Raw genomic sequence first — 57,671 nt, 5'->3', positions numbered from 1 at the left:
CGCGGCGTACCGCGCACCATAACCTGATCCGAACGCCCCGAAACACCCAGCAGCGGATCACCGGCAAGGCTCTCCCACAAGCTGGCATTCAGGTCGAGCGCGGCACGGTTCTGATCAAACACAACGGGGTTTAGACCGGTGCCGATCTTTACCGTACCGGTGTCCGGATTTTCCTCTCCGATCAGCAGCTTAAGCAGCGATGTTTTGCCAGCGCCGTTCGGCCCAACCAGTGCCAGCCGTTCGCCACGCATCACGCGGATCGAAAAATCGTTGACGATAACGGTATCTTCATAGGTCTTGGATATATCTGTGGCCTCAACCACCAAGCGGCCGGATTTTGACCCCGCCATGAACCCCATCGCAGCCGTCCCCTGACGCCGGATTTGGCTTGACCGCTCGTCACGCAATTCACCTAGGCGGCGCACACGCCCCTGGTTCCGCTTACGCCGTCCGGAGATACCCTCAACAGCCCAACGCGCCTCATCCTTGATTAGGCGATTCAACTTGTGACGCTGCAAATCCTCCTCCTCGAAGGTTTTGTCACGCCAATCCTCGAACCCTTCAAAGCCACGCTCCTGCCGGCGCACAACGCCCCGATCAACCCATAGGGTCGCTTGAGTTAGTTCGCGCAGGAAGGTTCGGTCGTGCGAAATCATCACAAATGCAGAGCGTGTTTGCTTCAAATGCTCCTCAAGCCAGGCAATCGCCTGAATGTCCAAGTGGTTCGTCGGCTCGTCCAGCAGCATCAAATCGGGTTCAGCGGCCAGCAATTTTGCCAGAGCAGCGCGGCGGCGCTCTCCCCCTGATGCCTGTGCGGGGTCGCGTTCCAGTGCCAGCTTCAGCCCCTCAGCGGCGGCGTAAACCTTCCACTCCATGCCAAATTCCAGACCTTCCATCGCGAAGTCACCCAGCGTGGCATATCCAGTGAAGTCAGGGTCTTGGTCCATATAGGAGACGTTCATACCGGGGCGCATAAAGCGCTCGCCGCTATCCGCCTCGACCAAACCGGCCATGATTTTCATCAACGTGGATTTGCCCGAACCGTTACGCCCGACCAGACATACACGGTCTGCCGGTTGTACGATCAGGCTCGCACCGTTGAACAAAGGATCGCCACCAAAAGTCAGCGCGATATCGGAAAGGGTCAGTAGAGGAGGTTGTGCCATGCGCCTCAATTGGCTGGGACGGAGGGCCACGTCAAGAGAGCTTGAATGCAACACTGCGCAACGGCACATTCATTTCGGGGGGAATTACGATGAAATCCACAGTTTTTGCGTGCTGCCTAATGGTGCTTGCAACGCCGGTATTCGCGCTATCCTGCCGTGAAACTGGCCCTGCGCAGATGTTTAATAGCATGGCGGCGTCACCGCAAAACTACGTATTGGCGCTGGGTACATTTTGGCGTGACGCGGTTCTGACGCCTGATGAATATATGCAGGGTCAGGCCACGTTTACATTTGATGGTATTTTGCTGTCCGCTGACGCCGCGCTGGACCAGCCGTTTGAACAAGAGCTCACCGCCTATTGGGTTTCGCGCCGTCCGAACGAGCCGCAGATCGGTGGTGATGACCGCGCCCCGCCGCCATATGCCCACGGCGAGCAGGCTGGACCGCAGGCTCTCGTTTTTCTCAATCTTGACGAGGGACAGCTTAGCTATACTGATCAACTATGTTTGCCGAACCCAATTTATGTTTGCCGAACCCAATTATAGATCCAGCGCCAGCCGTCGTGCAGCTATTTCGTACATGCATTGCCCGTGGCAGTTGTGGAGAGACCAATGACCAACCCTGATTTTACCGCTACATTCTCTCCACCAGTCATGCAGGCACGCACGTGGATAACCGGAAAAATCTTCCCTGCTGAACGCCCATTGTTGAACCTATCCCAAGCGGCCCCGGTTGATCCGCCACCCGAACCGATGCGGCAGGCCATGGCGGAGATTGTGCTGAACGATCCCGGCGCACATCTATACGGACCGGTTCTGGGCTTGCCTGAACTGCGCGATACCGTGGCACAGCAATGGGGCAAAATCTATGGCGGGCAGATCGCGGGCAGTCAGGTTGCGATCACTTCCGGCTGCAACCAAGCGTTTTGCGCGGCACTGGCGACCTTAGCGCAAGCTGGCGATAATGTGATCCTGCCCTCGCCATGGTATTTCAACCACCGGATGTGGTTGGGGATGAGCGGCGTTGAAACCCGCGCCCTGCCCTGTGGTGACGGCATGTTGCCCGACGTGGATGAGGCCGAGGCCCTGATCGATGCGCGGACCAAGGCGATCGTTCTTGTGACACCGAACAACCCTACTGGTGCGGAATATCCGGCGGGGCTGCTGCGTGCGTTTTTTGATCTAGCGCGCAAGCACGGCCTCGCCCTGATCGTCGATGAAACATACCGCGATTTTCATTCGGTTGAGGGCGCACCTCATGACCTGTTTGCTGACCCTGACTGGAGCGACACGCTGATCCACCTATATTCATTCTCCAAGGCGTTTCGCCTGACGGGGCATCGCGTAGGAGCAATTATTGCTGGCCCTGCGCGGATGGTACAGGTTGAGAAGTTCCTCGACACCGTCACCATTTGCCCGAACCAGCTGGGACAGCGCGCGGCGCTATACGGCCTGCAAAACCTATCCGACTGGGTGGCGGGTGAGCGAGCGGAGATCCTCTCTCGGCGCGCAGAAATTGACCGCCTGACGGATGATTTGAACGGGTGGCAACGGCTGGGCTCGGGTGCGTATTTCGCATATCTGCAACATCCGTTTGATATGTCATCCGAGGTTCTGGCGCAGCGTCTGGTGGACGATCAATCCCTGCTACTCTTGCCCGGCACAATGTTTGCGCCAACGGGAACGGATGGTTTTGCGGAGCGAACGATGCGCGTTGCCTTTGCCAATGCTGATGTGTCTGGATTGCAGGAAATGGCCCGCAGGATTGCCGCTTTCACCGGCTAAGGGCGGGCGCTTGCTTGCGCATCCTGTGCCCATCAAATAACACTTCGATAACTTTATAAGACAAGGGTCGCGATACCATGCTCAGCACCATGCGTTCAAAGAAATCCGGCTTCTTTGGCTGGATCCTCATCATTCTGTTGATCGCGGGTCTGGGCGCATTCGGGTTCACCGATATCCTGACCGGCGGCAGTGCCTCCAGCGTTGCGAAGGTCGGTAAGACGGATGTTACCGTGACCGAATACCGCGTCGCCTTTGAAAACCGCGTGAATGCGATCCAGAACCAGTTTGGCATCAGCATTGATGCGCAAACCGCACAGGCACAGGGTATTGACCAACAGGTGCTGGGCGAATTGCTGCGCTCCGCCGCGCTGCGGGACGAGGCGACGCAACTGGGCGTTTCCACACCGGATGAGGTTGTTCAGCGCCAATTGCTGGAAACACCCGGTCTGGCGAACGCGGCGGGTCAGTTCGATACGGCCAGCTATAACTTCTTCCTCAGCCAGCGCGGTCTGAACCCTGCGCGGTTCGAGGCGCTGATGCGCGATTCCGAAACTGTCGCCACCGTCAGTACCCTCGTGGGTGAGGGGTCCGCCCTGCCACCCGTCGCTGCCGATACATTGCTGACCTTTCTGGGTGAGGAGCGCAGCATCGACTGGGTTCTCGTTCCAGCCGATCCGCTTATCCTCGACCTTGCCGGTGATGATGTTTTGCAAACATATCTGGAGGAAAACGCCGACCAGTTCCGTACTCCGGAACAGCGCGTGATCTCGTATGCACGCCTGACGCCAGCGATGATTGCAGCAACTCTTGACTATGATGACGACGCACTGCGCGCTGAATATGAGCGGGATTTGTTCCAGTATCAGACACCCGAGCAGCGCATCGTTGACCGCTTGGCGTTTTCCGACAGCGCCGCAGCCGAAGCAGCCCGCACCGCGATTGATGCTGGTGAAACGTCGCTGGCCGATTTGGCGGTTGAGCGTGGCTTGGACGCAAGCAGCATTTCGCTGGGCCTGATCGATGCAACCTCGCTGGAACGCGCCGCGCGTGAGGTCGTTTTCGCAACTGAGGAAACCGGCATTGTCGGCCCCGTAAATACCGATCTGGGTCCGGTATTGTTCGCAGTGAATGCAATCGTTCCTGCAAATGAAACCTCGTTCGAGGATGCCCGCGCGACCATTCAGAGCAACCTCGCCATCATCGAGGCAGAGGATATCGTTATCGATGAAAGCCTGAACGTCGAGGAGCTGATCGCAGGTGGCGCAACCATCGAAAACATCGCCGAGGAAACCGCCTATGAATTCGGCACCACCACCGTATCGCAAGGTCAGGTGGGAGGTCTGCCGCCCGAGGTAGTTGCAGAGGCATTTGCCAGTGATATCGGCGCGGATCGTGATCAGGTTGAGGCGGGAACCCTGTCCTATTACGCCGTGCGCGTGGACGAGATTATCGAACCCACCCTGCCCGATTTGGCCGATATCCGCGATGCTGTCTCCGAGGCATGGCGTGACGACGCTGCACGGGATGCCGCTGTTCAGCGGGCTGAGGCATTGCAGACCGCCCTTTCCGACGGCCTGACGCTTAGCCTGCTGGCCGAGCGTGAGGACCTGCAATTGCAGTCGGATGACGGAATCACCCGCGACGCCGATGTCGGCTTTCTACCCGCAGATACAATCGCACAGCTTTTCGAGGGCGAAGTCGGCGATACGCTGGTCATCTCGGACGAGGCTGGTGCGATCCTGATCTCGCTCAGCGCCATCACCCCCTACAATCTGGAGGATGAGGCAGCACAAACCCTGCGCACCTTGTTCATTGAGCAGACCCGCGCAGATGTTGAGGCCGACACTATCGGGTATTTCGCCAATGCCATCGCGGATGAGCGCGGCATCACTGTGAACCAATCGATCCTCGATCAAATCGTTCTGAGCTTGCGTTAAATCATGCAGTTACATCCCGAACTCTCCGACTTTACCGCTGAATTTGAGGCTGGACGGAACCAAGTCGTTTGGACCCGCCTGGTCGCTGATCTGGACACGCCGGTCAGTGTGATGCTGAAAATTGCGGGCTCTCGGCGTGACAGTTTCATGCTGGAATCCGTGACCGGTGGTGAAAACCGTGGGCGCTATTCTGTCATCGGGTTGAAGCCTGACCTGATCTGGCGCTGCCGTGGTCCTCAGGCGGAGATTAACCGCAACGCTCGTTTCGATGCAGATAGCTTCGTCGCGGAGGAAAGCGCTCCACTGGACAGCCTGCGCGAATTGCTGGCCGAATGCCGGATTGATACACCTGAAGAATTGCCGCCAATGGCTGCCGGCCTGTTCGGGTATCTGGGCTATGATATGGTGCGCCATGTTGAGCACTTGCCTAACGTGAACCCTGATCCGCTGGGCCTGCCAGATGCAGTAATGATGCGCCCGACAGTTGTGGCGATTGTTGATGCGGTGAAGGATGAGGTTATCATCGTCTCCCCTGTTTGGGCGGCCAGCGGGCAAAGCGCCCGCGCGGCCCATGCGCAGGCGGCGGAGCGTGTGATGGACGTCGTTGCCGATCTGGATCGCGCCCCAACCGGTGCCCGTCAGGAGGTAACCGGTGCGGGCGAAATGCCAGAACCCGTGTCGAACACCACACGCGCGGGGTACGACATCATCGTTGAAAAGGCCAAGGACTACATCCGCGCCGGTGACATCTTTCAGGTTGTTCCATCGCAGCGTTGGTCCCTGCCATTTCAGGAGCCGCCCTTCGCACTGTACCGGTCGCTGCGGCGGACCAACCCCTCGCCCTATATGTTCTATTTCGACTTTGGCGGGTTTCAGGTTATCGGTGCCAGCCCCGAAATTCTGGTGCAGGTGCGCGACGGTAAGGTCACGATCCGCCCGATTGCCGGCACACGCAAGCGTGGCGTGACCCCTCAGGCTGATTTGGCATTGGAGCACGAACTGCTCGCTGATCCAAAGGAACGGGCCGAACATCTGATGCTGCTGGATCTGGGTCGCAACGATGTTGGCCGCGTGGCTGAAATCGGCACCGTGAACCCGACCGAGACATTTATTATCGAGCGTTATTCCCACGTGATGCACATCGTCAGCAATGTTGAGGGGCAGTTACGCCCCGGCGTTGATGCGCTGGACGCCCTGCTGGCTGGTCTGCCCGCCGGCACGGTATCTGGCGCGCCCAAGGTGCGGGCGATGCAGATCATTGACGAGCTGGAAACCGAAAAACGCGGTGTCTATGGCGGCGGCGTCGGCTATTTCTCGGCTGATGGTGACATGGATATCTGCATCGCGCTGCGCACCTCCGTGCTCAAGGACGAGACGCTGTATGTGCAGGCCGGTGGTGGCGTTGTTTATGACAGCGATCCAGAGGCGGAATATCAGGAGACGGTCAACAAGGCCGGTGCGCTGATGGCTGCCGCTCGGGACGCGATTTCACAGGCACGCCGAGGAAATCGCTAAAATCTGTGAGGAGCGCAACCGCTCCTCACCATTCCACATTGATTAACGGCTATCCTCGAACCGCTCCAATAGCGGTGTAACCGGCGCCAGCGATACGGCGCGGCTGCTGGGGGAAAAAGCCCATGTCAGGATGCTGGTAATCGTCTCAGCATCGCTCTGCCCGATCAGGATGGCTCCACCACGGCTGCGTGCATCCAGTGCGACCCGTTGCAGGCCGTTCACCATCGCGCCACCGCCAAAGGTGCTGTTCAGGCGGCGCTCAACCATCGCGCTTGGCACGCCCTCCGCCGCGGCGAGGCGGTCGGATTGGTTAAAGCCCTGCCCGGCCTGCGTCACGATCACATGGCCGGTTAGGGCAAGATATTCCAACGCGGTGCGCGTGACGGTGCTGCTGGAACTCATCGCGCCGCCCTCAGCGTCGATCACGCCGACGGCCTCAGGCACAGCGGCAAAAACACCGGCCAGTGTTTCGGTGATCTGCTGTTCCGTCATGCTGCCCATCTGGACGGCGATATCGGCGGGGATCATCGCCAAAACCTCAAACCCTGCGCGGCGAAACGCGGCGGAGCGTTCAACAGCATCCCGTGCATCAGCGGGGATTGCGATGGTCAGTGGCAGGCTCAACGCATCTATCGTTGCTTGGGGAAATGCCTCGGCACCGCTATCAACCAGAATGACCGAAATCAGGGGCTGGTCGGTCGTTACTTCAAAATCAGCGGCATAAATTCGTCGCGGTGCCTGTTCTGGCACAACGGATTCGCTGACAGGGGTAACTGCGGGAATACTAGGCGGTGGCGGTGGTGGGGTTGATGCCTCGGGCGCGGTATCGACGCTTTGCGGCGCTGCCTCTGGCTGAATTGCAGTGACGCGGGGACGTGCCAGCGAGCCGTCTGTGTTCATGCTCGGCAAAGTTGCGGTGGGTGCAGCACTTGGCGCCAGAACAGCGGCCTCCAATCCGGCACCACCGGCCGGTGCGCCGATTCCCGCGCGGGGGCGCGCAGGTGCCGTTGCGCCAGCGCTCAGCGATGCCGTTTCAACGGATGGGGAGCCAAGCCCGCCCGAGCTTTGCGGAGCGGTAAATCCGCTGGAGGGCGCGCGAGCAATCGGCGCACCGCTCTGCTCCTCAAGGTTTATGGCGGGGGCTGGTGCCAATGCGACGCCGCCCTGATTGATCGCGGGATCAACAGCTGGTGCGCTAGTTGGCACCTGAGGTTCTGACGTATTGGGGCGCACGGCCTGTGTTTGCTGGGTTTCGGGTCCGGTATTGGTCGGTTCCGTAATGCTCGGCAGGCGTGGCGGAACCGGAATTTCCTCGGCAACGGGGACCGGTTCGACCGCCGCAGGCGGGATCAGGACCGCCGATGCGACAAAGGCACCTGCGCTGAGCACGAGACCGCCCGCAAATCCGGTGATAAATCCTGCGCCACCCTGTCGTTGTGCCATGTCCTATTCCCCCACAATCGGTACTCTACCCGTCGTGGTCCCTTGACCCCGGCGTAGACTTCCCCGCATTTATACCGCGCGCGCGTCGGTGTAACAGCCTGAATGTGCGAACCGATGACCCCGCGCGACCAATTTGGTGCCGCGCAGCTATAGAAACGGGCCCGCCATGCTGCTGCTGATCGATAATTATGACAGCTTCACCTATAATCTTGTTCATTATGTGGGCGAATTGGGTGTCGAAGTGCGCGTGGAGCGCAATGATGCGATGAATGTGCAGGAGGCAATGGCGCTAAAGCCATCGGCCATATTGCTCAGCCCGGGTCCATGCGACCCGGATCAGGCGGGAATATGCCTCGATCTGGTGGCCGCAGCGGCGGAAAAGCGCACGCCGTTGATGGGAGTTTGCCTTGGCCATCAATCTATTGGCCAACATTTCGGGGGCAAGGTTGTGCGCGCCGATGCGATTATGCACGGCAAGGTGGATACGATCCGCCACACCGGTCGCGGGCCATTTGCTGGCATTGCTGGATCGTTTCAGGCGACGCGATATCATTCCCTGACCGTTGCGCGCGACTCGATTCCCGATTGTCTGGAAATCACCGCTGATGTGGCCGACGGCACCGTGATGGGGCTTAGCCACCGCGAGCTGCCGATCCACGGTGTGCAATTCCACCCCGAATCTATTGCGTCGGAATATGGGCGGCACATGCTGCGCACATTCCTTGACCTCGCCCCTAATCAAAAGATGCCTGCCCATGTCTGATCGCCTGAAGCCCCTGATCGCCGCCGCAGTCGAACGCCCGCTGACCCGTGCGGAGGCCGAGCAAGCCTTTGACGTGTTGATGACCGGTGAGGCGACAGCCCACCAGATCGGCGGCTTTCTGATGACACTGCGCACCCGTGGTGAGGTGGTGGACGAATACACCGCTGCCGCCAGTGTGATGCGTGCCAAATGTGCCGCTGTGACTGCGCCTGAGGGGGCGATGGACATCGTCGGCACGGGCGGTGACGGTAAGGGAACGCTAAACATCTCTACCGCCACGGCCTTTGTCGTTGCCGGGGCTGGTGTGGTTGTTGCGAAGCACGGCAACCGCAATCTGTCCTCGAAATCCGGTGCGGCTGATGCGCTAGGACAAATGGGGATCGACGTTATGGTCGGGCCGAAGGTTGTCGAGGACGCGCTCCAAAACATCGGCATCGCATTTATGATGGCGCCGATGCACCACACCGCGATGCGGCACGTTATGCCCGCACGGCAGGAGCTGGGCACGCGGACCATTTTCAACATCCTCGGCCCACTGACCAATCCCGCAGGGGTAAAGCGGCAGCTCACCGGTGCATTCTCACGCGATCTGATCCGCCCGATGGCCGAGACGTTGCAGATCCTCGGCTCTGACCGCGCATGGTTGGTTCATGGATCGGATGGCACGGATGAGCTGAGCATCGCGGGCGTTAGCTGGATTGCTGCGCTTGAAAACGGCACCGTTACTGATCGTGAGCTGCACCCCGAGGAAGCGGGCCTGCCTGTACATCCGTTCGAGGATATTCTGGGCGGTGATCCTGCTGAAAATGCAGTCGCCTTTCGTGCGTTGCTGAACGGGGAACAGGGTGCCTATCGTGATGCCGTTCTGCTGAATTCCGCTGCCGCGCTTTATGTCGCTGAAAAGGTAACGAACCTAAAGGATGGTGTAGCCATGGCACGCGAAAGTATCGACAGCCGCGCCGCATTGGGCAAGGTTGAGGCGCTGGCAAAGGCGACACAGGCGTAAACCCGGACCGATGAGCGAGCCCATGACACATATCCCGCAGGCATGGGCGCATCTGCCGTTTTTCACGGATCGCTATCCGCAAATCGCGACGCATTTGGCGGGTGCAGATGATGTTCTGCCTCCCGCTCACCTGCGTTTTGCGGCATTGAGTGCGGTTACACCTGCGGATGTACGTGTGGTGATTTTGGGGCAAGACCCCTATCCCACGGCGGGTCACGGTAACGGGTTGGCCTTCTCTGTGAACGCTAATGTTACGCCCCTGCCCCGCTCATTGGGTAATATATTCAAGGAATTGCAGAACGACCTTGATGATACACCCACCAGCGGCGATCTATCCCATTGGGCCGCGCAGGGCGTTCTGCTGCTGAACACGGCATTGAGCGTGCGTGAGGGTCAGGCCGGTTCGCATGCCAAGCAGGGCTGGGAACATCTGGCCCGTGAAGTGCTGGACCTAACATCGCAGCGGCCCACCGCCTATATTCTTTGGGGCCGACACGCGCAGGGACTGCGTAAATATATCGGCGCAGGTGATCATCTGCTGATCGAAACCTCCCATCCCTCGCCCCTATCCGCGCGCCGTGGATTTTTCGGGTCTCGCCCCTTTAGCCAGGTGAATGACTGGCTGCGCGCGCGCGATCTTCGCCCAATTGACTGGATCGGCAAAAGCAATCAAAGCTGAACGCCCCCACGGAAAGGTAGTCCCATGACCAATGTTTTGGACCGCATCAAAGCCTATAAGCTAGAAGAAGTCGCCGCGCGTAAGGCTGTCCGATCACAGGGCGATATCGAGGCGCTGGCATGGGGGGCGCCAAAGGTGCGCGATTTCGCCGGTGCGCTGCAATCCACCGTGGCGCGTGGTGACTATGCTCTGATTGCCGAGGTTAAAAAGGCCAGCCCCTCAAAGGGCCTGATCCGCGAGGATTTCCACCCCGCAACGCTGGCCGCGGCATATGAGGCTGGCGGCGCCACCTGTCTGAGTGTTCTGACCGACGCGCCAAGTTTTCAGGGGCATGAGGATTACCTGATCGCCGCCCGCGGCGCCGTGAACCTGCCCGTGCTGCGCAAGGATTTCATGTATGATCCGTGGCAGGTGGCGGAGGCCCGAAGCCTTGGCGCGGATTGCATCCTTATCATCATGGCCAGCGTGTCTGATGAGCAGGCAGCGGAGCTGGAAAGCGCCGCCGAGGATTGGAAAATGTCCGTACTAATTGAGGTACATGACGCGCCTGAATTGGAGCGCGCGTTAAAATTGCGGTCACCCCTACTGGGAATTAATAACCGTAATCTCAAGACGTTCGAGACATCTCTTAACACCACCCGCGATCTGTCAGTCGGCGTGCCAGAGGATCGGCTGCTGGTCTCGGAAAGCGGTATGTCCACTGCTGATGATCTGGCCGTGGTGGCTGGATATGGTGCGCGGACCTTCCTGATTGGGGAAAGCCTGATGCGCCAAACCGATGTTGAGGCAGCGACACGCACCCTGCTCGCCAATCCCGTATCGATGAGCGCACGCCAATGAGCCTGACCCATTTCGACGCCAAGGGCGACGCCCATATGGTTGATGTTACGGATAAGGACATCACCACCCGCACCGCCACTGCGCGTGGATCGGTGCGCATGGCCGAGGCGACCCGTGCATTGGTGCGTGACGGCACCGCTAAAAAGGGTGACGTTCTAGCCGTTGCGCGGCTTGCCGGAATTATGGCGTCAAAGAAAACTGCCGACCTGATCCCGCTGTGCCATCCGCTGCCATTATCCAAGGTGTCATTGGAATTGGACCTGTCGGATATTGGCGTCGAAATCTCCGCCACTGTTCGCACGACGGGCCAAACCGGTGTTGAGATGGAAGCCCTGACCGCCGTGTCCATCGCCGCGCTGACCGTCTATGACATGCTTAAGGCCGTGCAGAAGGATATGGAAATCACCGACATCCGTCTGACCTATAAGGATGGCGGAAAATCCGGTCGTTTCGAGGCAGAATAACTCCACTGGAGCATCGCATGATCCCCGTAGCTGAAGCCCTAGATCGTATCTGCGCCCTGTTATCCACGATGCCGGTTGAGCATGTTCCATTGCGGGAATGCGCGGGACGTATCCTCGCACAGCCTGTATCGGCGCGCCGGACCCAGCCGCCCTTTGCTGCGTCGGCAATGGACGGATATGCGATTGGCGAGAGCGATGCTCAGGTTGGGCACAGCTTGCGCGTGGTTGGTGAATCACAGGCAGGGCTGGGGTTTAACGGAGAGGTCTCCGCCGGTTGTGCGGTGAGAATTTTCACGGGCGCACCTGTGCCATCCGGCGCACAACGGGTTGTGATTCAGGAGGATGTTACTCGGTCCTTGGACAGCATCACCCTGAATTCGATCGATCAGGGTTTGCACATCCGCCCCGCAGGTGCTGATTTTTCCAAGGGCGATATCGTCTCGGCGGGCCTGATCACACCTGCTCGGATTGCCCTGCTGGCAGCTATGAACATTGCGGAGGTTCCGGTATATCGGCGCCCAGTCGTTGCGCTGATCGCTACGGGGGATGAGCTGGTCGTGCCCGGTGAACAGCCGGGGCCGGATCAGATCGTCAGCTCGAATATTTACGCCGTTACGGCAATTGTTCAGGCCGCTGGGGCGACCCCTAGAATATTGCCAATTGCCCCGGATACTTTGGACGGTTTGCGCGACGTTCTGGATATGGCGCGCGGCGCGGATCTGATCGTAACACTTGGCGGTGCATCGGTTGGGGATCATGATTTGGTGGCACAGGTTGCTGGCGACGCTGGGTTGGCCCTCGATTTCTATAAGGTGGCCATGCGTCCCGGAAAACCGTTAATGGCCGGGCGTTTGGGCGACGCAATTATGATCGGCCTGCCCGGAAATCCGGTGTCAGCGTTCGTTTGCGCTCATGTCTTTCTGCGCCCCGCACTGGATCGAATGCTGGGCGGAACAGGTGCACCCCTGCCGCGCAGCGTGATGCCGTTAACCAAGGCGCTGGGGCCGAATGCAGGCCGCGAACACTATATGCGTGCCGTGCGTGAGGGGGACGGCGTACGGGTTTATGATCGGCAGGATAGTTCTCTGCTTAGCGTTTTGGATGCGTCTGACATACTCGTAGTGCGTGCGCCAAACGATCCTGCACGCATAGCGGGTGATATGGTTGAAACGATCCCGCTGCATTAACCATAGCGCGCGTTGACACAAAACGAGAACCTTTGTAGAACCTGAGCGAACCGATACCTGCGCCAACCCGTCAATTTCGGGTCGCCACGACTGGGAGTGACGCCATGCTGACGCGTAAGCAACTCGATTTGCTCAATTTTATTCATGCACGAGTACAAGCGGATGGGGTGTCCCCCTCATTTGACGAAATGAAGGAGGCGCTGGATCTACGCTCTAAATCCGGCATTCACCGCCTGATCACAGCACTGGAGGAACGCGGATTTATCCGCCGCTTGGCACATCGCGCACGTGCCATTGAGATTGTGCGCCTGCCTGACAGCGCAGAGCCATCCGGATTTCGTCCTACTGCTATTCAGGGTGGGTTAAGCGAACGCCCATCTGCCGCGATGCCGGTACATAGCAGCGGCTCGGTTGAGCTTCAGGTCATGGGCCGCATCGCTGCTGGTACCCCGATCGAAGCGATCCAGCAGGTCTCCAGCCATGTTGCCGTTCCAGGTGGAATGATCACACGCGGTGGCCGCCATTACGCGCTGGAGGTCAAGGGCGACTCGATGAAAGATGCCGGCATTAATAACGGTGATATCGTTGTTATTCAGGAACAAGACGATGCAAATACCGGCGATATCGTCGTTGCACTGGTCGAGGATCAGGAGGCCACGCTAAAGCGGCTTCGCAAGCAAGGTAGCGCCATCGCCTTGGAGGCAGCAAATCCAGCCTATGAAACCCGCATTTATCGGTCAGATCAGGTAAAGGTTCAGGGGCGGCTTGTTGGCCTGATACGGACCTATTGAGGAATTAGCGCACCCATGGGCGCTGCGCCTCGGCATCAGACACAGTTTGCAATGTGAATCCATCTGGCCGCAGCCAGTAGGCAAGTCCGCCGCTTTGTTTCAGGGCATCCCGCTGCCAGACCTGCGCGCACTCGTTGGTCTGATCTGGTAGTGGGACTTCGCCAGACCATGCGGCAACGATCAGTATTGTTTTGGCATCACATAGCGGAATATCGGAGGGCCAACGGCTGCGACTTGTGACGGCAATCAGGTGCCATGAATTTGTAAGGGAAACTCGCTGCCAGCCCTGCCCCTGACGTGGCTGCCAACGCGCAACAGCATATGGCCGATCCGACGGATCACCATCATCCGTCAGCCAGTTATTTGCGGCAAACGTGTTCCCGGAACTGCGGTTGAGGGCACGTCCCTGCGGGGTCATCGCGCCGATCAAACGCCCGCTATCGCTGATCAACAAATCAGGTCGGGAACTGGCTTGCCACAAAAACAGGGCGACAGCGAACAGCGTCGGTCCCAGCCAAATGCCGCGCCCTCGCCAAAGGATCATCCAAATACCAGCGAGGCCGATCATTGGGAGGATGTACCATGGTCCAGCCTTCACTCCACGTGTGGCCCCCTCCAATCCGGCAACCCAGTGCGCAACACCCAGAACTGTTTCAATTCCGAACGACATCACCCACAGCGCGGCCCCCTGCAATCCGAACAGGGCGAGCACGCCAGCGACGACCCCCGCTGGCATAATTACGGCGCCCATTAGTGGCACCGCCATCAAGTTGGCGATCAAGCCTAGCTGCGATACTTGATTGAAATGAAACGCGCCAAAGGGTGCGGTCGCCAATCCTGCAACACTGGATGTGATTAGGAGCGCGATTCCAGGACGATACTGACTGACCCAGCCCTTTGCCTCATCCCGCCACCAGTTATAGCGACGCAATTTTTCGAATACAGCCACCAGCGCCGACGTTGCCGCAAATGACAGCTGGAAGCCTGCTTGCAAGACACTTTCCGGTCGCACCAATAGAATCAACATCGCGGCCAATGCCACGCCGCGCAGGGTAAATGCGGGGCGATCAAGTAGAACTGCGGTTAGCACGACGGCAACCATCACAAATGCACGTTGAGTTGGCACCGATGCGCCCGACAGCGCCAAATATCCAATACCAGCCAACATCGCCGCAACAGCGCCCCATTTCTTGACCGGATATCGCAGCGCAAGACCGGGGATCAGCGCGAGTCCCCTGCGCACCAATGCAAATATGAAGGCCGTCAGTAGCCCCATATGCAAACCGGAGATCGCGAGCAGATGGGCCAAATTTGACGCGCGTAGATCAGCCAGCACCTCCTGATCTACCGTTGAACGATCTCCGGTCAGGATCGCGGCGGCAAAACCGGCAGCGGGCTCCTGCATTCCTGCGCGAATCCCGTCGGCAAGGATCATCCGCGCACGAAATACCGGGGCGCTTGGCTGACCCTCAAGCACCATCACGGGCATATCGGTGTAGCCAACCGCGCTAAGGTGATCGAACCATGCCAATCGCCTGAAATCAAAACCGCCCGGTGCAACCGGTCGCCCCGGTGGGCCAATTCGTGCAGTTAAAAGGACAACCCGACCGGCGATATGATGGGGCAATACCTCATCACCAGTTAATGAAACGCGTATTCGCGCCACCTGAGGTCCGCCATATAACGTCACATTATCGAGCAAAACACGCGGATTTCCGGCCGATGATCGCCCAATATCGATAACACGGCCAGAGATTGACCCGTAGAAATCACGCTCCAACACTGGGTGGCTGACGATTTCCGTTCTGATTGTCGCATTAACGAATCCGAAACAGGGTATCGCAATAATCAGCGCGACAGTTCCGGCAGTTAACCCGCCCCGAAACCCCAGCAATGCCAGCGCCGCAATGGCCAAAACGAGGATGCACAAACCCCATGTTGGCTCCTGATGTAGCGCGAAATAGACACCAATGCCCGCGCCAAACAGCACCGGGACCCACAAAACGAGCTGACGTCGTTGCGGTTCTAGGGCTGCATCGAGCCGAGTCAGAGCCGAGCGCCTTGTCGACGGTTGCGCGATTGCATTAGACACAGGGACATCTTGTGCCAAGCAGAGTTACCGGAAAGTTAACGCCCCATGACCACAACGCCTGTCGTTACGCGATTCGCCCCTTCGCCCACCGGTTTCCTTCATATCGGAGGCGCACGCACTGCACTGTTCAACTGGCTGTTTGCCCGCGCGAATGGCGGTAAATTCCTGCTGCGGATCGAGGATACGGATCGCGCACGTTCGACCCCTGAGGCAACTGAAGCGATTTTCGCAGGACTCAAATGGCTGGGCCTTGACTGGGATGATGAGGCGGTAAGCCAGTTTGAGCGAATTGAGCGCCATGCCGAGGTTGCACAGGAATTGCTGGCCAAGGGTGCCGCGTATAAGTGCTTTTCTACGCAAGAGGAAATCGCTCAATATCGCGAGACGGCCAAGGATGAGGGCCGCTCCACCGTATTCCGTTCGCCATGGCGTGATGCCACCGACCTGCCCGATGCGCCCTATGTTGTTCGCCTGCGGGCACCGCGTGATGGCGAAACGGTTGTTGAGGATGTCGTTCAGGGGCGTGTCGCGTGGAAGAATGAAACGCTGGACGATCTGATCCTGCTACGTTCGGATGGAACGCCAACCTATATGCTGGCAGTGGTTGTCGATGACCACGACATGGGCGTGACTCATGTTATCCGTGGTGACGATCACCTGACCAACGCGGCCCGTCAGGTGCTGATCCTAGATGCGATGGAATGGTCGCGACCCACCTACGCGCATATTCCACTGATTCACGGTGAGGATGGGGCAAAGTTTTCAAAACGTCACGGCGCGCCGGGCGTCGAGGATTATCGCGACATGGGCTATCCTGCTGAAGCTATGCGCAATTATCTGGCGCGTTTGAGTTGGAGCCATGGTGACGAGGAATTTTTCACCACCGAGCAAGCAATCGAATGGTTTGGCCTCGATACAATCTCCAAGGGTGCGGCTCGATTCGACTTTAAAAAATTAGACAATTTGTCCGGACAGCATTTGCGGGCCATGGATGACGTGGAACTTACGGAACTCCTTACAGATTATATGGCACTGCAACAAATGCCTGTGCCCAATCAGGACACCCGCGCAAAGTTGACCGTCGCGATGCCTGCTCTGAAAGATCGGGCGAAGAAAATCCCGGACCTCCTTGAAATGGGTCACTATTTGCTGACTGCTCGCCCTATTGAGATGGACGAAAAAGCAGCAGCTCAGATCAATGATGTATCCCGTGGTATGCTGGAAAGATTGACTGTGCGACTGCGGAATGCTAACTGGTCACATAACGATCTGGAGGCTGCGATTAAGGCCTTTGCCGGGGAAGAAGAATTAAAACTTGGCAAGGTTATGCAACCGATGCGTTCGGTGCTGACAGGCCGCTCAACTTCTCCCAGCATATTTGACGTGCTCGTCCACCTAGGACGTGAGGAGAGTCTGGCACGGATCGACGACATGCTCGCCGCCGCATAACGCGCGGCGCGGGCCATCTCGCTGTTGGACAGGATCCAACTAAAGGGGGCCCAAATCCCCGGATATGAGACCACTCGCGGCTGGCTAGTCCTGCCCGCATGACAGGGATGTACGAATGACTGAAAAACGCACCGCTCAATTGAACGTTAACGGCAAGGATCTAGAACTTGCCGTGAAGAGCCCGACTTTGGGCCCGGACGTCGTCGATATTTCCAAGCTGTACGCGCAGGCTGACGTGTTCACCTTCGACCCCGGCTTTACGTCCACAGCATCGTGCGAAAGCGCAATCACCTTCATTGATGGTGACAAGGGCGAACTGCTGCACCGTGGATATGCGATCGGTGAGCTTGCTTCGAAATCGCACTATCTCGAAGTGTGCTATCTGCTTCTCTACGGTGAGCTACCAACCGCGCAGCAGCTGGAGGATTTCACCAACCGCGTGACGAACCACACAATGCTGCACGAGCAGATGATGCAGTTCTACCGTGGTTTCCGTCGCGATGCGCACCCAATGGCGATTGTTTGCGGTGTTGTTGGTGCAATGTCCGCCTTCTATCACGACTCTACCGATGTGAATGATCCATGGCAGCGTGAAGTTGCCTCGATCCGCATGATTGCAAAGCTGCCTACGATCACCGCTTGGGCCTATAAGTACTCGGTCGGTCAGCCATTCGTGTATCCGTCGAACGATCTGGACTATGCATCGAACTTCCTGCGCATGTGCTTCGCTGTTCCGGCCGAGGAATATGTTGTTGATCCAATTCTATCGCGCGCGATGGACCGGATTTTCACTCTGCACGCGGATCATGAGCAGAACGCATCGACATCCACGGTTCGTTTGGCCGGCTCGTCCGGCGCAAACCCATTTGCATGTATCGCAGCGGGCGTTGCTTGCCTGTGGGGACCGGCACATGGTGGCGCGAACGAGGCTGCGCTGAACATGCTGCGTGAAATCGGTTCGGTTGATCGTATTCCCGAGTACATCGCCAAGGCGAAGGACAAGGACGATCCGTTCCGCCTGATGGGCTTTGGCCACCGCGTTTACAAGAACTTCGATCCGCGCGCCAAAGTAATGAAGGAGAGCGCCGATGAGGTTCTCGCCCTGCTCGGCGTTGAAAACAACCCGACATTGCAGGTTGCTAAAGAGCTGGAGAAAATCGCGCTAGAGGATCCGTACTTCGTTGAGCGTAAGCTTTATCCGAACGTTGATTTCTATTCGGGTATCATTCTCGACGCGATGGGCTTCCCAACGTCCATGTTCACACCAATCTTTGCACTGTCGCGCACTGTTGGTTGGATCGCCCAGTGGAAAGAGATGATTGCCGATGAGAAGCAAAAAATCGGTCGCCCTCGCCAGCTCTATACCGGCGCTGCGCATCGTGACTATGTAGACGTCGAAAATCGCTAATGAATTAGGGGCGTCCAATTGGGCGCCCCTTTTCAGTTCGAGTTGGATTAGTTGTTTGAGTGCCGCTGCACCGCAGCCAAAACAGATCGTGCGGCGCGTAATCCCGGCGCATCCTGAGCCGTTCCCAGCATCACCATTGCCTCAATCAATCCATCACGCTGCGCCGCTGCAACTTCAGGGCGGTCCAAGATTGGCCGTAAGGCCGATGCGATATTGGCAGCGGTGCAATCGTGCTGAATCAGCTCCGGCACAACGGAACGCTGTAGTAAAATATTGATAAGGTTCACATATTTCGTTTTGACCAAACGCTTTACAAAAAACCAACTGAGCGGCGCCATGCGATAAGCAATCACTGACGGACAACCGGCCATACCCAGCTCTAAGCCAACGGTACCCGAAGCAGCAAGCCCGGCATCGGCCATATGGAAGAGCGAACGTTTTCGGGCCTCGGCCTGCGCTGCATCAAAATCACGCGGGTCAAGTAAAGTGACCTGAAATGGCCAATCCTGTACGGCCTCAGCAACCTGATCGTATAGATGGCCAACTGTCGGTACGACAACGCTCAAATTGTTTCGATTCAGGAGAGCGATAGATGCGCCAAAATGTTCTGAAAGCCGAGCAACTTCGCCGCTCCGTGACCCAAGCAAAATTACAAGCACCCGATTTTCAGGCGGAATATTCAACTCCGCGCGTAACGCTGCAATTTCATCCGGTTTTGGTTGCGGTTCTGCGGTAACAGGATGACCGACAAAGTCACACGTCATTCCAACTGCCCGCATGTATGGCGGCTCGAACGGCAGCAACGCCAAGACATGATCGACATGCTGCGCCATCTTGGCCGCCCGTCCTTCACGCCAGACCCAGACCGATGGCGCAACATAGTGGATCACCGGAATTTCTTGACGCTTGCGAACTTTTTTCGCGACCCGCAGACAAAAATCAGGGCTATCGATCGTAATCAGAGCATCAGGCTTCAACTTAAGAATGGAATTGGCGGCTTGATCACGTCGCCGAAACAAACTGCGAAGTCGAGGTAAAACCTCGACCAGCCCCATAACGCTGAGCTCCTCCATCGGGAAGAGGCTAGTCAGCCCCTGCGCCTGCATTTGCGGCCCACCAATCCCGAAAAATTGAATGTCAGGACGAAGATGCTTTAACCCAATCATCAAGGCAGCGCCAAGTTTATCACCAGAAGCCTCGCCAGCGATCAGGAATACCTTCATGATTTTACCCATATAAAGATCTTGGCAGCATTTGCAGCCGCTATGGTTTCAGCGCGCTCCAGAATCATGACACCGTTTGCCTCAACCACTATTCCATTTAATCCGGCCGCAACTGCACTCTTAATCGTATTTGGCCCAATAACTGGCATATCTAGCGCACGATCCTGCCCTAATTTCAAACGCTTAACCAATACACCGCCCTGCCCTCGACGGTCAGATGCGACGAAATTCAGCATAGAGTCGGTGCCCTGAATCGTCTCAATTCCCAGCACCAAACCCTGCGCGACGACAACACCCTGCCCAACGTCGTGCGGAGCAAGATCGCGAAGCAATCCCTCGGCACGATCAACATCGGAGATATCCTCGGCGCTTGGCTGAGTAATCGTTAGGGTCGCGTCATCATGCGTCAGTGGCAAAATGGTATCCGCACCAACTAGGATTAATCCTTCCGCCTCAAGCAGCTCCCGAATTGTACGCAGTAAATTGTCGTCACCCCTACGAAGGGCGGGTAGCAATTTAGGTAGCCAGCTGAGCGCTTTCGCATCCAGTTTCAATTGGTTGATCGACGGACGTTCAACCCCACCTGCCATCGTTACGTGCGTACACTCGGCCTCTTTGAACGCATTCAGCAGTTTTCCCACAGCTAGGATCGAGACGATCCTATGCGGGTGCTCGATTATCCAATCGCCTGCGAAGCCCTGCAATCCAACAACGAAATAGGGTAATCCCGCGGCCAAACGTGCCTCAGCCACCGATTTCGGTAATGAGCCACGCCCCGCGATTATGCCCAACGACGTCGCAGGTCCAGCCGTCACGGTGTTGCGACCGATCGGGCATGCTCGGACAAAATGAAGCCGACGATTTCTTGAACCAGCTCATTATCTGGATGATCATCCGCAGTTCGGCGCGACCGCTCATGCAGTGTACCTGTTCCATCAACAAATATTGCCTGATACGCGGCGCGCAATGCATGAAGTTGCGCGCGCTCAACCCCGCGCCGTTTTAGGCCTGTGATGTTCAATCCGGCCAATGCACCCCGATTACCGACGACCGAACCATAGGGAATTACGTCCTTCGTCACCATTGAAACTGCGCCAATCATCGCGCCGCGGCCAATGTGTACGAATTGATGGACGCCGGATTGACCGCCGACGATCACGTTATCCTCAAGCACGCAATGCCCAGCTATTGCGGCATTATTTGCGAGAACAATGTGATTGCCAAGTTTGCAATCGTGCCCGACATGGGTTCCCAGCATCATCAGGTTGTCGTCGCCAATAATTGTAACGCCCGTTCCGCCGGATGTACCCGGGTTAATCGAAGTCGATTCACGGATCATGTTCCGTTTGCCGATTTCGACACGGGTTTGTTCACCAGAAAATTTCAAATCCTGCGGTTGGTGTCCGATAGAGGCAAATGGCCAGATGCGCGTCTCGTCACCAATCGACGTCCATCCAGTGACAACCACATGCGAAAATAATTGCACCCGTTCGCCTAGGACAACATTTGGCCCAACCATGCAAAAGGGGCCGATGGATGAACCGGCGCCGATACGGGCGCCATCCTCAACAATTGCTGTTGGGTGGATTATGACGTCGGGCGCAATGCTCATCTCAGCCTTCCTCGGGGGGAACGATCATCGCTGCAAAAACGCATTCAGTTGCGAGCTCACCGTCGACGCGTGCTTCACCCTTGAATTTCCAGACTTTTCCACGGCCACGAATAGTTGTCACATGCAGTTCGAGAACGTCACCCGGAACAACCTTACGGCGGAAACGGCATTCATCTACAGTCATGAAGTAGACCAACGCGCTCTTGTCGATCAGACCCATAGAGGCGGAGACAAGCACAGCGGATGTTTGCGCCAATGCCTCAATCTGCAACACGCCTGGCATGACCGCTTCCTGCGGGAAGTGCCCCTCAAAATGGGGCTCATTTGCGGTGACATTTTTGATGCCGATTGCAAATTTGCCCTCAACCATATCACGCACTTTGTCGATCAACAGAAAGGGATAGCGGTGCGGAATCATCCGCTTAATCTCAGCCAGATCGGCCGTGGGCTTGAATGGCGTGGATTGATCTGTCACCGATACGCTCCTTGCTGGGTATGGGGAAAAATTCTTATTCGGGTGATTGCTCGGGGTCAAGCAGTCTAAGGTCAAGTCGGCGGATGACCTCCTGACTAATATCCAGTCGAGCATTGGCGAGGATCACATTACGAAGATCGATAACAGCCGCGCCCCCTACCTCGTTCAAAATCTCTGCGTAAATCGGGGTGAGTTGCTCGGAAAACTCCCTTTCGCGCGCTTCAATCTGGGCGATAAGTTCCTGAGCACGCTGATCCTGCTGGGCTCGTGCCTCACGCACGCGGCGATCAAAGTCAGTGGCGAGGACGGCAAAGGCATCGCGGGTTAGCAGGCTACGACGGGCAGCAAGCTGTTGTTCTTCGTCCTCGAATGCCTCGGACACGGCATCCGCCTCAGCCTGTAATGCGGCACGGTCGGCGCGGTTACCCTCCACAATTTGTTGACCCAAAACGGAGTCTTCTAAGATCACTCTTGGATCAACAAGCAAAATTGCAGGGGCCTGACGCAGCTGTTCCTGCGCGAACGCAATGCCACTGGGCAGCATCAACATTAACGCAAGAACAAGTGCCCGCATCAGAAGCGGCGGCCGCCCGACAGGCGGAACCGCTCCTCATCGTCACCCTCAACTGTGGTAACTGGAACCGCGTAATCGATGCGCAGCGCACCAATCGGGCTGTCCCAGAACAGCGAGAATCCAACCGCGGATCGCAATTCGGCGCTGTCATCAATGGTATAGGCTGTGCCTCCATTACGTGCCGCATCCGAGAAAGTCGTTTCGTTCAACCCCCAGAGAGAGCCGACATTGGCGAAGACACCGCCATAAAGGCCAACTTCCTCAGGCAGGCCAAGGGGGAACGATGCTTGCGCACGGATCACAGCGTAATAGTTGCCGCCGAGCGCCGCATCCACATCAGTTGCACCGGTATTGTCGGTATCACGAGGACCGAAGCCACCGGATTGGAAGCCACGGAAGCTGGAACCACCTAAGAAGAAGCGATCCGTAATCCGAGAACCACCGGAGCTAGACGCCAGCGCACCGACCTCACCCTCAAGATAGGTAACAACCTGATCGTTGTTAAAGCTGCGATAGATACGACCGGTCGCCGTACCCTTCAGATACTGTGCGTCCCCAGCTAAACCAGCCAAATCACCGGTGAATGTCAGAATGTAGCCGCGTGTTGGTGCGGCGGTGCTGTTCCGGCGATCATACTGATAGGTAAAGCCGATGGACGAGGTAAGCTCGCTACCCTCATCCGCGAGGATCGCAGCAGAAACATCCGTGGTAGAGTCCGTTGAAATCTCATCCTCGGAAATACGATAGCGCAGCTGTAATGTGCCATTATCGCTAACAGGGAATGTAAAGCGAGGCTCAAACCCGATATTTGTTTCATCGAAATTGGACGTATCGCGATCAATTTCTTGATAATACAGATCAAATCCAGCGGCCACTTCACGATCCATAAAGTTTGGTTCGGTGAAGGACAGGCTATAGATATTTTCATCGGTACCCGTTGAGAACTCAACGGAAACCGATTGACCACGGCCGAGGAAGTTACTCTCGGACAGGGCAACCGAACCGCCAACACCCGAGGCGGACGAATAGGCGACACCGAAGTTCACAGAACCGGTAAGTCGTTCATCGACCACGGTTTCCACGACCGCCCGATCCGGAGCCGAGCCCTCTTGAATATCGACCGAGACATCCGAGAAGAAGCCGGTTCCTCGTAGGCGATCCGCTGTTTCACGAACGGAGGTTGCGTTGAAGGCGTCCCCCTCAACCAGATCAAACTCACGCCGAATGACGCGGTCCAATGTTGCGGTGTTACCGCTAATGTCGATCCGCTCAACAAAGACACGGTTACCGTCTACAACCTCAAAGACGATATCGACGGTGCGCTCCTCGGCATTTTGGCGCACGCGCGGGGAAACATTGGCAAACGCAAAGCCGCGCTGACCTGTGATCTCCAGAATGTTTGCAACCGCATCATCGACCACACGCTGGTCGAAGCTGTCACCGGTTTCTGCGGGAATAGCCTCGAGGAAATCGTTTGGCTCCAGCCCTTCAACCAGCGGATCAACATAGAGGTCACCAAAGGTATAACGCGGCCCCTCATTGATCGTATAGGTCAGGAAAAAGCCCTGCCGATCGGCGGAAAGTTCAACAATCGAGCTATCCACCTCAAATTCGGCGAACCCGTTTTCAAGGTAGAATTGCCGCAGCAGCTCCTCATCCAGGCGAACCTTGCTGGGATCGTATGTATCATTGCTGAAGAAGGAAGACAGAATACCCGCCTGACGGCTGGCGATGACGTCCTGCAAATCGCCGTCGGAAAAGACCGCGTTTCCCACGAAAGTGATGCGCTCAATCTCTGTGACTTCACCCTCGAAAATCTCGAACACGACATCAACGCGGTTTTCCGGGCGCTCAATAATGACGGGCGTAACCTGTGCATCGAAACGGCCAATGGATCGGTAAATAGCGATCAGCGTTGCTGCGTCAGCCTCAATTGCGGCGCGGTTATAGGCAAGCCGTGGGCGGATCTCGATATTCCCTTGAAGCAGATCGTCTGAAATGACGTCATTCCCCTCAAAGGCAATCTGATTGATCGAGGGGTTTTCAACGACTACGACGCGCAGGGTCGTACCCTGCACCAATATCTGTGCATCCTCGAACAAGCCAGTTGCGTATAGTGCCTGAACCGCTGCGTTCAGATCCGATGGCGTTACCGTCTCACCCGCGGAGAGCTGGGTGTAAACACGGACTGTCTCCGCCTCAATCCGGCGGTTGCCCTCAACCTCCACGCCGCTAAGCACGAAGCTGGACGGGATTTGCTGCGCCGCGATGGGCGCGGCACTGAACAACGCCGCGCTTGCAACGCAGGCCAGAAGTGCGGCACGCGGTCCGCGCACAACGAGGTTCTTGGTGGTGGAGAGCATCTGACCCGCCTTTTTCTCAGGACAATTCTGCATCTGTGGCGGCAAACCGCCTACAGACGTGTAATGTCGTTATACGTTGCGAAAAGCATTAGGGACAACACCATTGCGAGACCAACGGCCATTGCGACATCCACCCATTTACCGGCTGGAACACGCCCTGTAACTGCCTCAATTGCATAGAAAACAAGGTGGCCGCCATCCAGCACGGGTATCGGGAACAGGTTCATCAATCCAATCGCTGTCGAAATCATCGCGATCAACAGGATAAAATTAACCAATCCCTGCCCCGCAGATTCCCCCGAAACCTGAGCGATTCCCAGTGGACCCTGCAAATTGGTCGGGCTGACATTACCGGATATCATCTGGCCAATGCCATCGAATGTTCCCGTGATGATGCCCACCATTCGATCAACAGAGATGGTAAGCGCCTCGATCGGACCAGGGCTCCGAACCTGCGGTTGCAGATAGGTTGTGACGCTAACACCAATGATGACCTGCCGTGCGAAGGTGCCGTCCGGCTGGGGCACGTCCTCCTCGGTCGGGACCATTTCCAATGTCAGGGTGTCGGCACCACGACGTAGAACAATCTCAAGCGGTTGCCCCTCAGATGCCTGCACAACCTGTTGCAGCATCGCGATATCAGGCAGGGCCTGACCACCTGCGCTTAGCAACAAATCACCCGACCGAATGCCTGCGCGGCTGGCGGCGGAGAGTGGACGCACGCCCGCAACATAGGGGGGGCGTAGATTGGCAACTTCCAGTTCCAACGGAGTGCCGCTGCGCTCAACATCAAGGGTGACAGGCAGGCCGTCCTCTACCTCACTAACGGCGGTTGCCAGATCACCAAAGCTTTCAACCGGTTGACCATTCACCGCGAGCACCAGATCGCCTTGAATCAGCGGCGTTTCCCCCGCGACAGAGGCGGGAATTTCACCAATGCGTGCCTCATCCACCGCAACGCCAGTCCATGTGACAAGGCCCAGATAAATCACAATCGTCAGGATAAAGTTCGCAACCGGCCCCGCAACGACCGTCAGCGCCCGCTTCCACAGCGAGGCGCCCGGAAAGCTGCGCGCCAAGGTATCGTCGTCCATAAATTCAACAGCACTGAGATCGGTGCGACTGGAGGCATCGGCATCGCCCAGAAACTTCACATAACCGCCCAGTGGCAGGATGCCGATCCGCCAACGGGTTCCACGCTTGTCCACGCGGTTAAAGATTTCCTTACCAAAGCCGAGGCTAAATACCTCAGCATGGATGCCGCACCAGCGCCCCACGATATAGTGACCGAATTCGTGGATAAACACGACAATCCCGATAACGACGATAAAGGGCAAAACAGACGACAGAAAGCCGCCGACAAGCGGGATGCTGGAAATCAATTCGATCATGAAACGCCGTCCTTAACAAATTTGAGCGCGTACATATGCACGCGCAGCAGCGTCCAACTCCACAACGGAGGTCAGGTCGCTCGGCTCTCCGACACAAGGTAGGACGTTTAGCGCCCCTTCAACAAGGTCAGCCATCGTTAGAAATCCGATCTTACGATCAAGGAAGCCCTGCATGGCTGCCTCCTTGGCCGCGTTTAAAACCGTCCCTGCCAGCCCGCCCATCTCTAACACCTGTTGGGCAAGGCGTAGCGCGGGGAACCGTTCGGAATCTGGTGCCGTAAAATCCAACGTTGCCAGCGCGGCAAAATCCACTCGCTCCACCGGCAAATCAGGACGGTCAGGGTAATTCAGCGCGAAGCCAATTGCCCCGCGCATATCAGGCGGCCCCATCTGCGCAATGATCGATCCATCGGTAAAACCGACCATGGAATGAATAATGGATTGGCGGTGCACCAAAACTTCAATCTGGCTCGACCGAAGGCCGAAAAGGTATTTAGCCTCAATAAGTTCCAGTGCTTTGTTGAACATGCTGGCACTATCAATTGAGATGCCGACGCCCATGTCCCAGTTTGGGTGCGCAATCGCTTGCTCCGGCGTTACATCCTGCATCTGCGCAAGGGTGAAATCACGGAAAGGACCACCGGATGCAGTGACAATCACACGCTCAATCTCTGCTGAGCGTTCGCCCCTAAGACATTGAAAAATTGCGCTATGTTCACTGTCAGCGGGTAACAGGACTGCACCTGATCGCGCGCATTCGTCCAGCAGTAACTGACCACCGCAGACTAGGCTTTCCTTATTGGCCAAGGCTAAGGTGCCGCCACGCTGCGCCGCTCGTAATGTGGGCGCTAGGCCCGCAGAACCGACAATCGCGCTCATCGTCCAATCAGCAGGCTCAGCAGCCGCGTCTAGCAACGCCTGTGGGCCAGCAGCTGCACTCACACCAGACCCCGCCAGCGCATCCTGTAAATCAGCCAGTCGTGTTGGATCAGCCGTAACTGCAACCTCGGCCCGCAGCCGTTTTGCTGCACTTGCCAGCCCTGCAATATTGCGGGAACCAGTTAGCGCGACAACGTCAAACGCCTCCGCCCCACCGGCACGATCCAGTAGGTCCAGCGTGCTGGTGCCGATGGAACCGGTTGCACCCAAAACAGTTATGCGACGTTTTACCACAGAAAGATGCTCTGCCCGCGCACAAAGCTAACCACCGCAACCAGAATTGCCGCGGCCATTAGGCCATCCAAGCGATCCAATATGCCGCCATGTCCGGGCATCAAGCGACTGGAATCCTTAACGCCAAAGAACCGTTTGGCCGCGCTCTCAACCAAATCCCCACCGACGGCGACCAGCGCGACAAGGGCAGACATCAACGCTACCTCAGCCGGATAACTCAACCCGACTACCAGCGCGAAAATAAAGCCAACGAACTGCGCGCAACCCACACTGCCGATCAGGCCGGACCATGTTTTCTTGGGGCTGACCCGCTGCCACAGCTTTGGCCCGCCAAAAACGCGCCCGCCAAAATAGCCGCCAACATCAACGGCAACCACCACCAGAACCAACCACAAAACAGCTAGGAAACCGAAACGGGAATCCGCACGCAGTGCCTCGATACAAATCATCGCGACGCCGATATATAGCGCACCGGTGACGGTAAAACGTAGCCGCTCACGTTCCCATGCTGCACTGATCAACGTTCCGACGACCAAAACCGCCATACCAGTGATTGGATTGAACTGATCCGACACGATCACAGCGATGGCAGCGACAGCGATCATCAGGATGCCGGGCGGCCGTAATCCCTGCCCCTGCCCGACGACCATTTCGCGCCATTCCCAAACCATCGCACCGGTGCCAATGGCAAGCAGAACAGCGCTCCACAATCCACCAAAAAGGAAGACAACCAATGCGACACCGGCCAAAACCAGTGCCGAAATCAGGCGAAGCCGAAGATCGGCAAACTTGGAAGAAGATTTAGTCAAACGTTGCCGCCCTGCGCCTCAATGGCACCAAACCGTCGCTCACGTGTTCCGAATTCATCCAGCAACTCACCAAAGATGGTTGGCGTGAAATCGGGCCAGCATTCAGCAACAAAGGCATATTCTGCATATGCCGCCTGCCAGGGCAGGAAATTCGATGTACGATATTCACCGCTGGTCCTTACGATCAGCTCCGGATCCTCAACACCGCCAGTATCCAGGGCGGCGCTAAAGCTATCCTGCGTAATGTCGGAAACCTGCATCTGGCCACTGGCAACCTCAGCCGCGATACGTTGTGCTGCACGCACAATCTCGTCGCGCCCACCATAGTTCAGCGCGATTTGCAGGGTCAGAACGTCATTATCGACCGTTCGTGCTTCCAGCCCATCCATCATCCGCTGGATATCTGGGGCAAGGGCGCTGCGTTCCCCCAGAAACCGAACCCGCACGCCGCTGCTTTCCAGAGCCGCCGCCTCCATCCGAATATAGATGCGAAACAGGCGCATTAGGGCCGCAACCTCAATCACCGGGCGTTTCCAGTTTTCGGTTGAAAATGCGTAGAGGGTTAGTGTTTTGACGCCCAAATCAGGGCACGCGCGCACGATATCACGCACGCGCTGCACACCCTTTTTGTGCCCCGCCACCCGAGGCAAGCCACGACGAACTGCCCAACGCCCGTTGCCATCCATAATAATGGCGACATTGCTTGGTCTATTACAGGTCATGACTGTCCTTTGGTGAACGTTTCGCGCGCAGGCGGGGCAAGAAATATGCTTAAACCTGCATGATCTCTTCTTGCTTGGCTTCTAGTGCCGCATCAATTTTACCAATATGCGACTTGGTGATGTCTTCGATCTCGTCGGAATAGACCTTTTGATCATCCTCGGGCATGCCGTTGGCCTTACCCTTTTTGATCTGATCCATACCGTCACGACGCACGTTACGAACCGAAATCCGAGCATTTTCTGCGTAGGTTCCGGCGACCTTTGCCAGATCACGGCGACGCTCCTCGTTCAGCTCAGGAATTGGCAATCGCAGAGTTGTACCATCCATAACCGGATTGATGCCAAGGCCGGCATTGCGGATCGCCTTATCCACGGCACCAACCATGGATTTATCCCAAACGCTGACCGTAACCATGCGCGGCTCAGGCACGTTGATGGTCGCAACCTGATTGATCGGCATCATCGAGCCATATGCGTCAACCTGCACAACATCCAGCATAGAGGACGACGCGCGGCCTGTACGCAAACTGGCGAAATCGCCACGCAGGCTGGTCAACGCGCCGTTCATCCGCTTTGTGATGGCGTCAATATCGATATCAATGTCGTCGGACATGAGTTCCCTCGTCTTATTCTTTCACCATGGTGAATTTCCCCTGCCCGCTCAAGACCCCGGCCAAACCGCCGGGCGCTGTGAGGGAAAATACCACAATGGGAAGTTTATTATCACGGGCCAGTGCAATCGCGCTGGCATCCATTACTTTCAGGTTCTTCGTCAGAACCTCATCATAGCTAACCGTCTGATAGCGCACGGCATCTGGATTGGTTTTAGGATCGCTATCATAAATCCCGTCAACCTGCGTGCCCTTAAAGATAGCCTGACATTTCATCTCGTTCGCGCGCAATGTGGCGGCAGTGTCCGTTGTGAAGAACGGGTTGCCGGTGCCCGCGGCAAAGATACAAACGCGCTTTTTCTCAAGATGGCGCACAGCGCGGCGGCGAATATATGGCTCGCAAACCTGATCCATCGGAATGGCTGAAATAACGCGGGTGTTCACCTGTAGGGCCTCAAGCGCGGATTGAACGGCCAGCGCATTCATCACCGTCGCCAACATACCCATGTAATCGGCGGTTGTCCGCTCCATACCCTGAGCCGAGCCCTGCAATCCGCGAAAGATGTTGCCACCGCCGATAACCATACAGACCTCAACGCCCATTTCGTGCAGTTCCTGCACTTGACGCGCAACACGCTCAACCGTCGGGGGATGCAAGCCAAACCCCTGATCGCCCATCAACGCCTCGCCTGAAATCTTGAGCATTACACGCGAATAATTTGGGTTCGGGGCCGTATCGGGCATGCAATTCTCCTGAAGCTCGGTTCGCGCGAACACTGCCCGCAAATGCGTCCACAATCAATCGAAAACGCGGCGTTTTGTTAACGTTTGGGCTGTGTCTGAAGTCTGTCGATCACATTGCGATACAGCATATTTCGCATGGGGCGTAGCGATCAAAGGTATAGATATCGGCTCGCGGCGCAGTTCAACGGGCGATATATCGATCCAGCCGGTGGTTCACTGTCAAAAACAGGTTCAACACAACTGCTCCGACCAGCGACCACAGCATCGCACCCCATGGCAGGACAAAAAAGCCAATCGCGACGATCCCCAGATCAAAGACCAACTGCGTTATCCCGGGGCGCCAGCCGATCCTGTCCTGCAAGTAAAGCGCCAAAATACCAATCCCGCCCAAGCTGGAGCGGTGACGAAACAGCCCCAATAACCCGAACCCAATCAGAACAGCACCGGCAATTGCCGCATATCCGATATGTATCGTAGCCAAGCTAAACCATTGCCCCTGAACAGAAACCAAAACGGATAGCAGGCTGATGGCAAGGAATGTCTTGATCGTAAACGCCCATCCCATCCGCATAATGGCCAGCAGGTAGAATGGCAGGTTCAGCGTCCAGAACAAAACGCCTGCATCAATCCCCGAAGCATATGACAGCACCAGCGCCAGCCCCGCCATACCAGATGTAACCAGTCCAACTGCCTGATATAGTGCAAGGCCAAACGCGGTGGAGATAACGCTAGCGGTAATTCCCTGCGCGTCCTCCAGCACCGAGTGAACCGTCGAGGTTCCCTCCCAGTGGGCAAAGCGCCGCGCAAGTTGGCCGGCTTCGTTGTTGCGGTGCAGCATAGACATCTTACTCATGTCGCTTACTTTGCGAGACACGTCAAGGGCCCTGACCCAATGCCACGCCTTGCTCTTAAACTATCCGGCTGCCGCAAAATAGGTGAACCACGCATGCCACAAACGCAAAACGCCGCACGGTTTCCCGCGCGGCGTTCAAATTCAAAGAAGTTAAAGGCTTACTTGCCCATCGTCTTTGCAACTTCCGCTGCGAAATCTTCTTCTTCTTTTTCAATGCCTTCGCCAACTTCGACGCGCGCATAAGCAGTGATTTCCACGCCTGCATCTTTCGCAGCTTGCGCTACGGTGACGTCAGGGTTCATCACGAACTTCTGGTTCAGAAGGGTAACTTCCTCGAAGTACTTCTTCATGCGGCCAACGATCATTTTCTCGATCACTGCGTCCGGCTTGCCGGATTCACGTGCCTGATCGGTCAGAACCTGCTTCTCACGCTCAACCAGCGTTTGATCCAGATCGTTTTCGGACAGTGACGCTGGGTTCGTTGCAGCAACGTGCATCGCTACCTGCTTGCCGAAATCAGCATTGTCGCCCTTGAAGGAAACGATAACGCCGATTTTGCCCATGCCGGGTACAATCGCGCCGTGCACATAGGATGCAACGCTTTCGCCCTCAACCCGAACCATCCGGCGCAGGGACATGTTCTCACCGATGGTTGCAACCTTAGCGGTGATCGCGTCGGTCACGGACTTTCCGTCCATGTTAGCAGCCGCCAGCGCTTCGGTATCAGCAACGCCCATTGCGATGTTGGCAACCTGACCAACCATCTGCTGGAAGTCGCCGTTACGTGCAACGAAATCGGTCTCGGAGTTCACCTCGACAGCGACAGCAACGCCGCCCTCGGATTGAACAGCGACAAGGCCCTCAGCCGCGGTACGGCCGGATTTCTTAGCAGCCTTTGCGAGGCCCTTGGTACGCAGCCAATCGATGGCTGCTTCCATGTTGCCCTCGTTCTCGGTCAGGGCTTTTTTTGCGTCCATCATGCCTGCGCCGGTCGAGTCGCGCAGTTCTTTCACCATTGCAGCGGTGATTGCCATGTTATCTCTCCTGAAAAGATAGGTCGCGCTCCTGTCTAGCAGGAGCGCGTTTCAGTTTGGTGACGTTCAGCGCGGGGCGATTAGCCCTCTGCGCCGGCCTCTGCCAGAGCTTCTTCGCCCATCGCCTCTTCCATTTCGCCCAGATCAACGCCTGCTGCGCCCAACTGGTCAGCCATGCCGTCCAGAGCAGCGCGTGCGATCAGATCGCAATACAGCGAGATTGCGCGTGCAGCATCGTCGTTGCCGGGGATCGGGTAATCGATGCCCTCAGGGTTCGAGTTGGAGTCGAGAACCGCAATAACAGGGATGCCCAGCTTTTTCGCTTCTGCGATGGCCAGAGATTCCTTGTTGGTGTCCACAACGAAGATGATGTCAGGAACGCCGCCCATGTCGCGGATGCCGCCCAACGAAGCAGTCAGTTTTGCCTGCTCACGGTCGAGCTGAAGACGCTCTTTCTTGGTGTAGCCGGCGCCCTCGCCGCCCAGCTGCTCATCAAGCGTTTTCATGCGCGCGATGGAGTTGGAAACGGTTTTCCAGTTGGTCAGCGTGCCGCCCAGCCAACGGTGGTTCATGTAGTACTGTGCGCAACGCTCAGCGGATTCAGCAACAGATTTCTGTGCCTGACGCTTGGTGCCGACGAACAGAACGCGGCCGCCCTTTGCAACAGTCTGCTGAACAGCGTGCAGCGCTGCGTCGAGCAGTGGCACGGTCTGTGTCAGGTCGAGAATGTGGATGCCGTTACGGTCACCATAGATGTACTGGCCCATACGTGGGTTCCAGCGGTGCTTCTGGTGGCCGAAGTGAACGCCAGCTTCCAACAGCTGACGCAGCGTGAACTCGGGAAGAGCCATCGTGTTTTCCTTTTCCGGTTTCGCCTCGACGGGGGAGAGGGCGTTTGCCCAACCGGTGGACCGTGCAGGATTTCTCCCCGACCGGCCCGTCCCCGCCTGCGGTTTCAGTGGGGTGCCATTAGACCGGTTTGCGTGGGGATGCAAGGGCCGCAGCCCCATTCATGCCCCACACCCACGCTTTAGCCACAAATTTCAACGGTTCCCGCTGGTACGTTCTGACATAGCACCTCCTGCGTGATCCACTGCGCACGCACGACACGTTCCAGATTATCCCGCTGGATCGCGACAGGCTCTAGAAACATCGCGTTCATCACAGTGCCCGATGGGGAGGTCCAATCCTCGGCATAAAAGATATCGTCCAGCGGCACGCCATCGGCAAGGATCACAGCAATCTTTGCGGCCGCATCGCCCAGATCACGTGAATCCTTCCAAATCGAAACCGTCTGCGTTCCCAGTGCCACACGGTTCAGCGCGGCATGGTCGCCGTCCTGCCCCGATACCGGAATGCCATCCATTCCCTGTGCCGAAAGGGCGGCCACAACACCGCCAGCGGTGCCGTCATTTGACGCGACGACCGCATCCACGTCATTATCCTGGGCGGTCAGGATTTGCTCCATATTGCGTTGCGCATTCGCGGGCAGCCAGCCGTCCGTATAGGCCTCGGCCACAATCGTAATCTCACCGGCATTAATCGCGGCCTGCAAGATTTCCTGTTGTCCGCCACGCAAGAAATCAGCGTTTGCGTCGGTCGGCGATCCCTTGATCATCACGTAGTTGCCATTGGGTTGCGCCTGCAAAATGGCACGGGCCTGCATCCGGCCAACCTCAACATTGTCGAATGTCAGATAAAACACGTCGGGGTTTTCAATCAGACGATCATAGGCAATCACCGGAATGCCCTCATCCGCAGCCAACTGAACCGCGGACCCGATTGCCGAAGCATCCTGCGCCAGAATAATCAACGCATCCGCACCCTGTGCGATCAATGCCTCAATATCTGCGAGCTGCTTTGACGCAGAGGATTGCGCATCTGCGGAAATATACTGTGCGCCGTTGGACTCAAGCCCACGGATGATTGCCGCCTCATCGGTTTTCCAGCGCTCCTCCTGAAAATTGGACCAACTGACACCGACAATCAGGTCATCAGCAGTCGCTGCGGTGGCTGATACAGCGGTCACCGCAACCAAAAGAGGCTTGAGTATATTCACAAAATTTCTCCCACACATAATCGCGCTCTTCATTTTAAGCCGAGAGCACCTGATTCATTCTTCTCGCATATATATTTTTGTAAGGATAATATATTCAAAATCTGATCGACCACCTCACGGTTTTAGCTATTGCAGTGATTAGCACGGGCTATCATCCAACCAGAGCTGAGGGCACATCAGGATGAAAACTCGCGAAACGTCGATAGTGCGCCCTGTTTCAATCCATTAATTTCAACCGTATAATAAATCGGTATGGTGGGTAGGTTTCGCGTTGCCTGCTGCACGCTGGTCAAGCGGCCCAAACATGCTAAACCTGAGCCGTCCCGTTTTCACCGCAGGTGCCAATGCTCCCCATTTTCCTCAAGACCTTACCCTTCTTTTTGTTGATCGGGCTGGGCTTTGCCTCCGCTGCGACGAAGTTCTTCTCACGCGAGGCGGCGGTTGCGTTAACGAAATTTGTGTTCTGGTTTGCGCTTAGCGCGATGCTGTTCAATTTCACAGCCACACTAGAATTCAGCGACATCGCGAATGTGCCATTTCTGCTTTGCTATCTGTCCGCATCTATAATCGTTTACGTGATTGCGACGGCTGTATCGCTAATGCGGGGCAATACGGCATCCGTCGCCGCGATCGAGGCGCAATGCGCGGTTATCGGCAATGTCGGCTTTCTAGGTATCCCCATGCTGGTTGGTCTGTTCGGCGAACGGGCCGCAGCGCCGGTTCTGATGGTGCTGAGCGTTGATCTGTTGATCTTTGGCAGTCTGGTTGTGGCTGTGATTACCGGCAGTCGGGGCAAGTTGGAGCCCGCAATCGTGCTGACCATCGGCAAGGGGTTGCTGACCAATCCAATGGTGATGTCGATCACCGCCGGCCTGTTGTGGTCACTGGCAGACCTGCCAGTGCCGCTGCCAATGGGGGAGTTCATGTCGATCCTCGGCGCCGCAGCCACGCCCGCTGCGCTGTTTGCCATCGGGGCCAGCCTTGCCGGAAAATCAGCGGAACGACCCAGCGTTGCGCTGTGGTTATCCTCGCTGAAACTTGCCCTGCACCCGTTGCTGGTGGCGATCTTTGCGTTGTACATCTACGATCTGGATCCATTCCTTGCCTCTATGATGATTGCAGCCGCCGCTATGCCGGTTGCCGGCAACATCTACATCATCGCGCAGCATTACGAGGTTGCGCCCCAACGAGCATCGACCGCCATTTTGTTTTCCACTGTTATATCCGTCATCACTCTCACCGCAGTTCTAGGGTGGGTCGGCTGATGTTGCTCTGCGCTGGTTCTGCCCATTGGGATATTATCGCCCGTGCCGATACGTGTGTGCGCTTGGGCGATGACGTGCCCGGCCTTGTTGAGCGTCGCCCCGGTGGCGTTGCGGGCAATATCGCACGGCAGCTCGCCCGATTGGGGCATCCCGTCGCCCTAACCGCCTGTATCGGAGAGGACGAGGACGGCATCCTGTTGCGCGAATTGCTTGCTGAGCGGGGAATCGACATCTCCATGCTGCATCGCTGTGCCAAGACCGATCTGTATATCGCCATTGAGCAGAATGACGGTGATCTGGTCGCCGCCATCGCCGATACGGTCGCGTTGACCAAGGGCGCGGCAGAGGTCGTCGCAACAGTAAACGCATTCAATGGCCCCGCTGTGGTGGATGGAAACCTACCGCCCGGGGCGCTGGTCACGCTAACCAACCCAAACCTGTTTCTAGTTCCCGCCAGCCCTGCCCGCGCAATCGGCATTGGCCCCTTATTAGCGCAGGGTGCAGCCCCATTGGTGAACCGCGCTGAGGCAGCGGCGCTGACCGGACATGATGCGGATAGCGCCGATTTGGCCAAGCGGTTGATCGCAAAGGGCGCGCGCCTCGCGCTTGTCACGGATGGGGCGCGGCCTGCGACCCTTGCCACGGTGGATGAGGTCGTGACCTTAACGCCAGCGCGGGTGCGTGTCGCCAGTGTTACTGGTGCTGGTGACGCGACGGTTGCGGGCTTTTTACATGCGCATCTGGCTGGCGCTTCGCCATCTGACGCGTTAGAAGCCGCGCTCGCCGCCGCGGCGACTCATTTGCAAGGACCAACCACATGACCCTGCCCCTGATTTACTCCGCCGAAGTTTCTGCTGCCCTTGCGGCTGGCAAACCAATTGTGGCGCTTGAATCCACGATCATCACCCACGGCATGCCATGGCCGCAAAACCGCGACACGGCATTGGCTGTTGAGGCAACCGTGCGTGAGGGCGGCGCAACCCCCGCCACCATCGCGATCATCGACCATAAAATCTGCATCGGACTGGAGCCTGAGACGCTGGACGAATTGGCCCAGGCCAAGGACGTGATGAAACTGTCCCGTGCCGACCTCGCCGCCGCGCTGGCCATTGGTGCCACAGGTGCGACGACAGTTGCCGCGACGATGATCTGCGCGCATCTGGCGGGCATCCACGTCTTTGCGACCGGCGGCATTGGCGGCGTGCATCGTGGGGCGGAAAGCACCTTCGATATTTCCGCTGACCTGCGCGAACTGTCCGAAACCCCCGTGACCGTCGTTGCGGCAGGCGCGAAGGCCATTCTGGACGTTCCCAAGACGCTGGAAGTCCTCGAAACCCTTGGCGTTCCGGTTATCGGCTATCGCACGGATACATTGCCGGCGTTCTGGTCCTCGCAATCCGCGCATCCGATTCCATTGCGGATGGAGGATGCCTCACAGATCGCAGCGGCGCAGCGTCTGCGCACGGAACTCGGCCTGCCCGGTGGCCAGTTGATCGCCAACCCGATCCCCGCCGACGCCGAAATCCCGCAGGCCGTGATCAACCCGATCATCGAGCAAGCATTGGCCGAGGCGGAGGAACAAGGCATCGCGGCAAAGGCTGTCACGCCTTTCCTGTTGCAACGTATCTTTGAGCTGACCGACGGCACTTCGCTGACCGCCAACATTGCGCTGGTCCACAATAATGCGCGTCTCGCCGCAGCCATCGCGTGCGAGCTTTCCTAATCGACACCCCTGCCGCGGATCACCTGTGGTGGGGGTTAACATCTGATCGCTGGACCGCAGCGCCGCGTCGCGCTAGGCCGGAATGATGACTTTATCTCCAGCAGAATGGCAGGCATTTGGCCTATCGCTACAGGTCGCGGCCTTTGCGACCTTGTTCGGGCTGCCGCTTGCCTATTTCGCGGCGTGGACCCTGTCGCGTAGGCAGTTTTGGGGCAAGGGGCTGGTCAAAGCCATCATCCAACTACCTCTGGTACTGCCCCCCGTGGTTGTGGGCTATCTGCTGCTGCAAATCTTTGGCCGAAACGGGGCCGTTGGGGGCCCGCTGGCGACATTGGGCATTAGCATTCCGTTCACCACATTGGCCGCCGGCATTGCCGCAGGCGTTATGGCCTTTCCGCTGATGGTCCGCGCCTGCCGCCTGTCAATTGAGGCGCTGGACCCGAAGCTAGAGGATGCCGCCCGCATTCATGGCGCAGGGCCGGTGCGGCGGTTTCTTACCCTGTCCCTGCCGCTCTCCATGCCGGGCCTACTGGCCGGCGCAACACTGGGGTTCGCTCGCGGATTTGGAGAGTTCGGGGCGACCATCGTGTTCGCCGCCAACATTCCGGGGGAAACCCGCACGCTGCCCATCGCGATCTATTCAGCACTGCAATCGCCCAGCGGTGACGCAGCTGCGGCGCGCATGGTGACGGTATCAGTTATCGCTGCACTCTCCGCCTTTTTGCTGAGCGAATGGCTGGAGCGGCGCACACGTTCACGTCTGTCAGGGCGTTCCAAATGAGCATGCTACAGGTCAAGGCGCAGATCGAGCGCAATGGATACACCCTCGCCCTCGATTTCGCATCTGATGCGCAGATTACGATGCTACAGGGCCCATCCGGTGCAGGAAAGACGCTGACATTGCACCTGATCGCAGGGCTTCTTAGCGCTCCAAATGCGCAGGTCATTCTGGATGGTTGCGATCTATCCGCTGTGCCTGCGCAGGATCGAGGCTTCTCCATGGCGTTTCAGGAGCCACGGCTGTTTCCGCATCTCAGCGTTCGGCGCAACATCCTATATGCGCGGCGGAACAAGGGCGCCCTGCCCGCATTGGCCCAAGCACTCGACATCACTGAGTTGCTGGACCGTCGCCCCGCTGATCTGTCCGGCGGTCAGGCGCAGCGGGTTTCGCTGGCACGGGCATTGCTGGCTGACAGTGCGTTAACCCTGCTGGATGAGCCATTTACCGGCCTCGATATTGCACGGCGTGACGCGGTGATTTCACTGCTGGCAAACAGTAATCGGCGCGTTGTGTTGGTAAGCCACGATCCGGATGATGCTATCCGTCTCAACGCCAAAATCGTACATGTTTCCAATGGGGTTGCGCGATGAAACCGATCTTGATCGCGGGCCCAACAGCCTCGGGCAAATCCGCCCTTGCGCTTGCACTCGCTGCGCGAACCGGTGCCAGCATTATCAACGCCGATGCCCTGCAAGTTTACGCAAACTGGCGCGTTTTAACCGCTCGCCCTGATGCCGAGGAAGAGACGCACGCGCCGCACCTGCTATATGGCCACGTTGCAACCAATACGGATTATTCCACAGGCCAGTGGCTCCGCGAAATTCGTGACCTACTGGCCGTGACACCCCGCGCGATAATCGTTGGCGGTACTGGGCTGAATTTCACAGCGTTAACGCAAGGGTTGGCAGATATCCCGCCCACCCCACCAGAAATCCGTGCCGAGGCGGATGCCCTAGGCCCCGCCGCTTTACATGCCGAGCTGTCCACGGCAGACCCTGAAACCTTTGCCAAGATCGACACGGCCAACCCCATGCGCATCCAACGGGCATGGGAAGTGCTGAGGACCACCGGCCGCGGGCTAACGGCGTGGCACGCGCTGACGCCCCCCCCTTTGGTGCCCCGTGATACTGCGGCCGCAATTGTGTTGAAGCCGGATATCCCGTGGCTGAACGACCGGATCGAACGCCGGTTTGATCAGATGCTATCACTCGGCGCGCTGGATGAGGCACGGTCAGCACTGCCCGATTGGCAACCGCAACGGCCCTCGTCCAAGGCGATTGGCGCACCCGAATTGATCGCCCACCTGCGCGGTGAGATGTCGCTTGAGGATGCCCGCTCCAGCGCCATTATCGCCAGTCGGCAATATGCGAAACGGCAACGAACCTGGTTCCGTAACCGTATGAAGGATTGGACGAATATACCGTTCGATCAGAACACGAATATCGATGAAATCGCAGGCTCAATAGCGGAACGCGCCTAACGCGACCACTCCACATCCGCAGCTGGCAAGCCGTCGCAACGGACCAAACCGCGTCCATGCAGATCAATCAAATGCGCAAACACATTTCGAGCTGCGGCTGGCAACAGGGCTGGGTTAACCTCAGTGTAGATTGCTGCGGTTAGAGCATCGATACGGTTCGGGCCAGCGGCCAGCGCAGCTAGGATTTGCGCCTCGCGCCCCTCACGATGGGCAATCATTTCCGCAACTCGTGCCTCTGCATCCAACACAGGTTCGCCGTGTCCGGGGTGCAGGACATAGCCCTCACACCGCCCCTGCATAGCTCGCAGCGACGCCATAAAGGATGTCAGATCCCCATCCGGCGGTGATACCAGCGTGGTCGCCCATTGCATGATGTGATCACCAGAAAACCCCGCGCGTCCCTCATGCCACATAAAGCACAAGTGGTTCGCCATATGACCGGGGGTGTGCCATGCCTCAACCGCCCAGTCGGCGCCATTCAGCACCTCACCATCGCTCAGGGTTTCATCGGGCATAAAGCTGGCATCAACGCCCTCACCTCCGCCCAGATGTGCGCCAGCCTCGGCCAGTGCAATCATCGCGTCACTGCGCCCTGCCGTCGCCCCGCCGAAGCCATATAGCGGCACGCCCAGATCATCCGCCATCGTGCGCGCCAGTGGGGTGTGGTCCAAATGAGAATGCGTCACGAGGATATGCGAAATCCGCTCACCTGCATCCAAAGCAGCCATAATCGCAGCACGGTGCACCGCCAAATCCGGACCCGGATCGATCAGAGCAACATCGCCAGTTCCCAGCAGATAGGTTTGCGTTCCCATATAAGTCATTGGTCCGCCATTCGGGGCCGTGATCCGCCGCACATTATCCTGAACTTGCTGCATGGTGCCTCCCCGCTTGCACGCGCCACAGGGAAACCCTACCCCTGTTATATGATTAGTTTCAAATGGCTCAAACGCTGGATGCCGCGCAACCTGTTTTCGCGGGCTTTGCTGATCCTGTTCGTTCCCGTTGTGGGCATTCAGGTGGTTTCTGCGTCGGTATTTTTATCCCGACATGTTGACGGCGTGACGCAGCAAATGGCGCGCTCCGTTGGGGCGGAGCTTAATTACGCCGTATCATTGTTGGAGCAGTTGGACGATAGATCTGCGCGGGAACAACAGCTTGAAACAGTTAGCGGCCTGTTGGACCTCACGCTCTTTCTGGACGAGACACAGTTTAGCACCGGCGCGCAACTGGGCCTTTTCGATATCTCCGGCCGTGCTGCATATGATGTGTTGAGCATGAGCATTGAGCGACCAATCCACCTAGACACAACATCGCTGGATAAAATTATGATTGTTCAGGTCCGCTCGGATGTCGGAACGTTAACCGCGTTCCTCCCCAGTCGCAGGATAGTCGCCTCGAACCCGCATTTGCTGCTGACGTGGACGGTGCTCGCATCAGCTGTTTTAGCCACGATTTCCTCGCTGTTTTTGCGCAACCAAATTCGGCCAATCCGTGATCTTGCCCTCGTTTCCGAAGCATTTGGCAAAGGTCGCTCCGAGATCTTTCGTCCCCGCGGTGCTGAGGAAGTGCGCCGCGCCGGTAGCGCCTTTCTAGCCATGCGCACACGGTTGGAGCGCCAGATTGAGCAGCGCACATCGATGCTATCCGGCGTTAGTCATGATTTACGCACCCCCCTGACCCGACTGCGCCTTGGGCTCAGCCTTGCCGAACCGGGGCCTGATACAGATGCGATGGTTGAGGACGTCACGGAGATGGAACGGATGCTGGACGGCTTCCTCGCCTTTGCGCGGGGCGAAGGAATGGAGGAAACCAAAGCCACCGATCCCGCAAAAATCGCGCGCACTATGGTCACCAATCTGCGCCGTGATGGTGCCCGCGTGACCCTGTTGATGGAATCCGAAACGCCAGATGACCCTACCGTTGATCTGCGCCCCGTCGCCGTATCACGCGCGCTGCAAAACCTGCTGACCAACGCAACGCGATACGGCGATCGCGTTCGCCTATCGATGCGCATGACCCGCGTTAGTCTGGAATATGTGGTTGAGGATGACGGACCCGGCATTCCTGAGGATCAGCGGGAACTGGCCCTGCGCCCGTTTTCACGACTGGATGAGGCCCGCAACCAAAACGCTGGTGGCTCGGTCGGGTTGGGCCTGTCCATCGCGGCTGATGTTGCACGTACGCATGGCGGTGCCTTGCGCCTTGAAAAATCAAATGACCTTGGTGGTTTACGCGCCGTTCTTCGCATTCCTCGGTGACGTTTCAACTGCGGTATCCTGAGACGTGACGATTAGCGAAACCGCCGGAATGGTAAGTGTCAGGCGCAGCCCCTCTGGCCGCATATCCTGCTCAAACGCGGCATCCAGCATCCGCGCAGCCTGAGCCAGCAACACAGTTCCGAACCCGTCTAACCCTGTTTTCGGATGCAGCCGCTGCGCGTATTCGGGAACAGTTTCGCGCCAATCCATCACCAAATCGCCCCCATTCTGATGCAATAGCGTGATCTGTAAATGCGCGCTGTCATCACTCAGCCCGCCATATTTCGTGGCGTTGGTTGTCAGCTCGTACATCATCATTGCAAGACTGGCCGCCTTTTGCGCGCTGATTGACGCATCGGTATCTAGGTCCAATTGCGGCCTTTGCCCCTGCCACGGCTCCAGCGCTGTGCGAACAAGATCGGCCACTCGCACGATACCGCCGGACGAACCTTGGCCACTTGGCATGCTGAGCGAATGCGCCTTTCCCAGAGCAAACAATTGCCCGCGCAACAGGTTCATCATCTCAGTCGGAGTTTCGCAGCGCCGCGCGGCCATTCCGGTCAATGCACCAATCGTGGCAAAGGTATTTTTAAGCCGATGTTCCATTTCGGAAGCCATCGTTTTGAGCGCCTGCTGTTGTTCCTTTTGCTCGGAAATATCCCAGTTTACGCCAAGCATTCTGATCGCATTGCCCTGCGCATCCCGCTCCGTTATACGCCCGCGGCCACCGACCCAACGCAGCTGACCGTCCGGCAGAATAATCCGCCATTCCATCTGGTAATCGACATCATCGGTAATCGTGCGGTTGATGGCTGCGTCAATCCGGCTGACATCATCAGGGTGAATTACGGAAAGGAAGGCATCAATACTGTGAACGGACCGACCGAGTGGCAGGCCGAAGACCTTCTCCAGATGTGCGCCACAATGGACGACACCCTCAGGAATGTCCCATTCGACACAGGCCATATCACCGGCCATTAGGGCCAGCTCAGCCCGCTCTGAATCGGCAGCACGCTCCGCCGTTGCGCTATCAACCTGCGCATAGGGTGCGCGCGATTTATTCGCATCGAGGGTCGAGCTGCTCATTACCATTCTCCTCAGGTGATTAAGGATACGCCTCCAAAGATTGGCACGACAATGGGAAGTTGCCTAGCATTTTAGGCAAGCCACTTTAGCTAAACAAAATAATTGGAGTTTATGCATCGTTCACCACGAAAATTGAGCAATCCAACATGTACACTCATTGCTCAAAACGCTGTCGACTGCCGTATATCCCGGCGACGTCGAAATGCCTGTATGCGCAACACCTGCAACACTACCAACGGGCCGAAATGCACCAATGCAGGTGCAATCCCACCCCAGTCGTGCAATGCCGCCCAGTGGACTAGGGTTAACACAGCAGCGGCGTATATGAACTGCTGCAAAGCCTTCCATCGGCGGCCCAGCCTTCGCACCCAATTGTCGGTCGACGTTATGGCCAACGGTACGAAGATCAGAAATGCGAGCCAGCCTGTCCAGATATAGAGTTTAGAAAGCTCGCCACCGGTGACTGCAACGCTACCCATATCGATCAGATATAGAGCCGTATGCAGCGCGGCATAGCCAAACGCGGCAACACCCAGATATCGACGACGCTTCATCAACCAACGTGGACCACGCCACTGTTTGAGCATTACCACCAGCGGCGTTACCATCATCGCGATAATCATAAACCGTGCCGCAAACTCCCCCGTTGGATGCAGCAAGCTATGGATCGCATTTGGATCACCGGAGGACAGCCCAATCGCCATCGGAACCGCAGGCAAGCAAAGGATGGCCCAAAAGGTGTAGGGATGGTTCAAAACAGCTTTTAAGAAATTCATCTTTTTGGCCCTGCCTAGTTTTTTAACGTGGAAAAATAGGCATCCCAGCTTTGATGTGGACGCCCCATAACTGCCTCGAAATCACTTTCCTTCTCATAAATTCCAAGGCGGATGCCCTCGTAAATTCCACCGATGATTGGTCCGATGAAATCACCTAGATCAGCCGAACGATCTGCAATGAACGCATCGGATGTCATTTCACGATAGGTAAGGGAGGTGCCGAAAGTTGCATTCAGATATTGCGCCAACTGTGCCTGCGTTATGGGTGTGCCGTACAGGTTAACTGTGCGGCCATCATACTGATCCGTGGTTAATAGCCGAGCATATGCCTCGGCCAATTCCGAGCGGGTCGTGTACCCGCATTTTCCCGAACCGGCGCTATTCGCAATCTCACCCCGAGCTTTGTAACCCTCAAGATATTCGATATCAGGCTCAATATAGATCCCGTTGCGACCAATCACGTAGTCGAGGCCTGAGTCACGCACATCTTGCTCAGTCTGCCGATTGCTTTGCACAACCGCGGAAAAGGCAGTGCCCTTCTCGACGCCGTGAATGCTCGTATAGACAATCTTGCGCACGCCAACGGACTTAGCGGCGTCGATTACATTACGATGCTGCTGAATGCGCGCATCTGGTGTGTCCATCCCCGAAACAAGTAGAACCGTATCGGTACCGGCAAGTGACGCACGCAATTGCTGCGGCTGATTGTAATCGCCACCACGTATTTCGATGCCGAGTTCCGGTGCGTTTTGTGGCGTTCGCGCTAGGCCGATAACTGTCCCACCATTTGGCATGGCAGTTAGTTTGCGCACGATTTCGGCACCCAACTGACCGGATGCTGCGGTTACGGCAATCGTCATGCCAAATCTCCTCGTGTTAGAAGTCAGCAAGCCGTCTGTAATTGCCTATTGCCAACTGACATGTGGCCTTTCGCGAAAGGCAAAGCGGTCAATGTGATTGCTCATCACCCGTTGCCCTAGGCACATCTCTGCATCGTATTCTGCGGTTAGAACGACATCCAACACCGCATCACTTGCCGTTAATTTACATTGGCAAAAGGGGAATGTGATCTGCCCCCTGTCGCCATCGAATTGCACCTGAACCCTTTGCTCAAAATGCTTACAAAGCTGCATGAGGTAGGTATTGGCACGGGTGCTATTAACTCTTGTGGTACGCATAATCATAGCTGTCACCTTTTTACTAACCCCATAAATAGACAGTTATATTTTTCTGGATTACCCTGATTTTCGCGAAATCATAGTTACAAGGATTAGAAAGATGGTTGATGACTACCGCAGCCTCGCCGTCTTTGTGGCAATAGCTGATACCGGTAGCTTGAGCGCGGCAGGCCGTAAGTTGAAGCTGTCGACATCCGTCATCAGCCACCACCTGTCCCGGCTCGAGGAACGTCAGGGCGTGACCCTATTTTTTCGTTCAACCCGATCAATGTCCTTAACCCCCGAGGGGCGCCACGCATTAGAGCCCGCACGCCGGATGGTTACCGCTGCCGAGGAGGCGCTGGACGCAATCAATGTTGGCAGCGGTCAGCCGGTTGGCGCCCTGCACATCACGATGCCGGCCTTTGGTGAGCAGAGTAATTTGCACTCATCCCTGTGGAAGTTCGTGAAAAAGCACCCGATGGTAGCAATCACGGTGCACAGCAGCGACGCGCAGGTTGATCTGGTGAAGGAGGGAATTGACCTCGCCATACGCTTAGGCGCATTGCGCAGCAGCACCCTGAAAAGCCGTCGTATCGCTGACTTCAACAAGGTTCTCGTTGCCTCTCCAGATTATCTGAACGACCGTGCGCCAGTCAAAACAGTCGCAGATCTGGTGGAAAATGATTTCATCGCCGTGACGCAAATTCCCTCTAGCATCACGTTACAGCGCGACGGCGAAACGTTTACCTTTGAGCCAACAAATACACGGGTCGAGGTAACTGCGATCAACGCGGCTATGGCCGCGGTTGTTGCCGGCCTTGGGATTTGGCACCCACCTCTTGGCGAAGTGCAGCGCGAATTGGCTCAGGGCCGCTTGGTTCAAGTCCTGCCCGAGTGGAGCCTGCCCTCGATGGGCATCTATGCAGTCTGGCCCGATGTCGGGCCGCAAAAGGCGCTAACCCGACGGTTGATTGAGCATTTTTTGGAGTGCCGCAGCGATTTGATGCTGTGACACGGCGCTCACTTTGCTCAGTTGAAAACCGTGATGGCGGCAGGCTGATCCTGGCGTCCTGCGATGAGGGTGCCGCCTCAAAACCGGATTGCACAATTAGAGTTAAATTCGCTCAATCACTACGGCGCTGCTACCCACTACAATCCCATCTGCATCGGCAGCGGCGGGTACAATGTTGAGACATATAATGAAGCAAATCACTATATAAGAGAGGGACTTAAGAACCTGATACACGGGCTGCAACATTATTATCACCTCACTTAAAGCCTACAAAATGCAACAACAGACTTTTCGGAAAATCGGGCGAAAGGCCCAATTTGGCGAATCGAAATTACGTCGCTGCAAATATATTTTTACGCCGCGTCACAACATCTGTCGGCAGCACGTGTGGACAGTTTTCGGAACTGTTGGAGTATGCCGCTATCCAGATGGATAGGTTGCGAGCTAACACATCAATACAACTGCAAGGAATCGACGCAGCTGCACAGGTGCTTGCCATGCGGACCCTGCTTTCGGCCAATTGCCCTGACGCAACGTCGTACAGGCTTGCGCACTGCGGTCTGAACCCACACCTCTAGCGATACCATATTTTAGAGGACCATTTTCATGACCCAATCCAACAGCGAAAATCGCAAATTTGTTCTGGCTGAGCGACCTGTCGGCGTGCCAACAGACAGCACATTGCGTCTGGAAACGGAGGGCGTGCCAGTCCCCGCTGCGGGCCAGATGTTGTTGCGAAACGAATTCCTATCCCTCGACCCCTATATGCGCGGTAGGATGAGCGACGCACCATCCTATGCCGCACCGGTTGAGGTTGGCGAGGTGATGATCGGCGGCACCGTGGCGCAGGTTATCAGTTCGGATGTGGCGGGATTTGAGGAAGGTGATTGGGTCGTCGCATTCGGTGGCTGGCAGGATTATGCGCTATCTGACGGCACGGGCGTGATAAATATGGGGAAGTCCCCTGAAAACCCGTCATGGGCGCTGGGTGTATTTGGCATGCCGGGCCTGACAGCTTGGGCCGGTTTGACCAAAATCGGTCAACCAAAGGCAGGTGAAACACTTGTTGTAGCAGGTGCAAGCGGGCCTGTTGGCGCGACTGTCGGACAGATCGGTAAAATCCTCGGTTTGCGCGTTGTGGGCATTGCCGGCGGACCGGAAAAATGCCGTCATGTCGTCGAGACTTTAGGCTTTGATGACTGCATCGATTACAAGGCAGACGGCTTCCCCGAGGCATTATCCAACGCAGCCCCCGACGGCATCGATATCTACTTCGAGAATGTCGGCGGCGCTGTATTCGATGCGGTGCTCCCCTTGCTGAACCCATCCGCGCGAATTCCGGTGTGTGGGCTGATCTCGCAATATAACGCGACCTCCCTTCCCGATGGCCCCGACCGGATGAACCTGCTGCTGGGTGCAATCTTGCGCAAGCGTCTGACAGTGCGTGGCTTTATCGTCTTTGATGATTTCGGCCAGTACTATCCTGAATTTTCGGCGCAAATGGGTGACTGGGTCGCGCAAGGCCTGATCCAATATCGCGAGGAAGTGATTGTCGGATTGGAACAAGCCCCGTCCGCATTTGTTGGCCTGCTGCAAGGCGAAGCATTCGGCAAGCGCGTTATTAAGCTAAACGATTGATTTTAAATTTAGATTGGAAATCACTATGAAAATTCTTATGGTACTCACATCGCATGACCAACTTGGCAACACCGGCAATAAGACCGGCTTTTGGTTAGAGGAATTTGCGGCTCCCTATTACGTCTTCCTTGATGCCGGAGCTGAGATCACGCTTGCCTCACCCAAGGGCGGCCAGCCGCCAATCGACCCGTCCAGCGATGCAGATGATGCACAGACCGAGGCAACCAAGCGGTTCAAATCCGACGATGCCGCGCAGGCCCACCTTGCCGACACCAAGATTCTGTCCACGGTGGATGCTGATGGATTTGATGCGATCTTCTATCCGGGCGGTCATGGCCCCCTATGGGATTTGGCCGAGGATACAAACAGCATCGCGTTGATTGAGGCATTTTCCGCGAATAACCGCCCTGTCGGCGCGGTGTGTCACGCCCCTGCCGTGTTCAAACACCCTAAGGGAGCGGACGGCAAACCACTTGTATCCGGTCGCACCGTAACCGGCTTCACCAATTCCGAGGAAGAGGCCGTTGGTCTAACCAACATCGTTCCATTCCTGGTTGAGGATATGCTGCAAGCCAATGGCGGCAACTACCAAAAGAGCGATGACTGGGCATCTTTTGTCGTGACAGACGGCAAGCTGGTTACAGGTCAGAATCCCGCCTCGTCCGAAGAGGCGGCTGCCAAGCTACTCGCCTTGCTTTGAATAATAGATGGGGTGGCCTGTGGATCACCCCATCTACACCTCCAGACCCTAAATAGCCCAGCGTCGCTTACCGGCATCGTATCTTTTGGAAGGTAAGTCACAAACGCTGGGATTACATAGGGTTCGGGAATATAACCGTCACTCTCATCAAATGCCGAACGCAAAATGTGGACGCTGACACCTATCGACGGTGTAAATTCAGCCCTTGCGTATAAGTGGCTCCAATTTCCCGTTTATGACGTCATCATTGAAGTAGATCATAGGTTGCGCGCGCTATCACCAGATCCTCATTGGTCGGGATGGTTAGCGCAGTGACCTTGGCGTCCGGTAGCGAGATTTGAGTTGCCCCCGCTGCGTTCGCTTGTTCATCCAGCGTAACGCCCAGCCACTCCAGACGTGTACAAATGCCGCGTCGGATATCCGCTGCATTCTCGCCAATACCACCTGTGAAAACGATGGCATCCAATCCACCCAGCGCCACAGCCAGAGAGGCGCATTCGCTGGCCGCGCGATAGCAAAACAGATCAACCGCCTCAACAGCATGGGGGTGGGTATTTCCATCCAGATCCTGCATATTACTGCTAATGCCGGACACGCCCAGCAGGCCGGATTCCTGATATAACAACTGCTGGATATCGTCCGCGCTGTATCCCTTCTGCTGCATCAGATGCAGGATGATGCCGGCATCGATTGTGCCGCTGCGCTGCCCCATCATCAGGCCATGTAATGCGGTGAAGCCCATGGTCGTCGCAACGCTGCGCCCGTGATGGATGCCGCACATGCTGGCACCATTGCCCAGATGCGCAACAACAACCCGCCCATCTGCACCTGCGCCCAGATAGTCGGGCAGCACGCTGGAAATATAGTCATAGGACAGGCCGTGAAATCCGTAGCTGACCAGCCCTTCATCCATCAATGCGCGCGGGATCGGGTACAGCTGGTTCAGGCGTGGTTGGCTGCGGTGATAGGCCGTATCAAAGCACGCGACTTGCGGTATGTCGGGGTTGCACGTTGAAACCGCTCGCATCGCGGCAATGCTAAAGGGTTGGTGCAAAGGGGCCAGCGGGATCAAATCCTGCAACTGGCTCAGCACCTCAGCCGTGATGATAACTGGTATGCTAAACACGCTGCCACCATGCACAACACGATGCCCGACCGCGGTGATTTCACCCAGTGCATCCTGCGCCATCAGCCAGTCCAGCAGCAGCGCGGCCATTTCCTCATGACTTGCCGTCAGGATGGCTTCAGCCAACGGATCTGTGTTAACATCGCCGGATAACATTCCGGAAACCTTAATTTTTGGCGCTGACCTGCTATCAGATATTTGCCCGCTAAGTTGGGGTCTTTGTTCAGGATTGACCGCATCGTATAGCGCAAATTTGATGCTGGAGGAGCCTACGTTGAGGATTAGGAATTGTGCGCTCATTGGGCTCTCCGATCATTAAATACGCAATAAGCGCCTACTGCAAACGCGCCGCGCGCCCGCCGCGACGCCGCAGCTCAGGTACAGATTTCTGACCCTCACGCAGAACCGTGGTCATCGGGTGATCCGGCTGCGCGTCGGCAAACCGATTTGCCAAACGCTGCAACTTTGCTTGCATATCCGGCCCTGCCTCACCCAATGCCCAGTCAAAAAAGATCGAGCGGCAGTCCTCGATCTGGATCTCCATATTATACGCCTCGGCAATCAGGCCGCGCGGATCGTCAGGTGTCGCATGGTGCAGGGGCATTGGGATTTCCTTAATCAGTAGGCAGCTATTTGACAGCTGCCAGCGCCGCATCAAGATGCGTTGTCAGGCTGGCAACATCGCTGCCGATGGAGATATCCGTGATCCCGACATCGTGCAAACTGGTCACCGTGCCCGCAGGGAACATAACCGAGCCGGACCGCTTGCCATGTGCAGCGGCCGCGCGGGCAACCTCGCGTGCGCCGTCCAGAACCTTGGGCGAATCCTTGGGCAGACCTGTGGCAGCGGCGAAATCTGATGGGCCGAAGAATAGCATGTGTACGCCGTCAATTGCCGCAATTTCCTCGGCTTGCGACAGGGCTGTCTGGTGCTCGATCTGGATGATCAGTTCCGCACCGCCGGTATATTCATCGGCACGACGGCCCCAATCTGCGGCGCGGATGATGACCTGCGCCTCACCCCGTTTTCCCCGAGGGCCGTAGTGGAACCATTGCGCGGCCTGCTCGGCCTGCTGGGCGTCGGCGATATTGGGAACCATGACGCCATGCGCGCCCGTATCCAGCGCGCGCTTCATCCAGCCCTCGGTCAGTTCGGGAATGCGAATGATGCCCTTCGCGCCCGTTGCCTTGATCGCCATCAGCATGGTGCTGGCAGTTTCTATCCCGATTGGCCCATGTTCCAAATCAATGACGACCCAGTCGAACCCGGTCTGCGCGACAATTTCAGCCACATGCGGGCTGGGCAGGTCGAGCCAACATCCAAAGCGATTATCCATGATTGTTCCCTCGTGTTTTTTGACAGAATGAAGCCTGATTGAGCCTTTCACAAGTCAGGCCGAGACATTGCGCGCAGCACTAGCGACCATCAGGGCATGGCGCGCTGCAATTTCGGCAGGGTCTGGCCCGTATCCACCACCAATAACGCCAACAACGGGAATGCCACGCGCCACAGCCGAGCGGAGCACATAGTCATCCCGCGCAGCAAGCCCCGCATCGGTTAGTGACAGACGGCCCAACCGGTCATCTTGATGCGGATCAACGCCAGCATTATAAAACACCAGATCGGGGCGCACCTGATCCCATAGCGGCGTTAGAACCTCTCTTAACACCTCAAGATATGGCGCATCGCGCAGCCCATCCGGCAGGCCGAAATCTAGGTCGGAGGTTTGCTTTCGCGCCGGATAGTTTTTCTCCGCGTGCAGCGACAGTGTAAAAACCGCAGGATCGTTGGCAAAAATAGCCGCCGTCCCGTCCCCCTGATGCACATCACAATCGACGACCAGAATCCGACGGACATGCCCCTCATCCAGCAGAGTACGTGCGGCGACGGCTACATCGTTAAACACGCAGAATCCCGCACCCCGCTGCGGCCCTGCATGATGTGAGCCACCGGCCAGATTGACCGCTACCCCATGCTCCAACGCCAGCCGCGCAGCCAGCGTAGTGCCCGCACTGGACAGACGCGCGCGCCGGATCACACGCTCGTTCTGCGGCAGACCAATCTCTCGCACTTCACCTTCCGTCAGGCATAACCTGAATGCGCGATCCGTATAATCCCAACCATGAGCAGCAGCAATTTGGGCCAAGCTGGCGGGGGCCGGTGCGATATAACCACCGGCTTCGGGCAACAGGCTATCGCGTACCAGATGGTCGCGTAGATACCCGTATTTAGACATTGGAAACCGGTGCCCCGCCCGCAACGGTGCCATATAATCTGGATGATAAACGACCGGTAAGCTCATGCTAATCTGTCAGAGATTATTCCCGAGACTTTGATGAAGTGCCGTTCCAGCGCGTCCCGCAATGCATCTATTGTGGCAAATCCGGTTTGGGCGAGGACCAGCTCAATCAGGCTAGGCCCTGCACGATCCGGTGCGAATCCGTCATCCAATGCAACCCGCCCGACGGCCTGTAATGTGCTCATCAGCGTGCGCGCCTCAGCGATGCTGGTGGCTTCCTGCTGGGTTAGCCAACCATTGCCGGTCAGATCGCCAATTTGAACGCTGGAGGCGTGGCTCAACAAACAGCCCGCCTGCAAAAACAAATCGATGTCGAGCAAGCGGCCAGGGCCCTGCTTTAGCTGCCAAACGGAACCGGGGCGATGTGCCTGCATCAGGCGACGACGCATATCGGCTGTATCGTTGCGGATTTTCTGCGCATCACCGGGGATAGTCACGATATCGGTCACGGCCCTTTCAACGGCCTGCTGCACGGCATCTGGGCCAGCAACCGGTCGGGCGCGGGTTAGGGCCAGATGCTCCCATGTCCATGCCTCCTCCGCCTGATAGCGCTGAAATCCCGCGAGCGAGGTCGCAACCGGTCCCTGACGGCCCGAGGGGCGCAGGCGCATATCGACCTCGTATAGCTGCCCCTCAGCCATTTGGGCGCTTAGCGCTGTGATCAAACGCTTGGTCAAACGGGCATAATATTGCGCGGCACCCAGTGGGTGCGTCCCGTCGCTCATCGCATCTGATGGTGCATCATATAGCATTATCAGGTCGAGGTCAGAGGTCGCCGTCATCTCAGCCGAGCCCAACTTACCCATGGCCAGCACAACCGCTCCCGCACCGGGCGGGGCGCCATGGCGGCGGGATTGATCCCTGATCACAATCGGCAGCAGGGCAGCGATGCAACATTGTGCAAGATCGGAATAGGCCCGCTCCACCGTGCGGCCACCCGCGATACCGCGCAACAGGTGAACCCCGATGCGAAAGCGGACTTCCTTTTGCCAACGGCGTGTTGCGTCCAGCTTCTGCTCGTAATCCGTAGCCTCGGCCAAGACCGCATCCAGCGCTGTGGTCATTTGGGTCAGGCCGGGTAGTTCCGCGAAAAACTCACGATCCAATACGGCATCAAAAACGCTGGCATTCCGGCCCAGATAACGGGCCAAGGCGGGCGCGGTCGCGCAAATCTCTACCAGTAAATCCTGTAGGGCGGGACGTGCCTCGAACAAGGAAAACACTTGAACACCGGCGGGCAACCCTCTGAGAAAACTATCAAAATGCGCCAAGGCAGCATGGGGATCAGCAGCACCAGCCAGACGTGACAGGATACCGGGGGCAAGTTGGTGAAACAGCGCCTCTGCCCGTGGCGACCGGAACGCCGGTAAGTTTGGCCACGCTGCGGTAATCTGTAGGGTTTGGCTATCCGTTTCAAATTCTGATTTGGGCGCTGTCTCTTCCTCGACCTGCTGCGGCATGCAGATCGCGTGGACAGCCGCCAACCGCTTGCCCAACGCATCCAGAAACGCCGCTGTAGTGTCGTGACCACAAAGCGCGGACAGCCGTTCCAGCGAGTCAGGATTTCGCGGAACACAGTGGGTTTGCGCATCCTCCAACATCTGAATCCGATGCTCGATATCGCGCAGCGCCGTGTAATGGCCGGTCAGGGCTGTCGCAATCTTAGCCGGTATCTGCCCTGCCCGCGCCAGTGACTCCAGCGCGCCCAGGGTCGTTTTGTCGCGCAGAGTTCCGTCGCGCCCACCTGCAATCAGCTGGCGGGTTTGGGCAAAGAACTCGATCTCTCGTATGCCGCCACGTCCCAGCTTTACGTCATGGCCAGTCGGATCGATTGGACCGGACAGCCCCTTATGATCACGAATGCGATGCATCATATCCTGCACATCGCGGATAGCCGCAAAATCCAGATGACGACGCCAGATAAAGGGGCGCATGCGCTTTAAAAACGCCTCTCCCGCAGGGATATCACCGGCACAGGCGCGGGCCTTGATATAGGCGGAGCGTTCCCATGTGCGACCTAGGCTTTCGTAATACCGCTCCGCCGCGTCCATCGCGATGCAAACCGGTGTTGTCGAGGGATCAGGCCGTAAGCGCAAATCGGTTCTGAAGACATAGCCGTCAGCGGTTTGCGCGCCGATCATCTGCATCAGTTTTTTCGTCACGCGGATCAGGGCGGCACGAACCTCGGTGAAATCCTCGGGCGCGTGCTGCGTCTCATCGAACAGGCAGATCAGATCGATATCCGAGGAGTAATTAAGCTCACCCGCCCCCATTTTTCCCATGGCGAGGATGACATAACCGGCGGTCTGATCCTGCGAGGGCAACTTACCCCGCGCAATCTCAGCCGCGATAATGTGACGCGCGCCGTGATCCAGCGCCATATCAGCAAAGCGGGACAGCGCCGCCGTGACTTGCATCGTCGGCCACACGCCACCCAAATCGGCCAATCCGGTTAACAGCGCGACCCGTCGTTTGGCCTGACGCAATGCAAACGCCGGATCGCCCTGTGGCGGCATGCACAGCGCATCCAGAACGTCCTCTGGCTGTTGATCGGCCAATGTGGTCAGCCAATCCCCCTCGATCTGCGCTAGCCGTGCGAGGTGGTTCGAACTGCCCGCAACGCCAGCAACCAGCGCGGCCAACGGCCCGTTGAGAGATTGCGCAACATCCTGCCCGCGAGCGGGATCAATAGCGCGGGGAAAGGTCGTGATACGTGATGCAAAACTCATACCGTAACAGGACATCACCCGCACAAGACGTCAAGCATCTAGCCGTCAGGACAGTACCCTATGCATCACGAAATTGCGCAGAACCTGACCGCGCACGGCAACGTCCTGCGTGGTGACAACATACCAGTCATGACGTTCCAGAAAGGGACGAGCCAGCAGGCTTGCCTCGGTCCATAGTCGGGGTAGGCCTTCTAAGCGCGCCATATCCTCAACCCGCTCAAGCAACCGCTCCCCCAGCCCAGTCCCCTGACGCGAAGGTAGCACGAACATATGATCGACCAGGCCATCCGATAGTCGCACAGAGAAAAAGCCGGTGATCCGCCCGCAATCATCCTGCGCGACCAGCACATCCAGCGGGATCAGGCGTTCAGCCCAACGGTTCGGGTTTGGCGTATCCCCGCCCCATGCGCGCCGTTGCGCAGCGGTGTAATGTGCCGCTGCGCCATGGCTAACCGCCTCGTAGAAAACCTGCGCGATGCCGGAAATATCGCCATCGCGCATGGGTCGTATGTGGTCGGGCTTCACCGCCCCTCGTATTGCGCTGGACGCTTTTGCAGGAACGCGGTGACGCCCTCAGCAAAGTCGCGGGTACTTCCAGCCTCACCCTGCAATTTCGCCTCAAGGTCGAGCTGCTCCCCAAGCGTGTTGTCGAAGGTTCCGCGCATCGCTTGCTTGATCCGCGCATAGGCTTGGGTCGGGCCGGTTGCCAATTGCTTGGCACGGGCGGCGATGTGGTCGTGGAATTCATCATCGGGAATGGCAGCCCAGATCAGGCCCCAATCGTCCGCCTGTTGGGCGGTGATTTTCTCCGCCAACATTGCCGCGCCCATCGCCTTGGCAAAGCCCATTTGGCGGGGCATCCAATAGGTGCCACCGGCATCCGGTATCAGGCCAATGCGGGCAAAAGCTTGCAGGAAAAACGCGCTTTGCGTGGCGATAACGATATCAGCAGATAGCGCAAGGTTCGCACCAGCGCCCGCCGCCGGACCGTTGACCGCCGATAATGTGGGGATCGGGCAATCATAGATTGCGCGCAACATCGGCTCATATTCATCACGCAGGGTCAGTTCCAGATTGATCGGCTTGCCCTTGGTGTCGCCCAGATCCTGACCTGAGCAAAAACCGCGCCCTGCACCCGTCAGCACCAGCGCGCGCGCCTCGGCGCCCGCCTGTTTGATAGCGGCTAGGATTTCCGCCCGCATCTGGGCGTTCAACCCGTTCATCACATCCGGCCGGTTGAGGGTAATCGTCGCCACACCGTCGTTCAAATCGTATAGGATGGTCTCAAAGCTCATGGCGTTCTCCCTCTTTTTCCGCACGGTAGCGTGCAGACGGGACCATGCAACAGGATTCCGTGGCGTCAGGTTTATCAGTCCCGTGTAAGGCGGTCCAACGCGGTCTGCTCCTCAGCCGTTAACGGTGCAACAACAGGTGCTGTGCGCCGACGAGATCGTATAGCAAGCACCAACAGCACTATTAAAAACAGGATCGGCGCGGCCAGCCACAGCGCGATGTTAACCCCGGAAATGGTGGGGCGCATCAACACAAAATCACCGTAGCGAGCGACAAAGAACGCCTTCACCTCATCATCCGTGGCGCCATCCGTCAGCAGCTCACGCACAATCACACGCGCATCGGCGGCCCAATCGGCGTTGGAGGAGGCGATGCTCTCGGACCGGCACAACACGCAGCGCAGCTCATGATCCAGCGCCTGTGCACGGGATTCCAAAACCGGATCGGCCAGCATCTCATCCGGCTGAACCGCCTGCACCGATAGCGGCCATAGCAGCACGATCAGGATCAGAAGCGCCCTCATTCCGCTGGCACCGCAGCTGCGCGAGGGCGCGCGACGCCCACACGGTAGCGTCGATCGCTAAGGCTGAGACAGCCGCCAAACGCCATCAGGATTGCGCCCCCCCAGATCCAGTTTGCAAAGGGCTTGATCCAGCTCCACATCGCCCACCGACCATCAGGTTGCTGATCGCCCAACGAGACGTATAGATCGCGCAATGGGCGTGACTGAATACCGGCCTCGGTCGTGGGCATGCGTTGCACCGGATAGAACCGCTTTTCAGGATGCAGGGTCGCGACGACGGCCCCTGCTCTGCGCACTGTTACGGTCCCCATATCGGTCGTGTAGTTCGGCCCGCGCCCACTGGTCACGGCGTCGAGCGTGAAGTTGTATTCACCCAGTTGAAAGCTGTCACCAACAGCCAAGGTCCGAATGTCCTGCTGCTCCCAAGCGGTCAGCGCTGAGATACCAAAGATCAGGATACCTAGTCCCGCATGTGACACAGCCTTACCCCATTCGGAACGCGGCAGCCCCGCCAGACGTGCGCGGGCCGTTGCCGGTTTCGCACGCCAGCCACCGGCCTTTTGCGCGAGGTCGGCAATCACGCCAAGGATAACCCATGCCGCCAAGACCGCCCCGATCGGAGCCAACATCCGGCCACCGGTTTGCAGCATCCACACCAGCGCGCCTAACGTGACAGATGCCGCCAGCATGCCCCATAGCGCTGCCATCGTGCGGCCCATCTTCGCGCGCTTCCATGGTAACATCGCCCCGATAGGCAGGATCATCGCCAGCCCGATCAAAAACGGTGTGAAGGTGATGTTAAAGAATGGAGGCCCAACGGAAACCTGCTCGCCTGTTAATCCCTCAGCGATGAGCGGCCACATCGTACCGATGAAGACAACGGCACAAGATACTGCAAGCAATACATTATTCAGCACCAGCCCTGACTCGCGACTAACCAAGGCAAAGGCAGTGGTCGCCCGCATCCGGTCCGCCCGCACTGCGTACAGCGTTAGCGAACCGCCAATCGCGATCACCAGAATGGCCAGAACAAACATGCCCCGCGTTGGGTCCGTCGCAAAGGCATGAACCGATGTCAGCACACCCGACCGCACGATAAAAGTCCCGATCAGCGAGAATGAAAACGCAAGGATCGCCAGCAGGATTGTCCAGCTTTTCAGCGCATCCCGCTTCTCAACCACAATGGCGGAGTGCAGAACCGCAGCGGACAAAAGCCACGGCATAAAGCTGGCATTCTCGACCGGATCCCAGAACCACCAGCCGCCCCAACCCAGCTCGTAATAGGCCCACCACGACCCTAACGCGATACCGATGGTCAGCATGATCCACGCCAGCAACGCCCATGGCCGAACCCAGCGCGCCCAAGCGGCGTCTACCCGCCCCTCGATCAACGCCGCAATCGCGAAGCTGAACGTCATGGAAAGGCCAACATAGCCTATATACAAAAACGGTGGATGAAATGCGAGACCGGGATCTTGCAGTAGCGGGTTCAGATCACGGCCATCTACAGGGATCACATCCAACCGCTCAAACGGGTTCGAGGTGAACAACAGGAACGCCAAAAACGCCACACCAATCGCCGCCTGCACCGCCAATGTTCGCGCGCGCAGCCCCTCGGGCAAGGCCGCGCCGAACCAAGCAACCATTGCGC

The 57,671-nt window shown here is 57.3% G+C and carries 56 protein-coding genes (2 of these 56 cut by a window edge); 23 read left to right on the top strand and 33 right to left on the bottom strand.

Going from position 1 to position 57,671, the window contains the following annotated elements; translation table 11 throughout:
• Positions 1–1,166, bottom strand: partial view of an ABC-F family ATP-binding cassette domain-containing protein gene (locus CR254_RS07315; RefSeq protein WP_097929195.1) — the 5' portion only. 646 nt of this gene lie to the left of the window's left edge; the window shows 1,166 of its 1,812 coding nt (coding positions 1–1,166); it begins with the start codon at positions 1,164–1,166; its stop codon lies beyond the left edge, outside the window.
• Positions 1,167–1,255: 89 nt separating this feature from the next.
• Between CR254_RS07315 and CR254_RS07310 the strand changes: the two genes are divergently transcribed.
• From CR254_RS07310 to trpE, 4 genes are all read left to right on the top strand, one after another.
• On the top strand, positions 1,256–1,711 hold the full coding sequence (locus CR254_RS07310) for a hypothetical protein (protein WP_145996712.1): 456 nt from the start codon (positions 1,256–1,258) through the stop codon (positions 1,709–1,711).
• 66 nt (positions 1,712–1,777) lie between these two features.
• The gene (locus tag CR254_RS07305; RefSeq protein WP_097929193.1) at positions 1,778–2,950 is read left to right on the top strand and encodes an aminotransferase; all 1,173 of its coding nucleotides are present in this window, start codon (positions 1,778–1,780) and stop codon (positions 2,948–2,950) included.
• Positions 2,951–3,027: 77 nt separating this feature from the next.
• Positions 3,028–4,887 (top strand): peptidylprolyl isomerase, encoded by a 1,860-nt coding sequence (locus CR254_RS07300; protein ID WP_097929192.1) that lies wholly within the window; start codon positions 3,028–3,030, stop codon positions 4,885–4,887.
• Positions 4,888–4,890: 3 nt separating this feature from the next.
• Positions 4,891–6,402 (top strand): anthranilate synthase component I, encoded by a 1,512-nt coding sequence (gene trpE, locus CR254_RS07295; protein ID WP_097929191.1) that lies wholly within the window; start codon positions 4,891–4,893, stop codon positions 6,400–6,402.
• A 42-nt stretch (positions 6,403–6,444) separates the two neighbouring features.
• Here the strand turns inward: trpE and CR254_RS07290 are convergent, their stop codons facing one another.
• Positions 6,445–7,845 (bottom strand): divergent polysaccharide deacetylase family protein, encoded by a 1,401-nt coding sequence (locus CR254_RS07290; protein WP_097929190.1) that lies wholly within the window; start codon positions 7,843–7,845, stop codon positions 6,445–6,447.
• Between the two features lie 166 nt (positions 7,846–8,011).
• Between CR254_RS07290 and CR254_RS07285 the strand changes: the two genes are divergently transcribed.
• From CR254_RS07285 to lexA, 7 genes are all read left to right on the top strand, one after another.
• Positions 8,012–8,608, top strand: coding sequence for an anthranilate synthase component II (locus tag CR254_RS07285; protein ID WP_097929189.1), 597 nt, complete (start codon positions 8,012–8,014; stop codon positions 8,606–8,608).
• Positions 8,601–9,614, top strand: a complete 1,014-nt coding sequence (gene trpD / locus CR254_RS07280) for an anthranilate phosphoribosyltransferase (protein ID WP_097929188.1) — start codon at positions 8,601–8,603, stop codon at positions 9,612–9,614. The genes CR254_RS07285 and trpD overlap by 8 nt, the downstream gene beginning before the upstream one ends.
• A gap of 22 nt (positions 9,615–9,636) precedes the next feature.
• Complete coding sequence (locus CR254_RS07275) at positions 9,637–10,293, top strand: uracil-DNA glycosylase (RefSeq protein WP_180955922.1); 657 nt, start codon at positions 9,637–9,639, stop codon at positions 10,291–10,293.
• Positions 10,294–10,317: 24 nt separating this feature from the next.
• On the top strand, positions 10,318–11,133 hold the full coding sequence (gene trpC, locus CR254_RS07270) for an indole-3-glycerol phosphate synthase TrpC (protein ID WP_097929186.1): 816 nt from the start codon (positions 10,318–10,320) through the stop codon (positions 11,131–11,133).
• Entirely contained in the window at positions 11,130–11,597 is a 468-nt protein-coding gene (gene moaC / locus CR254_RS07265; protein WP_097929185.1) for a cyclic pyranopterin monophosphate synthase MoaC, read from the top strand. Before trpC ends, moaC begins: the two co-directional genes overlap by 4 nt.
• 17 nt (positions 11,598–11,614) lie before the next feature.
• Positions 11,615–12,784: a molybdopterin molybdotransferase MoeA gene (locus CR254_RS07260; RefSeq protein WP_097929184.1), complete on the top strand. Its 1,170-nt coding sequence runs from the start codon at positions 11,615–11,617 to the stop codon at positions 12,782–12,784.
• 104 nt (positions 12,785–12,888) lie between these two features.
• Positions 12,889–13,575, top strand: a complete 687-nt coding sequence (lexA, locus tag CR254_RS07255; RefSeq protein ID WP_097929183.1) for a transcriptional repressor LexA — start codon at positions 12,889–12,891, stop codon at positions 13,573–13,575.
• A gap of 4 nt (positions 13,576–13,579) precedes the next feature.
• Here the strand turns inward: lexA and CR254_RS07250 are convergent, their stop codons facing one another.
• A complete protein-coding gene (locus CR254_RS07250) occupies positions 13,580–15,565 on the bottom strand; it encodes a ComEC/Rec2 family competence protein (protein ID WP_180955921.1) in 1,986 nt (661 codons plus the stop codon).
• A gap of 147 nt (positions 15,566–15,712) precedes the next feature.
• Between CR254_RS07250 and gltX the strand changes: the two genes are divergently transcribed.
• On the top strand, positions 15,713–17,116 hold the full coding sequence (gene gltX / locus CR254_RS07245) for a glutamate--tRNA ligase (protein ID WP_097929181.1): 1,404 nt from the start codon (positions 15,713–15,715) through the stop codon (positions 17,114–17,116).
• A gap of 115 nt (positions 17,117–17,231) precedes the next feature.
• A complete protein-coding gene (gene gltA, locus CR254_RS07240; RefSeq protein WP_097929180.1) occupies positions 17,232–18,524 on the top strand; it encodes a citrate synthase in 1,293 nt (430 codons plus the stop codon).
• A gap of 47 nt (positions 18,525–18,571) precedes the next feature.
• On the opposite strand, the gene lpxB is transcribed toward gltA, so the two are convergent.
• The 16 genes from lpxB to xylF form a co-directional block, all read right to left on the bottom strand.
• The gene (lpxB, locus tag CR254_RS07235) at positions 18,572–19,759 is read right to left on the bottom strand and encodes a lipid-A-disaccharide synthase (RefSeq protein WP_245851481.1); all 1,188 of its coding nucleotides are present in this window, start codon (positions 19,757–19,759) and stop codon (positions 18,572–18,574) included.
• Positions 19,744–20,562: an LpxI family protein gene (locus CR254_RS07230; protein ID WP_180955920.1), complete on the bottom strand. Its 819-nt coding sequence runs from the start codon at positions 20,560–20,562 to the stop codon at positions 19,744–19,746. The genes lpxB and CR254_RS07230 overlap by 16 nt, the downstream gene beginning before the upstream one ends.
• Positions 20,559–21,359, bottom strand: a complete 801-nt coding sequence (lpxA, locus tag CR254_RS07225; RefSeq protein ID WP_097929177.1) for an acyl-ACP--UDP-N-acetylglucosamine O-acyltransferase — start codon at positions 21,357–21,359, stop codon at positions 20,559–20,561. Before lpxA ends, CR254_RS07230 begins: the two co-directional genes overlap by 4 nt.
• 1 nt (position 21,360) lies before the next feature.
• The gene (gene fabZ / locus CR254_RS07220; protein WP_281252978.1) at positions 21,361–21,834 is read right to left on the bottom strand and encodes a 3-hydroxyacyl-ACP dehydratase FabZ; all 474 of its coding nucleotides are present in this window, start codon (positions 21,832–21,834) and stop codon (positions 21,361–21,363) included.
• A gap of 34 nt (positions 21,835–21,868) precedes the next feature.
• Positions 21,869–22,378, bottom strand: a complete 510-nt coding sequence (locus tag CR254_RS07215; protein ID WP_281252987.1) for an OmpH/Skp family outer membrane protein — start codon at positions 22,376–22,378, stop codon at positions 21,869–21,871.
• Between the two features lie 29 nt (positions 22,379–22,407).
• Positions 22,408–24,771, bottom strand: a complete 2,364-nt coding sequence (gene bamA / locus CR254_RS07210) for an outer membrane protein assembly factor BamA (RefSeq protein ID WP_180955918.1) — start codon at positions 24,769–24,771, stop codon at positions 22,408–22,410.
• A 50-nt stretch (positions 24,772–24,821) separates the two neighbouring features.
• Positions 24,822–26,162 (bottom strand): RIP metalloprotease RseP, encoded by a 1,341-nt coding sequence (gene rseP / locus CR254_RS07205; protein WP_097929173.1) that lies wholly within the window; start codon positions 26,160–26,162, stop codon positions 24,822–24,824.
• A gap of 12 nt (positions 26,163–26,174) precedes the next feature.
• Positions 26,175–27,335, bottom strand: a complete 1,161-nt coding sequence (gene dxr, locus CR254_RS07200; RefSeq protein ID WP_097929172.1) for a 1-deoxy-D-xylulose-5-phosphate reductoisomerase — start codon at positions 27,333–27,335, stop codon at positions 26,175–26,177.
• Positions 27,329–28,144: a phosphatidate cytidylyltransferase gene (locus tag CR254_RS07195; RefSeq protein WP_097929171.1), complete on the bottom strand. Its 816-nt coding sequence runs from the start codon at positions 28,142–28,144 to the stop codon at positions 27,329–27,331. Before CR254_RS07195 ends, dxr begins: the two co-directional genes overlap by 7 nt.
• A complete protein-coding gene (uppS, locus tag CR254_RS07190) occupies positions 28,141–28,866 on the bottom strand; it encodes a polyprenyl diphosphate synthase (RefSeq protein ID WP_097929170.1) in 726 nt (241 codons plus the stop codon). The genes CR254_RS07195 and uppS overlap by 4 nt, the downstream gene beginning before the upstream one ends.
• A gap of 49 nt (positions 28,867–28,915) precedes the next feature.
• The gene (gene frr, locus CR254_RS07185) at positions 28,916–29,479 is read right to left on the bottom strand and encodes a ribosome recycling factor (RefSeq protein WP_097929169.1); all 564 of its coding nucleotides are present in this window, start codon (positions 29,477–29,479) and stop codon (positions 28,916–28,918) included.
• A 13-nt stretch (positions 29,480–29,492) separates the two neighbouring features.
• Entirely contained in the window at positions 29,493–30,221 is a 729-nt protein-coding gene (pyrH, locus tag CR254_RS07180; protein ID WP_097929168.1) for a UMP kinase, read from the bottom strand.
• A gap of 181 nt (positions 30,222–30,402) precedes the next feature.
• On the bottom strand, positions 30,403–31,074 hold the full coding sequence (locus CR254_RS07175; protein ID WP_219617994.1) for a YitT family protein: 672 nt from the start codon (positions 31,072–31,074) through the stop codon (positions 30,403–30,405).
• A gap of 158 nt (positions 31,075–31,232) precedes the next feature.
• Entirely contained in the window at positions 31,233–32,108 is an 876-nt protein-coding gene (gene tsf / locus CR254_RS07170; RefSeq protein WP_097929166.1) for a translation elongation factor Ts, read from the bottom strand.
• Positions 32,109–32,188: 80 nt separating this feature from the next.
• The gene (gene rpsB, locus CR254_RS07165) at positions 32,189–32,959 is read right to left on the bottom strand and encodes a 30S ribosomal protein S2 (protein WP_097929165.1); all 771 of its coding nucleotides are present in this window, start codon (positions 32,957–32,959) and stop codon (positions 32,189–32,191) included.
• A 179-nt stretch (positions 32,960–33,138) separates the two neighbouring features.
• Complete coding sequence (gene xylF, locus CR254_RS07160) at positions 33,139–34,161, bottom strand: D-xylose ABC transporter substrate-binding protein (RefSeq protein ID WP_245851522.1); 1,023 nt, start codon at positions 34,159–34,161, stop codon at positions 33,139–33,141.
• Between the two features lie 350 nt (positions 34,162–34,511).
• Between xylF and CR254_RS07155 the strand changes: the two genes are divergently transcribed.
• The 6 genes from CR254_RS07155 to miaA all read left to right on the top strand — a co-directional run bounded on the left by CR254_RS07155 (position 34,512) and on the right by miaA (position 39,416).
• Entirely contained in the window at positions 34,512–35,432 is a 921-nt protein-coding gene (locus CR254_RS07155) for an AEC family transporter (RefSeq protein WP_097929163.1), read from the top strand.
• Positions 35,432–36,253: a PfkB family carbohydrate kinase gene (locus CR254_RS07150; RefSeq protein WP_145996711.1), complete on the top strand. Its 822-nt coding sequence runs from the start codon at positions 35,432–35,434 to the stop codon at positions 36,251–36,253. Before CR254_RS07155 ends, CR254_RS07150 begins: the two co-directional genes overlap by 1 nt.
• The gene (locus CR254_RS07145; RefSeq protein WP_097929161.1) at positions 36,250–37,155 is read left to right on the top strand and encodes a pseudouridine-5'-phosphate glycosidase; all 906 of its coding nucleotides are present in this window, start codon (positions 36,250–36,252) and stop codon (positions 37,153–37,155) included. The genes CR254_RS07150 and CR254_RS07145 overlap by 4 nt, the downstream gene beginning before the upstream one ends.
• An 85-nt stretch (positions 37,156–37,240) precedes the next feature.
• Positions 37,241–37,936, top strand: a complete 696-nt coding sequence (modB, locus tag CR254_RS07140) for a molybdate ABC transporter permease subunit (protein WP_342744472.1) — start codon at positions 37,241–37,243, stop codon at positions 37,934–37,936.
• On the top strand, positions 37,933–38,526 hold the full coding sequence (locus CR254_RS07135) for an ATP-binding cassette domain-containing protein (RefSeq protein ID WP_180955917.1): 594 nt from the start codon (positions 37,933–37,935) through the stop codon (positions 38,524–38,526). The genes modB and CR254_RS07135 overlap by 4 nt, the downstream gene beginning before the upstream one ends.
• Entirely contained in the window at positions 38,523–39,416 is an 894-nt protein-coding gene (miaA, locus tag CR254_RS07130; RefSeq protein WP_097929158.1) for a tRNA (adenosine(37)-N6)-dimethylallyltransferase MiaA, read from the top strand. The genes CR254_RS07135 and miaA overlap by 4 nt, the downstream gene beginning before the upstream one ends.
• Here the strand turns inward: miaA and CR254_RS07125 are convergent.
• Positions 39,413–40,294, bottom strand: coding sequence for an MBL fold metallo-hydrolase (locus CR254_RS07125; protein WP_097929157.1), 882 nt, complete (start codon positions 40,292–40,294; stop codon positions 39,413–39,415). The two genes, miaA and CR254_RS07125, sit on opposite strands and share 4 nt — an antisense overlap.
• Before the next feature lie 78 nt (positions 40,295–40,372).
• On the opposite strand from CR254_RS07125, the gene CR254_RS07120 reads away from it, so the two are divergent.
• On the top strand, positions 40,373–41,677 hold the full coding sequence (locus tag CR254_RS07120; protein ID WP_219617993.1) for an ATP-binding protein: 1,305 nt from the start codon (positions 40,373–40,375) through the stop codon (positions 41,675–41,677).
• Here CR254_RS07120 and CR254_RS07115 read toward each other — a convergent pair.
• The 4 genes from CR254_RS07115 to CR254_RS07100 all read right to left on the bottom strand — a co-directional run bounded on the left by CR254_RS07115 (position 41,648) and on the right by CR254_RS07100 (position 44,723).
• Entirely contained in the window at positions 41,648–42,763 is a 1,116-nt protein-coding gene (locus CR254_RS07115) for a sensor histidine kinase (protein WP_180955916.1), read from the bottom strand. The genes CR254_RS07120 and CR254_RS07115 overlap by 30 nt on opposite strands.
• A 161-nt stretch (positions 42,764–42,924) precedes the next feature.
• The gene (locus CR254_RS07110) at positions 42,925–43,539 is read right to left on the bottom strand and encodes a protein-methionine-sulfoxide reductase heme-binding subunit MsrQ (RefSeq protein ID WP_097929154.1); all 615 of its coding nucleotides are present in this window, start codon (positions 43,537–43,539) and stop codon (positions 42,925–42,927) included.
• 14 nt (positions 43,540–43,553) lie between these two features.
• Positions 43,554–44,399, bottom strand: coding sequence for an NAD(P)H-binding protein (locus CR254_RS07105; RefSeq protein ID WP_097929153.1), 846 nt, complete (start codon positions 44,397–44,399; stop codon positions 43,554–43,556).
• A 45-nt stretch (positions 44,400–44,444) separates the two neighbouring features.
• Positions 44,445–44,723 carry a DUF2218 domain-containing protein gene (locus CR254_RS07100; protein ID WP_097929152.1) on the bottom strand — a complete coding sequence of 93 codons (279 nt, stop codon included), beginning with the start codon at positions 44,721–44,723 and terminating at the stop codon, positions 44,445–44,447.
• A 94-nt stretch (positions 44,724–44,817) separates the two neighbouring features.
• Between CR254_RS07100 and CR254_RS07095 the strand changes: the two genes are divergently transcribed.
• The 3 genes from CR254_RS07095 to CR254_RS07085 all read left to right on the top strand — a co-directional run bounded on the left by CR254_RS07095 (position 44,818) and on the right by CR254_RS07085 (position 48,049).
• Positions 44,818–45,711, top strand: a complete 894-nt coding sequence (locus CR254_RS07095) for a LysR family transcriptional regulator (protein WP_097929151.1) — start codon at positions 44,818–44,820, stop codon at positions 45,709–45,711.
• A gap of 606 nt (positions 45,712–46,317) precedes the next feature.
• Complete coding sequence (gene curA, locus CR254_RS07090; RefSeq protein ID WP_097929150.1) at positions 46,318–47,349, top strand: NADPH-dependent curcumin/dihydrocurcumin reductase; 1,032 nt, start codon at positions 46,318–46,320, stop codon at positions 47,347–47,349.
• Positions 47,350–47,374: 25 nt separating this feature from the next.
• Positions 47,375–48,049, top strand: coding sequence for a type 1 glutamine amidotransferase domain-containing protein (locus CR254_RS07085; RefSeq protein ID WP_097929149.1), 675 nt, complete (start codon positions 47,375–47,377; stop codon positions 48,047–48,049).
• 244 nt (positions 48,050–48,293) lie between these two features.
• Here the strand turns inward: CR254_RS07085 and CR254_RS07080 are convergent, their stop codons facing one another.
• The 9 genes from CR254_RS07080 to CR254_RS07040 form a co-directional block, all read right to left on the bottom strand.
• Positions 48,294–49,475 (bottom strand): acetate/propionate family kinase, encoded by a 1,182-nt coding sequence (locus CR254_RS07080; RefSeq protein ID WP_097929148.1) that lies wholly within the window; start codon positions 49,473–49,475, stop codon positions 48,294–48,296.
• Between the two features lie 34 nt (positions 49,476–49,509).
• Entirely contained in the window at positions 49,510–49,779 is a 270-nt protein-coding gene (locus CR254_RS07075; RefSeq protein ID WP_097929147.1) for a hypothetical protein, read from the bottom strand.
• A gap of 25 nt (positions 49,780–49,804) precedes the next feature.
• Positions 49,805–50,512 carry an HpcH/HpaI aldolase family protein gene (locus tag CR254_RS07070; protein WP_097929146.1) on the bottom strand — a complete coding sequence of 236 codons (708 nt, stop codon included), beginning with the start codon at positions 50,510–50,512 and terminating at the stop codon, positions 49,805–49,807.
• 54 nt (positions 50,513–50,566) lie between these two features.
• Positions 50,567–51,478, bottom strand: coding sequence for a histone deacetylase family protein (locus CR254_RS07065; RefSeq protein ID WP_097929145.1), 912 nt, complete (start codon positions 51,476–51,478; stop codon positions 50,567–50,569).
• The gene (gene glnE / locus CR254_RS07060; protein WP_097929144.1) at positions 51,475–54,204 is read right to left on the bottom strand and encodes a bifunctional [glutamate--ammonia ligase]-adenylyl-L-tyrosine phosphorylase/[glutamate--ammonia-ligase] adenylyltransferase; all 2,730 of its coding nucleotides are present in this window, start codon (positions 54,202–54,204) and stop codon (positions 51,475–51,477) included. Before glnE ends, CR254_RS07065 begins: the two co-directional genes overlap by 4 nt.
• 45 nt (positions 54,205–54,249) lie before the next feature.
• Positions 54,250–54,729, bottom strand: a complete 480-nt coding sequence (locus tag CR254_RS07055) for a GNAT family N-acetyltransferase (protein WP_145996710.1) — start codon at positions 54,727–54,729, stop codon at positions 54,250–54,252.
• The gene (locus CR254_RS07050; protein ID WP_097929142.1) at positions 54,726–55,499 is read right to left on the bottom strand and encodes an enoyl-CoA hydratase-related protein; all 774 of its coding nucleotides are present in this window, start codon (positions 55,497–55,499) and stop codon (positions 54,726–54,728) included. The genes CR254_RS07055 and CR254_RS07050 overlap by 4 nt, the downstream gene beginning before the upstream one ends.
• A 74-nt stretch (positions 55,500–55,573) precedes the next feature.
• A complete protein-coding gene (locus CR254_RS07045; protein ID WP_097929141.1) occupies positions 55,574–56,020 on the bottom strand; it encodes a cytochrome c-type biogenesis protein in 447 nt (148 codons plus the stop codon).
• On the bottom strand, positions 56,017–57,671 hold the 3' portion of the coding sequence (locus CR254_RS07040) for a heme lyase CcmF/NrfE family subunit (RefSeq protein ID WP_097929140.1). 319 nt of this gene lie beyond the right edge of the window; only the last 1,655 of its 1,974 coding nucleotides appear in the window; the start codon falls outside the window, past its right edge — the gene reads right to left on this strand; it ends in the stop codon at positions 56,017–56,019. The genes CR254_RS07045 and CR254_RS07040 overlap by 4 nt, the downstream gene beginning before the upstream one ends.

It is taken from the genome of Pontivivens marinum (assembly GCF_900231835.1).
GTDB classification, from domain to species: domain Bacteria; phylum Pseudomonadota; class Alphaproteobacteria; order Rhodobacterales; family Rhodobacteraceae; genus Pontivivens; species Pontivivens marinum.
Note: the sequence above shows the minus strand (reverse complement) of the source record. Positions and strands in the feature narration are given on the sequence as shown.

Excerpts from the sequence above, each read along its gene's own strand:
- CR254_RS07310 (WP_145996712.1), top strand. The coding sequence starts at position 1,256 with ATGAAATCCACAGTTTTTGCGTGCTGCCTAATGGTGCTTGCAACGCCG.
- CR254_RS07305 (WP_097929193.1), top strand. The coding sequence starts at position 1,778 with ATGACCAACCCTGATTTTACCGCTACATTCTCTCCACCAGTCATGCAG.
- CR254_RS07300 (WP_097929192.1), top strand. The coding sequence starts at position 3,028 with ATGCTCAGCACCATGCGTTCAAAGAAATCCGGCTTCTTTGGCTGGATC.
- trpE (WP_097929191.1), top strand. The coding sequence starts at position 4,891 with ATGCAGTTACATCCCGAACTCTCCGACTTTACCGCTGAATTTGAGGCT.
- CR254_RS07290 (WP_097929190.1), bottom strand. The coding sequence starts at position 7,845 with ATGGCACAACGACAGGGTGGCGCAGGATTTATCACCGGATTTGCGGGC.
- CR254_RS07285 (WP_097929189.1), top strand. The coding sequence starts at position 8,012 with ATGCTGCTGCTGATCGATAATTATGACAGCTTCACCTATAATCTTGTT.
- trpD (WP_097929188.1), top strand. The coding sequence starts at position 8,601 with ATGTCTGATCGCCTGAAGCCCCTGATCGCCGCCGCAGTCGAACGCCCG.
- CR254_RS07275 (WP_180955922.1), top strand. The coding sequence starts at position 9,637 with ATGACACATATCCCGCAGGCATGGGCGCATCTGCCGTTTTTCACGGAT.
- trpC (WP_097929186.1), top strand. The coding sequence starts at position 10,318 with ATGACCAATGTTTTGGACCGCATCAAAGCCTATAAGCTAGAAGAAGTC.
- moaC (WP_097929185.1), top strand. The coding sequence starts at position 11,130 with ATGAGCCTGACCCATTTCGACGCCAAGGGCGACGCCCATATGGTTGAT.
- CR254_RS07260 (WP_097929184.1), top strand. The coding sequence starts at position 11,615 with ATGATCCCCGTAGCTGAAGCCCTAGATCGTATCTGCGCCCTGTTATCC.
- lexA (WP_097929183.1), top strand. The coding sequence starts at position 12,889 with ATGCTGACGCGTAAGCAACTCGATTTGCTCAATTTTATTCATGCACGA.
- gltX (WP_097929181.1), top strand. The coding sequence starts at position 15,713 with ATGACCACAACGCCTGTCGTTACGCGATTCGCCCCTTCGCCCACCGGT.
- gltA (WP_097929180.1), top strand. The coding sequence starts at position 17,232 with ATGACTGAAAAACGCACCGCTCAATTGAACGTTAACGGCAAGGATCTA.
- lpxB (WP_245851481.1), bottom strand. The coding sequence starts at position 19,759 with ATGGGTAAAATCATGAAGGTATTCCTGATCGCTGGCGAGGCTTCTGGT.
- lpxA (WP_097929177.1), bottom strand. The coding sequence starts at position 21,359 with ATGAGCATTGCGCCCGACGTCATAATCCACCCAACAGCAATTGTTGAG.
- CR254_RS07215 (WP_281252987.1), bottom strand. The coding sequence starts at position 22,378 with ATGCTGCCCAGTGGCATTGCGTTCGCGCAGGAACAGCTGCGTCAGGCC.
- bamA (WP_180955918.1), bottom strand. The coding sequence starts at position 24,771 with ATGCTCTCCACCACCAAGAACCTCGTTGTGCGCGGACCGCGTGCCGCA.
- rseP (WP_097929173.1), bottom strand. The coding sequence starts at position 26,162 with ATGATCGAATTGATTTCCAGCATCCCGCTTGTCGGCGGCTTTCTGTCG.
- uppS (WP_097929170.1), bottom strand. The coding sequence starts at position 28,866 with ATGACCTGTAATAGACCAAGCAATGTCGCCATTATTATGGATGGCAAC.
- frr (WP_097929169.1), bottom strand. The coding sequence starts at position 29,479 with ATGTCCGACGACATTGATATCGATATTGACGCCATCACAAAGCGGATG.
- pyrH (WP_097929168.1), bottom strand. The coding sequence starts at position 30,221 with ATGCCCGATACGGCCCCGAACCCAAATTATTCGCGTGTAATGCTCAAG.
- CR254_RS07175 (WP_219617994.1), bottom strand. The coding sequence starts at position 31,074 with ATGAGTAAGATGTCTATGCTGCACCGCAACAACGAAGCCGGCCAACTT.
- tsf (WP_097929166.1), bottom strand. The coding sequence starts at position 32,108 with ATGGCAATCACCGCTGCAATGGTGAAAGAACTGCGCGACTCGACCGGC.
- rpsB (WP_097929165.1), bottom strand. The coding sequence starts at position 32,959 with ATGGCTCTTCCCGAGTTCACGCTGCGTCAGCTGTTGGAAGCTGGCGTT.
- CR254_RS07155 (WP_097929163.1), top strand. The coding sequence starts at position 34,512 with ATGCTCCCCATTTTCCTCAAGACCTTACCCTTCTTTTTGTTGATCGGG.
- CR254_RS07150 (WP_145996711.1), top strand. The coding sequence starts at position 35,432 with ATGTTGCTCTGCGCTGGTTCTGCCCATTGGGATATTATCGCCCGTGCC.
- CR254_RS07145 (WP_097929161.1), top strand. The coding sequence starts at position 36,250 with ATGACCCTGCCCCTGATTTACTCCGCCGAAGTTTCTGCTGCCCTTGCG.
- modB (WP_342744472.1), top strand. The coding sequence starts at position 37,241 with ATGACTTTATCTCCAGCAGAATGGCAGGCATTTGGCCTATCGCTACAG.
- CR254_RS07135 (WP_180955917.1), top strand. The coding sequence starts at position 37,933 with ATGAGCATGCTACAGGTCAAGGCGCAGATCGAGCGCAATGGATACACC.
- miaA (WP_097929158.1), top strand. The coding sequence starts at position 38,523 with ATGAAACCGATCTTGATCGCGGGCCCAACAGCCTCGGGCAAATCCGCC.
- CR254_RS07125 (WP_097929157.1), bottom strand. The coding sequence starts at position 40,294 with ATGCAGCAAGTTCAGGATAATGTGCGGCGGATCACGGCCCCGAATGGC.
- CR254_RS07120 (WP_219617993.1), top strand. The coding sequence starts at position 40,373 with ATGCCGCGCAACCTGTTTTCGCGGGCTTTGCTGATCCTGTTCGTTCCC.
- CR254_RS07115 (WP_180955916.1), bottom strand. The coding sequence starts at position 42,763 with ATGAGCAGCTCGACCCTCGATGCGAATAAATCGCGCGCACCCTATGCG.
- CR254_RS07110 (WP_097929154.1), bottom strand. The coding sequence starts at position 43,539 with ATGAATTTCTTAAAAGCTGTTTTGAACCATCCCTACACCTTTTGGGCC.
- CR254_RS07105 (WP_097929153.1), bottom strand. The coding sequence starts at position 44,399 with ATGACGATTGCCGTAACCGCAGCATCCGGTCAGTTGGGTGCCGAAATC.
- CR254_RS07100 (WP_097929152.1), bottom strand. The coding sequence starts at position 44,723 with ATGATTATGCGTACCACAAGAGTTAATAGCACCCGTGCCAATACCTAC.
- CR254_RS07095 (WP_097929151.1), top strand. The coding sequence starts at position 44,818 with ATGGTTGATGACTACCGCAGCCTCGCCGTCTTTGTGGCAATAGCTGAT.
- curA (WP_097929150.1), top strand. The coding sequence starts at position 46,318 with ATGACCCAATCCAACAGCGAAAATCGCAAATTTGTTCTGGCTGAGCGA.
- CR254_RS07085 (WP_097929149.1), top strand. The coding sequence starts at position 47,375 with ATGAAAATTCTTATGGTACTCACATCGCATGACCAACTTGGCAACACC.
- CR254_RS07080 (WP_097929148.1), bottom strand. The coding sequence starts at position 49,475 with ATGAGCGCACAATTCCTAATCCTCAACGTAGGCTCCTCCAGCATCAAA.
- CR254_RS07075 (WP_097929147.1), bottom strand. The coding sequence starts at position 49,779 with ATGCCCCTGCACCATGCGACACCTGACGATCCGCGCGGCCTGATTGCC.
- CR254_RS07070 (WP_097929146.1), bottom strand. The coding sequence starts at position 50,512 with ATGGATAATCGCTTTGGATGTTGGCTCGACCTGCCCAGCCCGCATGTG.
- CR254_RS07065 (WP_097929145.1), bottom strand. The coding sequence starts at position 51,478 with ATGAGCTTACCGGTCGTTTATCATCCAGATTATATGGCACCGTTGCGG.
- glnE (WP_097929144.1), bottom strand. The coding sequence starts at position 54,204 with ATGAGTTTTGCATCACGTATCACGACCTTTCCCCGCGCTATTGATCCC.
- CR254_RS07050 (WP_097929142.1), bottom strand. The coding sequence starts at position 55,499 with ATGAGCTTTGAGACCATCCTATACGATTTGAACGACGGTGTGGCGACG.
- CR254_RS07045 (WP_097929141.1), bottom strand. The coding sequence starts at position 56,020 with ATGAGGGCGCTTCTGATCCTGATCGTGCTGCTATGGCCGCTATCGGTG.